Here is a 43,456-nt window from a genome sequence, read left to right on the forward strand (position 1 = left end):
GAAAAGCTCAGCTCAATATTCTTTTCCTTGGCTCTGGCCTTAAGCATATTGATCACATTAGCCACCAGAGAGCTAATGTGGAAATTGGTTTCATGAATATCGTAATGGCCGGCTTCGATTTTTGAATAATCCAGAACATTATTGAGTACGCCCATCAGAATTTCTCCGGACGAAATGATGGTCTTCGAATAATGCTTTTGCAGGCTGTTTAATGGGGTATTGTCAAGGAGCTGGAGTGTTCCCATGATCCCATTCATCGGAGTGCGGATCTCGTGGCTCATATGGGCAAGGAACGTAGATTTAGCTTTGCTGGCCTGCTCAGCTTGCTCTCGTGCATTGGCATGTTTGATAACTTCACTGTTAAGTGCTTCATTGGCCTCTGTAAGCTGCGCAGTACGATCATCTACCAGTTTTTGGAGTTCATTCTTATGTTCTTGTAGGGCTAATGCATTTTTCTTGAATACCGAGATAGCATCAGCAAGATGGCCGACCTCTTCGTTTTCACCTCGCGGAATATCAACAGAGAGGTCTCCGGCGGCCAGTTTTCGGATTGCTGCCGTCATACTGCCAGAAGCTTCCAGTACATCATCTTTTTCCAATAATAATGGGTCACTGGCTGTTGGATTATTTATTGTTGTCTGGGAAGCTTTTTGAGCAACGGCACCGTGAGTTGAGATCATTTCATTTGTGGTGATAACATCCGGATTTTTATTGGAATGATGTTTGATATCGTCCGTGATGTCGGCCGAGGCCTGAGATATTTCCAATGTCATTGATTGCAGGTAAATAATGAAGTTATTTACTGATTTGCCAATATCTCCCAACTCATCATGTGAGGTGATGTCAATTCTCGAGTTTAAGTCGGCTTCACCTGTCGATAATGTATCAATACGCTCTTTGAGGATCACGAGACCTTTAACAATTTTATTTATCGACAAGGTTGCTAATAATAGGGCGAATATTACTAATGTCGCAGAGGTAGCAATGCTCATGTACACTTTGTCGTTAAATATCTCCTCAGTTGCGTTGGTCAGCCCATCCTGAATACTGGTGAGATCGCTATCATATGTACCCGTTGCAATTGTCCAGCCCCATTCCGGAAAAATATTTCTGGCGTAGACAAACTTGTTTTCAGCTTTCTGGGTAGTTGGATTTTTGTGAATCGTTTTTACAAAAGCCTCGGGATGTCCTTTAATTCGTGCCGCAATCTTCTGGGTTGTTGACGGGATAATTGTGCCGACGATTGATGAATCAGGATGCGCCAGAATTCGACCATCTTTGTCCTGTACCCAGAAATAACCATTTTGACCGTATTTCGACGAACTGATGGTTTTAAGCGCGGCTTCTAGTTCATCATGGCGAAGGGTACTGACGTATTCACCGGTTGCAATCACCAGATTTAATGGCTCGAAGTAGAAAGATGCCGTCAGTTTTTCTTCGATTTTATTGGTTACTGGATTCAAATAATGGTAACTGGTAAATCCAATAGAATCAGCTTTGGCCGAATTGACAATATTTTGCGCGTAATAGTTACCATTGCTGTCTTTTTTGTTATAGGCATTGGTTCCAATAATACTGGATTTGATCCCGTTTGCTTTGTTAACGATAGAGGTGGCGTCATACGCAAAAATATATCGGCCATTGCCCCAACGATATTGGTTGATAAAAGCATGAATAGAGGTTTGGGCTTCAGCGACAGAATCACTGTTGTCGTAAATACTATTAATCGTGTCTCTGAATGCCGTGATATCCGTGGCTAGCTCTGCTTTGATGCTCTCTAGGTTCGAATTTTCATAGTAATAGGACAGAGAGCGGGTAACAGTATCTACCTGGCCTTTTAAGTTATCATTTAATAACTTTGCGACCTTTTCACTCACATTGTTTTGCTCTGCCTCAAGAACAGACTTTTCCGTATTGATCAGGCTAGTAATAAAAAAGCCACTCACGGTGAGCAATGATACACACATGATGAGTGAAAGCTTGGCCCGAATTGTGAGGTTCATGGGTTTAAATAACTTCGGGTGCAAAAAGGTAGCCCTCACCGTGAACGGTAATAAAGATCTTGGGGTTTTTGATACTCTCTTCCATTTTGTTTCTAAGCCGGCGGATCAACACATCGATAGTGCGATCACTGGGCGTGTCTACTCGGTGAGAGATCAGGTTTAGAAGCCTGTCTCGGCCTAGCACACGGTTGGGGTGGGTGATGAAAGCCACCAGCAATTCATATTCAGCTTTGGTGAGCTTGACCATTTCACTGCCTTTTAACAACTGGCGCTGGGCAACATCAAATTCAAAGTCCAAGAAGCAGAAACGACTGTCATCTTTTTCTAACTGTGACCAAGCCGCTTCAGCCTGATCCAAAGCATCTCGGGTAAGCTGGATACGCCATAATAAGTTTTTTGCACGAACGAGCAGTTCTCGTGGCTCAACAGGTTTAGTTACATAGTCATCGGCGCCCATTTCGAGCCCTAAAATTCGGTCAATGGGATCAGTGCGTCCGGTAACCATGATAATTGCAATGTCTGATGTGTTTCTTACCTCGCGGGTCAGTTGTATTCCGTCTTCGCCGGGCAAATTGATATCCAGCAGGATCAAATCAATTTTTTCTTTGCTTAGGATCTCTTTCATCACCGTTCCGTTATCAGCCTCGAAAACGGTGTGGCCAGCTTGGGCGAAGTGGCCCTTAATTTTGATCCGAACAATTGGGTCGTCTTCTACAATCAAGATCTTATAAGTCATATTTTCTCTGTATACAGCCATGTTTTACAGCAAGGGATAGCCCCAAAGATATTGCTTTCGTGCGCCGTACGTAGTGGTTCATTGTTATTCGTGATAGGAATAATAACACATATTAAATATGTCTATTGTTATCAAACACAAATGCACGGCATAAAGGTGGAATATTTCGTTACTTACGAATAGTAAAACTTATAGATCAGATAGTTGCGATGCTCGTTTATTGCGCAATTTAACTAATGGCGTTCAAATAGCACTCAAGTAAGGGGGGGGTAAGACCGGTGACAATATACGGATACCCAGAAGGTGGTATATTTAGTGAAGTTAACAAAAAAGCGGCTACCTTGAAGTAAGGTAGCCGCTATTGCCGTGTGTGTTGAGTAGGGGGGAGGGAATTAGCTCGTTTTGAACTGGCCGACGAGTTGCTTCAGCTCGGTGCCTGCATGATTTAGCTCGCTGACAACCTGCTCGGAGCTACTGCTAGAGTGGATCAAGTCCGTTACGATGTCTTGAATGGCAACCATGTTACGGTTGATCTCATCGGTGACAGAACTCTGCTCGGTAGCCGCAGTGGCAATTTGGCTGGTCATGTCATTGATGGCTTCGACTGCGCCAGTCACTGAAGATAGGCTGTCAGTGATTGAGTTGGCTGCACCCACTGCTTCGTGACAGGTTGACTGGCTATGAGTCATCGATGAGACGGCTTGAGCAACTAAGGTATGAAGTTCGTCTAGCATCTCTTTGATCTCTTGAGTACTAGACTGAGTACGACTAGCCAGCCCGCGGACCTCGTCGGCAACCACAGCAAAGCCTCGGCCCTGTTCGCCGGCACGTGCTGCTTCGATAGCGGCGTTCAGTGCCAGCAGGTTAGTTTGCTCAGCAATTTCACCGATTACTTTCAGTACATTATCAATTTTCTGTGATTGCTGGTTTAGCGAATCAATATGCTGAGCGGCCTGATCGACCTCATCAACTAATGCCGTAATTGAAACAACAGAGGCATCTACCCGTTGCTGGGCAACATGGGAATCTCCGCTGGCATTGCTCGTTGCATTGGATACTTCATTTGCATTCATTGCGACTTCACTTGCTGCAGAGCTCATTTCAGTAACAGCCGTAACGATCTGCTCGGTTTCGTTATTGTGCTCTTGAAGCTGCTGCGTCAAGCGAATTGTCTGATCATGGATATTATTGGCAGCGCCACTAACATTGTCAGTAACATCAGAAACCTGGGTGATAATACCCTGTAGCTTGGCAACGAAACGGTTGAATGCATCACCAAGCTGCGCAATTTCATCATGACCATGAACATCTAGGCGGCGGGTTAAATCGCCTTCGCCATCAGCAATTTCATTCAGGGTGTCAGCCATATTTTGCACGGGGCGAGTCATGCGGTTAGCGACGTATAAGATAGAAATGATCGTTAATACAGCCAGTATCAGAGAGCTTAAGAAGACCAGCTCGAATCTTTCGTTCATACTCGCTAAAGCCTGCTTACGGTAAACATTGACTTCGGCATCAATATCATCAATGTATAAGCCGGTACCAATGAACCATTGGCCATTGTTGACACTGGCAGAGTAGCTCAGCTTTGGCTGAGGTTGGCCTCCATTGCTCTTGGGGTAGCTGTAAGCCACAAACCCACCGCCACCTTGAGCCGCGCGAATAAGCTCTTGGATATAGGCAACACCGTTTACATCGCGGAGGCTGATACGGCTTTGGCCATGGTTTTGTGGTGCGGTTGCATGAGCTTGGTTTACACCTTTCATATCATAAATGAAGAAGTAGCCAGACTGATCCTCTGCGAAACGAAGCGGCGTCAGTAGTGCGCGAATTTTCTCTAGTGCTACTGCAGGGTTACTATTTTCGGCAATAATTCCGTCAACTGCGTACTTTGCGATGGTGGTGGCATCTTTCAGTTGATTTTTGCGTTCTAAAACCATTCCTTCCTTGTAATGGATGACCTCATCTTCCAAGGCTTTTTTCTCAAGGGTTACGACAATCCCTATCGCAACACTCATGATGACAAATACTGGCAACAAGCTAAGTAATAGCAGCTTGCTTTTTAATTTTAGTTTTTTCATGACAACACGGACTCTTCTACATTCGTAATTATAATATTCGGGTTTTGCATCTTTCCCGCTTAATATATCGGCGTTAGGTATACAATCTTTATAGGGTGTCATGCTATTTGGACAGAGTGAGTGACAAAACTTGGTAGAAGCTCACATTTAGCGTGCTTAAGCAACAGTAAAAGCAAAGGATTGCAGGCAAAAAAACGGTAAGCCATCACAATGATGACTTACCGATACTGCATTTCTTTTGGGGGCGGGAAGGCTACATCGTCCAGAGGAGTATGGCGAGTAACTGAGGAGACAAAATGCGTAAACACATAACCAGAGGGTAAACCGTTGCATAGGATAGCGCCGAAGCACCACTGGTTGCATGCAGGCCATTGGCAAAAGCAAGAGCCGGTGGATCGGTCATTGAGCCAGCCAGCATGCCGCAGATGGTGAGGTAGTTAAGTTGACCAAACAATCGAGCAATAATACCGACAGTGATTAAGGGGATACCGGTAATGAGTATCCCGTAGCCCATCCAGCTTAGTCCGTCGCCATTGACTAAGGTATCGACAAAACCGCCACCAGACTTCAGGCCTACAACTGCGAGGAACAGGACAATACCGATTTCACGTAGGGCAAGGTTGGCACTTGGCGGCATAAACCAATACAGCTTGCCGATACTTCCGATACGGGCGAGGATCAGCGCTACGATCAGCGGGCCACCCGCAAGGCCGAGTTTGATAGCAGCTGGAAAGCCGGGTAGGTAGAAGGGAATAGATCCCAGCAATACTCCCAGTCCAATCCCTACGAATACCGGAAGCATCTGTACCTGTTGCAGTTTTTGATGGGCGTTGCCAACGATACCACTGACAGCCTCGATGGCTTCCTGACGGCCGACTAAATTTAAAATATCACCAAACTGCAGGGTAGATTGACTGGTTGGTACCAGCTCGACACCAGCACGGTTCAAGCGTGAGACGACCACATCGTATTTCTCTTTTAAATCAAGATCGCGGATTTTTTTGCCCAAGACGATTTCGTTGGTGACAACCAGGCGTTGGACCCGAAGTTCCGTACCACGGGTAGACAGTGAGGCATCAACTTCCTCCCCAATAACCAAACGTGCCTTTTCGAGCGCCGCTTTATCACCCACTAAATGCAGCAGATCATTGGTTTCGATATGCGTATCTTGTTTTGGTACGTAGAGGTGGTTTTCACGCTTTAAACGCGAGCACACGATATCGCCTTCGGTAAGGGCCGGTACATCTTTAAGTTGCAATCCATTGAGGTTGGGATTTTTGACCGCAACATTGATGGTATGAAGGCTTTCTTTTTTATGGCCATTGTGAATTTCGAAGTCATCCGCTTCTTTGTCCACGTCAACGCGAAATGCCAACCGTAGAATCCACATGGTTAGTAAAATGCCACAAATGCCAAACGGATAGGCGACGGCATAACCCATACCGGTGAGATCGAGCATACCTTCCTGGGCACCTAACTCTGAAAGGATTTGTTGCCCGGCACCCAGCGAGGGGGTGTTGGTGACAGCACCGGAAAAGACCCCGAGAATAACGGGTAAAGGCACATCAAAGATATGATAGAGGGCAATGGTTACTAGGCAGCCGAGCAAAACAATCAGCGCGGCAAAACCGTTAAGTTTCAGGCCTGAGCTTCTCAGGGAAGCAAAGAAACCCGGACCGACCTGGATACCGATGGTGTAGACAAAGAGGATAAGACCAAATTCTTGAATAAAGTGCAGGGTGTTTGAATCGAGAGCGATGCCCCATGAGTCGGTAAAGTGACCCACGAAAATGCCGCCAAACAGCACTCCCCCGATCCCTAAACCGACGCCATAGATACGCCAATTCCCAATCCATAGCCCAAGCACCGCTACCAACGCAAGAATGCTGATAGAGAGCGCAATGTCACTCATGGTGAGTCTCCTAGTTAATAAAAATCTTTTTCCACCGATGATTGGAGTTACGATCGCTAGATGCTCACTGGAGAGCGATGTTAGTAAACAGCATCGGTGTGTTGGCAACAATCCGTCGGACGGCATTGTGGCGCCAGGGGTAGGCGAATGAACTCAGTAAAGACTGATTTCGTAGCGGGTAACGAAAGGAGTGGTTAGGGAGTTTTGTCTACAGCTGGTGGAATCTCTTTGTATTCATATTTTCATAGCACATTGATAAGTTGAATAATTATCAATGTAGTATGCCCTGTTGGGATGTTGCCTTAACTTATTGAATATTAATACCTTAAATGGCATATGGATTTAAGAGGTGATATACAAAAGTGTGCAGTGCGCCTGAATAAAAAATGAGATAGATAAGCAGCTGTTAAATAAAGGTAACAATTGTGTGATAAATAAAGTTGCAATAAACAGCAGGTATCGGGAATATTTTTTAGGGGTGTTAGATAAACTCTATTAGTGGCATTACAAGTTAATACAAATCTGAATTTGTTTAATCACAGAGTTATGAATAAAATTTTTCTTTTGGGCTAGTTCCCCCTGCCATAGTAACTAATTTTAAGTTGCTTGCCGCATGAAATTTATATACGCGAGAGAGTTTATGTATCAAGAGGCCAGTAAGTCTCTTACAGACCAAAATTTAACTTTTCTGTTAAATCCATTTGAATATGAAGAGGTTAGGGAGAGTTTTGCTGTAAGAAAAAGTGAGGAATCCAAAAGCACTCTCTTGGAATACATTACTACGGAGCAGGTTACTTTTATGACTGGTTCGGTGTTTGGCCTATTATCTTTTTTTCTCATAGTATTATTAGTGAAAGAGAGTGTTGGCTCTTTAATCTCTTTATCTAAGTCGAGAAATAAATAAAGCCCCATATCCAGTCTATCTCTAGCGCTATAAGAAAAAAGCCACCGGAAGGTAGCTTTTTATATTTCAAATTAGAGTGGATTGGCTATTATCCGCACTTAGAGTCGCCGCAATTCAGGCAAGTCTGACAACCGTCTTTAACGATCACTGCCTTGTTGTGGCACTTGTAGCAAAGCGTTGCGCTCGGCGGAAAGTTACCTGTATCCTGTTCTTCTTCAGGCTTTGCTTCAAGCTCTGCTTTCTTGGCATCAAGGAAGGCCTGCTGATGTTCGTCGACTTCAGGTTTGCCTAGCATGCCAATTTCAGTTAGGTGTTGCTCGATCACGTTGCCGATTTCAGCAATAAGCGAAGGAACATACTTACCTTTGTTCCAGTAACCACCGCGGGGATCGAATACAGAGCGCAGCTCTTCAACGAGGAACGTACAATCACCACCTTTACGGAATACCGCCGACATAATACGTGTCAGCGCGACAATCCACTGGTAGTGCTCAAGGCTCTTTGAGTTGATAAACACTTCAAATGGACGGCGAACTTCATGCTCGGTTCCTTCGTTCAACACGACATCATTGATGGTGATGAACAGCGAGTGCTCAGAAATATGTTCCGGTGTCTTTAGCTTATAAGTTGTACCCAGCAGCTTCTCAGGTCGAGGCATGTCTTCATGCATGTGCACAACTTCAACTTCTGGTTGTGCCGGTTCAGGCTGCTGAACCTCTTGTTCCTGGCTTTTTACTTTGAAGCCAACAATTTTGCTGTCAATTTTTTTGACCATGATTAAATGACCTGTACCTTAAAATTTACCGTAGTAGCCTTCTTTCAGCGCGTCGTAAAGATTCGCTGCTGAATGGGTTTCGCCGTCGTATTCGATTTCTTCGTTGCCTTTGGCCTCGAATGTTGAGCCGTCTTCTAGCGTAAACACATATGTCGTGTTCTCCAGATCCTGCTCTTTAACCAATACGCCCTGGAAGACCTCAGGGTTAAAGCGGAACGTCGTACACCCTTTCAGACCTTTGTCATAGGCATCCATGTAGATGTCTTTGAAGTCTTCAAACGGGAAGTCCGTCGGCACGTTCGCTGTCTTTGAAATAGAAGAGTCGATCCAGCGCTGTGCCGCTGCCTGAACATCGACGTGTTGGGTTGGGGTGACATCATCGGCTGTGATGAAGTACTCCGGTAGTTTTGTGTCGTCGTCGGTGCTGTATGGCATCGCTTTATCGTTGATCAGCTCACGATATGCCAGCATTTCGTAGCTGTAGACATCAACACTTTCTTTTGATTTCTTACCAGTAACAATAACGTTACGGGTGTAATGGTGCGCAAAGCTAGGCTCGATACCGTTACTCGCGTTGTTCGCCAATGACAGTGAAATGGTGCCTGTTGGTGCAATCGAGCTATGGTGAGTAAAGCGGGCACCTTGCTTCGTTAGCGCTTCAACCAGCTCAGGCTCAACTTCGGCGACTTGCTGCATGTAGCGGCTGTATTTCGCATGAAGCACTTTACCTTTTACCTTGTCACCGATCTTGATACCGTCTTTGGCCATTTCCGGGCGAAGACGCATCATCTTGGCGGTGATCTCAAATTCTTCCTCCATGACTGGAGCGACGCCTTTCTCTTTGGCAAGGCTTAGCGCTTCTTTCCAGCCAGTAATTGCCATTTCTTGCGCAATTTGTTCGGTGAAAGCAACCGATGCGGCGCTACCATACTTGTGCTTCAGCATGGTCGTGGTAGATCCGAGACCAAGGAAGCCCATGCCATGGCGGCGTTTGTGCTCGATTTCGTGGCGTTGTTTTTCAAGTGGTAGCTGATTGATTTCTACCACGTTGTCTAGCATACGGGTAAAAATAGCTACAACGCGGCGATACGCATCCCAGTCAAAGTGTGCATTGTCCGTAAATGGTTCGCGTACAAACTTAGTCAGATTAACGGAGCCTAGCAGGCAAGCGCCATATGGAGGAAGTGGCTGTTCGCCACATGGGTTTGTTGCCCGGATTTCTTCGCAGAACCAGTTGTTGTTCATCTGGTTCACTTTGTCGATCAGAATAAAGCCCGGCTCCGCGTAGTCGTAAGTTGACGTCATAATGACGTTCCACAAGTTGCGAGCAGGCATGGTGCGGAATACCTTACATGCAACTCGACCTTCGCAGTCTTCAACTAAATCTTCTTTGGTTGGCCAATCTGCCCATACGATAGACTCGTCATTGTCCAGATCCAGCTTGTCTTGCTTGGCTTCTTTGGCTGTCACCGGGAAAATAAGCTGCCATTTGTTATCGTTTTTAACGGCTTCAATGAACTCTTCAGTGATCAGCAAAGAGAGATTGAACTGGCGTAGGCGGCCGTCTTCGCGCTTAGCACGGATGAAGTCGATAATGTCCGGGTGGCGGATATCCATTGTCCCCATCTGCGCGCCACGACGGCCACCGGCAGATGAAACGGTGAAGCACATCTTGTCATAGATATCCATGAACGAAAGAGGGCCGGATGTGTATGCACCAGCCCCTGAAACGAATGCTCCACGTGGGCGCAGGGTAGAGAAGTCGTAACCGATCCCACAGCCTGCTTTAAGCGTTAGGCCTGCTTCATGAACTTTGCCTAGAATGTCGTCCATTGAGTCTTGGATGGTGCCAGATACGGTACAGTTGATGGTCGACGTAGCAGGTTTGTGCTCAAATGCGCCGGCATTGGAAGTGATACGGCCAGCCGGGATCGCACCGTTACGGAGGGCCCAGAGGAATTCGTTGTACCAGTGTTCTTTGACTTTATCTTTTTCTAAATCAGCTAACGCGCGAGCAACACGTTTGAAGGTATCGTCAAGCGTTACATCAATAGCTTCTCCATGCTTTGATTTAAGGCGATATTTGCTGTCCCAGATCTCCATAGAGGTCGATTGGTATGCAATATCGATTGCCTGAGATACTTCAGAAGCCGTTGGGGTTTTCGCCATTATGAATGCACCTTAATGTTTGTCGTAGTTCCAGCACGTTTGATATAACCCGGAGTTAATAAAAAACTTGTTTTATATCTATACCACCTCAGTTGAGCAATTCAGTGATATGTTGTGGCAGGTAACTGATCAAACCACTATATATGATGATCTTCAAGTCTTGACAGCGACATTATCTATCCTAGTCTTAATTGCTCAGATTGATAGGTGAAAGGTTTGATTGCTAATTGTACCTGAATCCAATAGATGCTTAGTTAAGCTCCTGATAGCTGAAAGAGTGAGCGATTGGCATCAGTGATGGCAAAAAGTGCTTGTGCTGATCATCAGGATATGGATAATGCGCTTCGTCTTCAGAGAGTGTTTAGCCCAACACTTTCAAAATTGTTTCTTCGAAACATCAAAGGCGCGTTGGCAGAGTGGCTATGCAGCGGATTGCAAATCCGTGGACCTCGGTTCGACTCCGGGACGCGCCTCCATCATTTTCATCCCAATCATCCCAATCATCCTAATCTTGCATACCAGCTTTGCTTTCGCGTTAGTACCACACTATTTGTTTAATAGCTTATTTCCTATATCTGATTCCTATACTTATTCTTGTGGGATTACTTAACGGTTAGCTGATTGTTGTGTGGGAAAGATACTGGGTGAGAAGGGCAAAACAGCCCCGTACTTGCAGGGCTGTAATGAATATAGTGATGTGCTTATTTGCTCTCAAGCTTAGATAGATAGCGGATGGTATTTGCCATATCCTCTAGGCTCTCATGAGCTTCTGTTTTAACGAGATACTTACCTTTAACCAGGAACGCTGGTACCGATGCAATTTGTGCGTTGTTAACAAGCGTTTCAGCTTCGCTAAGCTTTTTATATATAAGTTCGTGTTGCTCGTCGGTTAGCTCGTAAGGGCTTGCCATATTATGTTTTTTGAATATTTCAGTAAGCTGAGATTTTCGCTCTTCCTCAGTGACGTTGTCACCTTTTTCCTGCACGTAGGCAAACAGGGCTTCCATGAGCTCAGTATCAGGAGAACCATCAGTTTGTATCGCTGCAGTATAGAAGATATATGCTGCAACTTGAGCGCTTTGGTTAAATGTTACATGGACTTTATCAATCTCGACTTCAGCTGCTTTTTTTATTTCGGGTAACATCGTTTCCATATTGCGGCAGTGGCCACAAGCCAGCGAGAAAACTTCGACGACATCGGCCGTGTTTTCTGTTGCTGTGGTGACGACGCTATATTTGTCGCCTTCTTTTGGTGTCGAGGCGTCATTACAACCTGCAAGAGCAAGTAGGGCAACGAATAATGGAATAATTGATTTAAGCATGGTTCTACATATAAAAAGGAAAATAGAAGAACTAATTATGGATGATTATTGGGAAAAATTCGTGGTATTTAGTCAAAACTTACATAGATTTACCGCCAAAGCCCTCGAACCCTAAAGCCGTTCAGGATATACGTTCAGTGAGAATTATTGGCCTGGTAGGCAAGGCGCTTGAACAATTATTTATTTTCAGTATGATTGCCGGCCTTTTTCTGTGTGGAGGTACAGCATGTACATTGGGTTTGATTACGGAACCGCGAACTGTTCGGTTGCAATGATGGAGCAGGGAAAACCGAAGCTGTTGTCATTAGAAAATGATAACAAGTACATACCTTCCACACTTTGCGCACCTACACGTGAAGCGGTTAGCGAATATCTTTACCGTCATATGGGAGTCGCTCCGTGGGATCAGGTGGGTGAACAGGTGTTACGTCGCGCAATTTCCTTTAATCGCGAAGAAGATATCGCGGTTGAAAAGGGCGATTTGCTGTTTGGCCAAGCTGCGCTTGATCTCTACCTCGAAGATCCAGAAGAGGTGTACTACGTTAAGTCACCGAAATCTTTTCTCGGGGCGAACGGGTTGAGGGATGTTCAAATCAGCTTCTTTGAAGATCTGGTTTGCGCGATGATGAGTAATATTAAAACCCAGTCAGAGGCTACAACTCAGCAGGCTATAGAGAGCACTGTGATTGGTCGTCCGGTCAACTTTCAGGGAACCGGAGGCGAAAAGGCTAACCAACAAGCTGAAATGATTTTAAGCCAGGCTGCAAAGCGAGCTGGATTTAAAAATATTGAGTTTCAATATGAGCCTGTTGCTGCTGGACTTGAGTATGAAAGTACGCTTACTGAGAATAAAACAGTGCTGGTGGTTGATATCGGCGGTGGTACAACAGACTGCTCAATCATCGAAATGGGACCTAACTGGCAGGGAAAAGCAGATCGTCAGGCGAGTTTATTGGCTCACAGTGGCCTGCGGGTTGGAGGTAATGACCTCGATATCCATTTGGCTTTTCGTCAGCTGATGCCACTTATCGGGCTCGGTAGCAAAACCCGAAAAGGTATTGATATGCCCATAAGCCAGTTCTGGAATCCGATTGCGATCAATAACGTGATTGCCCAGACGGAATTCTACGGAGCCGCTAACTTCACAGCACTGGATCAGCTAAGGCGTGATGCCGCGGAGCCGGAGAAGCTGTTGCATTTGCTTCGCGTCTATCATGAGACGCTGGGTTATCAACTGGTGAGAAAAGCAGAAGAGTGCAAAATTGCACTATCGGACTCGGCATCATATCGAGTGGAGCTTGATAGCTTGTCAGAATTGCTGGAAGTATCAGTGAGCCAGCAGGATATGGCAGACGCGATAGAGTCACCAAAAGTTAAAATGAGTCAGTTGGTGACTGAAGCTATTCAACAAAGTGGCAAAAAGCCTGATGTGATATACATGACTGGGGGAACGGCCCGATCACCGGTACTTAGGGCTTGTATCGAGCAACAACTCCCCGATGTTCCCGTTGTGAGCGGAAGTTACTTTGGTTCGGTAACGGCAGGATTAGCGCGATGGGCTGAACACTGCTTTGCTTAATGCCTGACAGAGGATGAACAATGAGCCCGCATGAAGCGGGCTTTTTGCTATTAGCGGTGGCCTTCTAAGAAGCATTAGCTTTATATCTATCAGCTGACGAGGCTAAACTGGGGATTCTAACCAGCCCAGGCGGAGCACCAGCCACTGGCCGAAACGAGTTTGCCCGGAAATAGCTGGCATGGGCGCCACTCATCACCTTTATTGCCTTGCAGCAGAACACAGTTAGAGCAATTTCTATCCTCGTAAGGCGACTTGTGGACATATTTAAGTGCCGCAGCCTGTGGATCGTCTTCGGTTAGGTGGGGGATATCAGCGGCTTGAACTGGCCTCATTAAAGTTTTACCTCCCAGCGTCATACCGATGACTCCTGCAAGACTGAACTTTAAAAACCTTCTGCGACTAGACTGACTTTTCATAATTACTTCCTTTTATTTGTTATACGACAATTTTTTCTATCAAAAGCCTCTCTTGATGGAGGCCTTCGTAATAGTTTGGAGTGCAATTCACAACCTTGCCAATTTCCTTTTGCGAATAACCTTGTCGGCATCCGGCTGAGGTTTATGGTGAGTGGGTATAAAATAAGCGATTATGTTTGAAATGGATTACATTGGTTAACAACTTGGCAATAAAACTGTCGCGTGAATAACATCTTTAAGTGTTTGACTACAAGAGAGTTTGATGGGCTGCAAAAAAACACAGATTGTTGCAATCTCACCCTTGCAACATTTATTTTACAAGCGCATGCTATGTCCGCCTTACCAAAGACGAAAATAACAAAGGTAGAAAGAATGAATTTATTTCTTATCGATATCGATGGTGCCTTGGTTGACTCTGAACATATTGGTGTCGAATGCTATACCCAAGCCGTACAAGATGTATTGGGTATTCATGTTGACGCCGATTGGAGTCAGTACAAAAACGTTACTGATGCCGGGGTCCTTGATGAGATAATCACTAAGCATCAAATCAGCGAAAGCCGCTCCTTGATTCACCGTCAGGTCGAAAGCCGTTATCTGGCATTGATCAATAGCTACCTGGCTGAACACCCAACGGAAGTAACGCAGCTTCAGGGTGCAAAAGACTTTATTGAGCAAATGCGCGAGCGTAAAGATACTCACCTTGCAATTGCGACTGGAGGGTGGGAATCAGCGGCAAAATTGAAATTACGGGCTGCTGGGATTGATGTGTCCAACATGACATTTGCATCTTCATCTGATGCGATGAGCCGTACCGAAATTATGGCACTGGCAGCATTCCGAGCCAAACAAGACTCTGGTGTGACTTTTGACCGTCGCGTGTTTTTTGGAGATGGAGAGTGGAATAAGCATGCATCTCAAGAGCTAGGTTATGATTTTGTCGCTGTTGGTAATAATGTCCGCCATCATAATCACATTCCTAACCTTGGCTACTTTGAGGCGGTTTTTTCTCAGTTAGCGCTGCACTAGAGTTAACTGTTGCTTTCAACGACTCATAACATGACATAATGAGATAGCCCGTTTACTGTTGTACGGGCTATTTCATTTCAAGGCCTTGCACTAATTGGCGTTACCAATACCAGTGTGTACGTGACAGCAATTCCAACTCTCATAGATAAAGTGGGCATTGTTGCCGTGTTTATATATTTTGAAGTTAATGGAATTGACTATGGAATCATTATGTTAGCGACTAAACCTCTTCTTATCGGTTTATTGGTATTCAGTCTGACATCCCCCGGGTCCAATGCGATTGCAGCCCAAGAAGGCGTGCCGTATTGCCACAGCTATGCCGGGTTGAACTTCCCTGACTTTATGGTGATGTGGGACTATGACAACCCTGCATCAACCGAAAAGAAATTTAAGGCACTGCTGCAACTGGCCAGTAACAGCCACGATAAAACCTATTTGAGTGAACTACTGAGCCAGATTGCTAGAACGCATGTTATGCGTGATGATTATCAGGAGGCGGAGTTCTACCTCAAGCAGGCTCAATTGTTTATTACCGATGCTGAGCCTAGCGCCGAAGCTAATTATCTACGCGAAAAAGCCCGTTTATTGTTAGATAAAGACCAACAGAAGGCTGCTGTTGATAGCCTGAAGGCATCATGGCAGATCGCCGATGAGAACCGTTATGATCTGCTGGCGATTGAAACCGCCCTGGAACTTGAACGTTTAGTTCCGGCCGAGCAGCCATTTTGGAAGCTAAAGGCGAAACTCTTGGCTAAATCGACCAAAGATCTCAAAGCTCAGCAATGGGTAAAGCATAACCAAGCCCAGTTTTTATGAATTCGTTTAGTGATAATTCCAACATTGTCACAATCTGAATATCCCTCTATTTTTCAGTCTACTTTCTGAGTGTCCTGTCAGGAAATTTTGCCCTTTATTGTCTAATCTTGCTTATGGAAGCGCAAAAATGTGCTGTTGGAGTGGTGACGCGCATGGATAAAAACAATGAGTGGGTTGTTCGTTGGTTTACAGATGTTTGGAGTAGGGCAGACGGAAGGTTGTTAACTGAATATGCAACTGATCCGTTTAATTTTCATCTTCCGGGGGGACGAGCACTCACCCTTAGTCATGAACAATACCTGAACTTTATTTCTATATGGTGCCAGCGGTTTAAGGATGTTCATTTCACCATAAACGACGTGATTAATGACGGAGATAAAACGGTTGCGCTCTATCAGTGTAGTGCTACTTACAATGGGGGATGGGCAAGAATACCCCCAAAAAAACAGCACGTGACAATGACTGGTATGGTGTACTTTATCCGCAAAGAAGGAATGATCACAGATTGCTGGCTGGAAGACAGCAGCTTTGACTTATACCAGCAGTTAACTCGATATCTCGACTAATTCCAATTACCATAAGTATCTGATCATTCTTGCTGGTTAAAACTAGCTGAATATTTACTTATCTCTACTGGCATCATCGGCTCTTTGGTTAGAATGCGGTATAAAAAAGCGGTATCCGAGGATACCGCCTTGATGCCGAATTTTGATTTGATTAACTCGTCTAGGCTGTTTGTATATTTGTAGCCTGAGAAAGTTTCAGCTGCTCAAAAAATTGCTTGGTTTCGGTAATGATGACTTCTCGCAACAGGATCAAACCAATCAGGTTAGGTATTGCCATCAAACCATTCACGATATCGGCGATTAGCCAAATCATATCCAGTTTCAGGAATGCCCCACCAGCAATAAGAACAAGGAAGAACACTTTGTAAGGAAGAATCGCTTTAACACCAAACAGGTAAGTGATACAGCGTTCACCATAATAGTTCCAGCCAAGGATCGTGGTGAATGCGAAGAACATCAGTCCTACTGACACCATAAGTGGGCCCCAGTAAGCCGAATCCAAGCCACCCGCAAACGCATAGGTTGTCATTGCGGCACCTGCATATTCACTCTGCCAAGCACCTGTCACAATCAGAGTTAAACCCGTCATGGTACAAATGATAATGGTGTCGAAGAAGGTTCCCGTCATCGATGTCAAACCCTGACGTACACAAGAGTCTGTTTTTGCTGCGGCAGCAGCCATAGGTGCGCTACCTAACCCTGATTCGTTAGAGAATACACCGCGTGCAATACCTGATTGAATTGCCAGCATAATACCCGCGCCGACAAAACCACCTGCAGCAGCATGGCCGGTAAAGGCTGAGCTAATTACTAGCTGAATGGCTGCCGGAAGTGCATCAGACTGAGAAACCAAAACGGTGATACAAGCTGTAATGTATAGTCCGGCCATTAGTGGGACGACTTTGCTGGCCACGCTTGATATTGACTTGATACCGCCTAAGGTAACAGTTGCCACTAGTACCGTCAGGATCACCACGGTGAGTTCACGCGGGGCATTAAATGATAGGTACGCGGCATCAACGATGGCATTGGCCTGCGGAAAAGTACCGATACCAAAACAAGCGACACCGAGAGCGAAGATAGCAAAGAGTTTCGCTAGCAACTTACTGCCCACACCTTTTTCAAGGTAGTACATTGGACCGCCAATCATCTGGCCATTAGCGTCTGTTTCGCGGTATTTAACGGCCAGCAGACATTCAGCGTACTTGGTAGCCATACCAAACAGTGCCGCTAGCCACATCCAGAAGAGGGCACCCGGGCCACCCATTTTAATCGCAGTCGCGACACCGACAATGTTACCGGTACCGATAGTGGCTGAGAGGGCGGTGCAAAGTGCGGCAAAACTGGACACATCACCACTGCCTTTGCCATTTTTCTTGCTTGAGAAAACATAGCTTAGTGCAAGCGGCAGGTGGCGGATCTGAATAAAGCCAAGACGTACTGTCAGGTAAAGGCCAGTACCAACTAACAGGATTAGTAGCGGTGGACCCCAAACGAAGTTATCAATAGTTTGTAGCAAATTGTGTAGTGGATTCATTATTCTCCCCTTAAACATCAAAGGAAGAGATAAAACAACAGAAAGGTGGTGTTACAGAAAAGCTGTTTACAGAATTTTTCTGAGCTGTTGATCTTATCTCCTCTGTCCTTTTGCCTGAGAGTTTCACTTACCCCTATCAGCGATAGCAATGAGTAAGCTTGCTCCTTCGGCGTCCGATTTAACGGATCTCTCCAGAGGCTCCTCCAACAACAGTCCATACCATAATGCCAATTCAACGAATTGATATTGCGGTGCCTGAAAGATTTACGACTCATAACCTGATTGGTTCAGGTTGGATGAATTGCTTACTTCTTCGGCGGGCTTGATACGAGTAAGTATCGTGCCACTCTCCTGCTGTCTTCATCGGAACTCAATTTTTCGACCGCCATACTAAATGATAAAAATGTGATTGTCTGCAAAAAAATTCAAAAAAGGATAAAAATTATATGGATATCCGGTTGGCAGTATTTATTCGCCTAATGATTGCTGTCATGAGCGTAACAATGTTTTGTGTAGACCGTAACGTGATAGTTATTGGGCGACAGGGTGAATGAGATTAGGATCTTGGCCTAATAGAGCAGTGACTGGAATGCGCGTAATTCGTTTTTTTTAACTATCAAGGTTATTCAATAAGTATAAAGTTGAATATGCGCATATTTATTGTTCTATAAAATCAGTGGCATGAAAATTAATCCCACTTATTTTTAATATGACACCCAATCCATAACAAACTGTACTTAAAAATCAAACACATTCAGTTTAATCAATTAGGGTGTCATTTTTTTATGGTCGTAAATACAATTTTCTAGTGAGCTAACGCTTGTAAAAATATAGATTAAATTAGAATAAAAAGATTTTTTTAATTTCCATTATCACTATAAAAATGTGATTTTCCTTACTTTTCTCTTCTAACCCGTTGAAGAAGTTCAGGTAGCAGAAAACATGATCATTATTGCTTAAATTTGAAACAAAAGGCATATGCTGGATTTATTTAGGTTTCTGAACGTTAATTATTCATAAGCAGTCAGTTTTTTGACGCCTATCTAATAACAATTCTTATAAAGAAATAAGTATTTATCGACAAGGAGTGTTTTTACTACGGCATACAGCTGTTTTGTATGTACCAATGGCACTAGTACTAAGGTGAACTTGTGATTTGGGTTAGTTGTAGTCATCATGACAAAATGGCAGAAGCCAGAGAGAATCTTAAGCTGTCACACAACGTCGTTGATGTTTCGCCTTTTGAGTTACTTTCAACTATGACTGGGCAGGAATTGATTTTCCTTGAGGTAGTTGACTCATCCTCTGAAGGCTTTGAACTATTACGATCAATTAAGACTCGTTTTCCTCTTGCAAAGGTTGTTGTTGTTTATCACAGCCTTGACTCAAACTTGGCTTTGAATGTACTTCGAGCCGGGGGGGAAGATGTAATTGATGCCAGTGCGACGCGACAAGAGCTCGATGAGTGTTTTAGCCGCTTGCATACTCACCATGTTGAAAGTGAGGCTGATACCGGTTTTGAGCATCGAGAGCTTTCAATTAGGCCTGCCTTGAAGATTATTGATGAAAATATCAGTGCACCGCTACGGGAAGAAGATCTGGCCAATGCCTGTCATTATTCGCCGACATATTTTTCTAGATTATTCCATAACATTATGGGAGTTACGCTAAAACAATACATTATTAAGAAACGCCTCGATCTGGCTTGTGGCTTGCTAAGCTCTGATCGCGAAAAAATATCTCAAGTTGCCAATTCGGCCGGTTTTAAGGATGTATCGTATTTTTCACGAGTTTTTAAGAAGCATATCGGGTGCTCTCCGGGGGAGTTTCGGATGAAAAAGCATAACCTGAGTCCTTAGGGTAGATATTAAGAAACGTTGACAGTCTCAGTAATTCATTATTTTTGTTCGCTTTAGGTATAAAGTTGTCATAGATTTGCCGATAATACACTACATACAATCAGCGGAATGCGCTGGTTTAGAAAGTGCGTTAGCAATGCACGATAAAAGTAGTTAACGGTAGCTGCAGATAGAATGACAACTTTTCACGATATTTTAGGTACAGATAAGAAACACTCTCAAGCGGATATTAAGCGTCGTTACAAGCTGCTTTCCAGTCGCTGCCATCCCGACAAAGGGGGCTCTAAGGCATTAATGCAGCTGATTGGGCAATCTTATGAACAAGTCAATGCTGGTAAAGGCCATGAAGAGGCTGTCCGGACGATTTTTGTCAAGGATTCGGCTGCAGATGGATATAAGATTGCCTTGCATCAGCTTGAGCAAGAGTTACAGGCGCTTAAACAAATCAATGAATCACTGAACCAGCAGCTCAGTGAAGAGCAGGCTAAAAGTCAGCAGTTTGCCGAAGCCTCGCAGCGAAAATTTGAAGTGGAAGATCTGGAGGAGGAACTGCTAAGAGTTCGTCGTGAAAACCGGCGGTTGAAAAAGCAGTTAGAGGAAGCTCGCTGGGAGCTTAGCAACAAGGTTCGAGCGGTGACTACAACAACTCAGGAGGAAGACTCTCCATCGTCATTCCAATCTTCGTCTTCACCAAATGAAATCTCCCCGAAAGTATTTAAACAGATCAAGGCGCTTGGGTACTTTAACGTTCGAAAGCTTGGCTTGACATTAATGTTACCTGTACTGGTGGTGGGGTTGGTGCTGAGCTTGGGGACTGAGCCATGGTTCGCATTGCTGGCGATGCTGGATGAGCCGCGGAAGAAACCTGAAGCTGTTGTTACCATTCTAGATAGCAATCCAGCCGATAATGTCCAGTCTCAGGATGAACCTGAATTGCATGCTGATCGTTCTGTTCCAGAAAAACCTAAACCTGTCCCTCGCATTCAGTTGGCTAATGTCGCGGGCGTGTGGCAGTTGAGGCATTTTGAAAATACCGAAAACCCTTATATCAGCGTTCGAAGTGATAAGGGGTCCTATATCGTTAAAAGTTGCCAAGGTAATTTCCAGTATTACCGTAACTCAAACCTTCGTTCGACGCGTTTGTCGGCTAATCTGATTTTTGATAAGCAAGAGCGTCACTTCCTGATTTATAACATCCCCTATGGTAATGGCTCATTTGCGGCTAACTGGGCAGAAAGTAAAAGTTTGTTGATTAACAAAGAATATTTTCCGAACAAGGGATTCTCCGATGCCTATTATGAATTGCAGATAGCCTGTTCAATCTAGCGAACTTTCAATACTACAGGCTACTCGAAGAGCAATAGATCAGATTTATGCTTCGAGTAGCCTGAGCCTTTAAAATATAGCTTTTGCTTTTTCTTCCTATTTCGCCCTAAGCATCGATAAGTTGCCCGCCGCCAAGCGGCTTTTTGTAGACGGCAAGGCGAAAGGCCGCCGGTACAAAGTAGAACGAAACAATCGTAGTAAGTAGGGTTCCGCCTGCTATGGCAATGGCAAACGGCGGCCAGAATCCACCGCCAGCCAGAATGAGTGGCATAAAGCCACCGATGGTGGTGATAGTGGTTGAAGTGATATGGCGGGTACAACTCATTACCGCTGCGAGAATAGCATTGATATCGCCACGTAGTGCGTTAGGGCTGGTTTTTAATTCAGCCAAAATAACTATCGCGGCATTGATGGCCAGACCAACCAGGCCAAGCAGGCCGATGATTACGGTAAAACCGAACGGGTAGTTAAAAATCCACACCGATAATAAGCCCAGCCCTGCGGCAAGTACGCCTACCAGAAAGATAATTTGGCTAAGGCGAAACGAGTTAAAAGATATCACCACTACTGCCACCAATAAGGTGATCACCATGGTTAGGTTTGCCATTAAGTTTCCGACAGACTCATCGCGTTCGGCTGATTCTCCACCAAATTCAATCCGATAGCCTGACGGTATGGTTTTGGCGTAAGCATCGAGATTCGTTTGGAAGTGATTAAGTGCTGTCTGTGGTAATACACCGGCACGGAGATAGCCTTCAATAACATTCACTCGCTGTCCGTTGCGACGTGGGATAGCCCCACGGCTTGGTGTTAGCTCAAGATCGGCCAGGGCAAAGACAGGGAGGCCGGTTAGGTTTTCCTCTGAACGGACCGGTAAGCGTAAGCTGCTTAGGTTATCCATGTTTTCGCGGCTTTCATCTTTGACTCGAACCCGAACCGGAATTGATTCTGTCGCTTCAATGATATTGCCACTGACCCGGCCCGTTAACGATGCCTGTAGTAGGTCGGCCAGATCGCTAAGAGACAGGCCGCTCAGTTGGCTCGCCTCCTCGTTCACATTGACCCACACTTTGGGAGTGCCAGGTTGCAGAGTTTCACGCGTATGAGTGACGTTGGGTGTTTCGGCCATAATCAGTCGAATCTCTTCACCTATCGACTTTAGCTGGTCAAGGTTAGGGCCGTATAACCGAACCTCCAATGGCGCATTGAATGGAGGGCCTTGCTCCAGTTTCCTCACTAAAATCTGCGCTTGAGGTAGCTCTTGGTCAAGCCGCTTTTGCAGGGCAGGGATCAGTGCATTAGCAGCATTAAAATCTGCCACCTTTACCATAGCCTGAGCAAAGTAGGGCGCTCCGTGCTGGCCGCCTACCAAATTATAATAAAACGACGGAAAGTTGCCGCCAGCCACCCAGCTAACGTGCTCAACAGACTCATAGTCAGTCATAATTTCGTCAACAATCTCAGTGGCTTCTGTTGTGGCATAAATACTGGCTTGCGGTGGCATAAATAGCTGAATTTCAAACATATCCCGATCTGAAGGGGGAAAGAATTGTTCTGTTAATTGGGTGGCACCATAAAAACCGGTAACAGGCAGGATGCAAACCAATATAGCGGTGATTATGGGATGCTTTATAGCCAGCTTTACCGATTTTTCAAATCGAGAACTGATTGCTGGCAGTATGAGCCCAGTGTGATACCAGTGTTGGTTGTCTTTATCTTGAGGTAACCAGCGACAGGCAAAACCGGCCACTATCGTATGCGAAATAAGGTAGGAGCCCACAAGCGAGAAGCAAACAGTAATGGCAATGGCGCCGACGAACTCACCGGCAGGGCCCGGCATGAGGAAGATCGGTGCAAAAGCCAGTACTGTCGTGAGGGTCGAACCGAGCAGTGGTACCCATAGATGACCGATCGCTTTCATTGCCGCATTTAGCTTAGTGACTCCTTGCTGGCGATAATGCTGGATGGTATCGACCATAACAATCGCATTATCGACCATAATACCTAATGCAACGATAAGCCCTGTTACCGACATCTGATTAATTGGTAGCCCGGTAAACTTCATCATGGTCAAGGTAACTAAGCTGGTTAACGGCAATGACAGGGCGACAATGATGGCGGAGCGAACACCCAAGGTTAGCAATAGAACAACTAATATAATTGAAAACCCGAGCAGCAAGCTTTCGTTGAGCTCTGTTAGCCGGGTTTCAGTATAGCTCTGCTGCTCGAAGAGCAGGTTGACCTTAACGTTGGTTGGTAGTTCTTGTTGATAGGCGTCGAGAAAGTTTTTTACCCGTTCAGACCAAAGATCCACGCGCAGGGTAGGGTGCATGCGAGCAGCAACAAGAATTGCGGGCTTGCCGGCAACGATGGCTAGCTCATCCGGAGGTGATGCATGTGTACGTTCGACCTGTGCAATATCTTCGAGCCGTATTAGATGCCCGTTCTCATCAATCGAGACCGGTACACGCCGTACGCGATCCAGCGAGTCGAGCGAATCTGAGACTTCCAGCGTAAACCGGTTGGCACCGTTGACTAACTCACCTGCAGAGTTCTTGGCATCAGCCTGGTTAATTGCACTGGATAGCGAAATAGCTGAGCGACCAAGCGCGCTGGTGACACTGGGATCCATCGTGACAAGAATTTCTTCATCAGGCAGACCGTAAGTATCAACAAACTCTGTGCCACTGAGCACTCGGAGGCGGTTACCGAGTTCAACGGCGTAACGGCGTAATGTGAGTAAGTCAGGCTCGGTTGGGCCTTGCCAAGTAAGGGCCGTGATCATCGTGAATGCATAACCATGGTCGTCATCGAGCTCGGGGGCAGAGGTTCCCTGTGGAAGCTGGGGCTGAACATCTGCCAGTTTATCTCTTGTCCGCGACCACACTGGCTTTGAGTCGGTCACTTCGTCTTTGAGTTCCACACTGATAACTGAGATTCCGGGGCGAGAAACTGAAGATAGTTGCTTGATTTCATCAAGCTGGCGCAGGCTGGTTTCAATCTTTTCCGTAACGAGCGCCTCTACACGTTCCGCCGTTGCCCCGGGAAACGGAGTGATCACACTGGCATGGCGATTGTGGATCACCGGATCTTCGGCCCGTGGCAGGGTATTGATAGCCGATAGACCAGCAACGATCAGTAGCGCTACGGCCAGGACCAGAAGCCGCGTATTATTAATGATATGGGTCATATTCATGGTTATGCCTCATTATCATTTAGCGGCAGAGGTAACTTCTTTACTGGCATTACGGTTTGGCCCGGCACTAATCGATGTAAACCATCCGCTACAAGGCGTTCGCCATTACTGATGGCTCCGGTAACATAGGCATGATCGTTGTTTGCGTAAAGCACCTGAATCGAACGACGTTCCACCCGTAGATCTTGGTTGCTGTCATTAAGTGCAAAAACATTCCACACGCCGCGCAGGCCGTCTGTCAGTGCGGATAACGGGATCCAGTACCCTGGTTTTTCATGTATATCATCAAACTGCAGGTAGGCGAGTTCGCCGTCAATCACGGATGTAGTTTCAGGCAAACCGAAGCGCAGCTTTACCGTGCGCGAGTCTCTGTCAACCCGTACCCCGGGATTTAGCAACGTAGCCTTGTAAGACTTGTTGCCGATACGAAGAGTCCAGTTTTGCTGTTGGCTCATTTTGGGGAGTTGCCTGGCGGGGAGGCCGATATGTGCTTCTTTGTTAGTGCTGGCTAGTAACGTTAGGGTAGGGGCCCCAATATTTACCACATCGCCTTTAGATACATAACGGGCACTGATGGTACCGCCATATGGGGCAAAGACCGTTGATTTCTGTTGCTGTAGTTGATTCGCATTGGCTGAAGCCGTTAACTGACGGAAGTTTGCACGTAATGCATTTCTTTGGCTATTGAGGTTGTCGAGTTCAGATTCAGCACTAAAGCCTTTGGCTTTTAGGGCATTTTGGCGTTTAAGGTTGGCTTCTACTAATTCAAGCTGGGCGATGATCTGAGCTTTCCGGGCGTTAAGTTCATCGGCTTGTGTCTGTAGTAACTGGGTATCTAATACGATGAGAGGATCACCTGCTTTGACGGTATCACCCACATCCACCAAGATCTGAGCGACTTTACCACCTAATTCAAGACCAAGATTGGCTTGTTGCCCTGCCTGTACCGTGCCGACATATTCTCTTTTGACCAAATAATGGTCTGAAGGGGATAAGGTGACAGTATTGACTCTTAGTATCTGCTGCGCCTCATGCTCTTGGTTGATTTTCGAGCTTGAACTGTTACAGCCGCTTAGTAACGCCAACGCTATCAGTAGGCTACTGGTCGTGAATTTTGTTGTCCGTCGCATGGTAATTCATCCTGACTAGTATTACTCTTGAACTAGACTGTCTAGTCCATATAAGTAAAAAGTAATGCAATTGAACTAGACTGTCCAGTTTGATTGTTTAAAATATGATACGTGAACATTAATAATGGGTGAGCTGTTTTGAATCCGAGAAGTGCACAAAAACGAGAGCAGATTTTGAAGGCGGCAGGTGAACTGTTCTGCGAACAGGGCTATGCCATCAGTATGGATGCTATTGCGGTAAAGGCGCAGGTATCAAAGCAAACCGTCTATGCCCACTTCAAAACCAAAGATGATTTGTTTGATACTTGCATAAGAGCAAAATGTGTAGCAAATCAATTGGATGATAATTTACTTAATGACTCGCGCCCGATGCGTGATGTGCTTTGCGAGTTCGCGTGGCGCTTTCAGAGTATGCTGCTGCTGGAAGAGACCAAGCATACTTACAAGACCTCGGTCAGCCAAAGTGAAACTCACCCGGAGCTTGCTAAGGTGTATCTTAAAGCAGGCCCCCAGGCAACAACCGAGATGTTGGCACAATACCTTCAGCACAATGTAAATAAAGGCCTGCTGGTTATTGATATTGATTTGCGCGATGCCGCTATGCAGCTACTACTGATGCTGCATGGGCGAGCGGTATACTGGGCGTATCTTGGGCAGGATAGTGGAGAAACGGACGAACAGCGTAAAAAGTACCTTGAGAGCTGCGTCGATCTGTTTTTAAAAGGCTATACCGTTTTGGATAAACGTGATGGCTAAGTATTTAGACGACTAAATACTTATCTTTTAAGAAGCCTGATAGATACTATCAGGCTTTTGCATTGTTGCTTATCAAAAGTTAAGAGATGGATAAAAGTACTCAACAGCCACTATCTTCTAATTCAACTTTATAACCCAATGTGGTTTTATTTGTTGATTCATAAATATGCTTAGCGTCATAGTAAGTTACTTTACATTTATCATTGTAGTTTTCTTTGTTGCCAAAATGAATATAGGCGATTCGACCTGCAGCATTGCTACCACTATTTCTTACATAAAGTGAATCTTCATTGATATCAAATGCCCTGATAATATTATCAATGTGCGCAGTTGGATAACCATAGCAGATATAGATGTCTTCAATGTAAGGCTTAGTTTCTTTCGGCCCGTCACTATAGCTGCATACAGAAGCTGTTCCACGAATCAGTGACTTTGTGTAGGTTATGCCGGAAACACTATGTATCGTTGCGACAATTGTTTTTAATGTTGCACGTCTGGCTTCAGATTGAAAATTGAGCATTTTCATATATGCAGTAATAGACAATATTGCAAGGATGACAATTGCAGTAACTAACCTGAACATTAATTAAACCTTTTGAAAAATAGCTGCAGCTTACAATTATTTCCATGTCTTGCCTTTAGAATTTCAATTTGATGTTTCTGAATTTTATTATCGAAAATCTATAAAGGTAGCTTTGACTATGAAAGTAAGTAACCCAAGGCGTCATAATAATGTAATACATTGTAATCATCAAAATGACATTGTCAGGCTGGTACTAACAATATAGCGTTATGAAAATTGCACAGAGTAAAGGTATATCCTTGTATACCTTGTGGGCTTTCTTCATTCGAATGGTCTTTTCTCGCATCACTTATTTGGCAATGGAACTATCAAAACACTGCTATCTTTAAACGAATGCGCTGGTGTATTCAGACATTCTGGCTGAGAGGTATATATGAGAGCGTTACACATCATGAATTATCTTTTCTTGGCTCTAGCTGTTTTTGTTTCGATGTTCTCAACACTTTCCTATGCGGCATCGAGTCGGTTACAACAAGTTATTGATCGTGGTGTGCTTCGTGTCGGTACAACCGGAGATTGGAACCCGATGACAATTCGCGATCCGGCGACAAACTTTTATAAAGGTTTTGATATCGATATCACCACGGAGTTGGCCAAAGATCTGGGGGTAACCGTAGAGTATGTTGCGACTGACTGGAAGAGGTTGGTTAATGGTGTAGTTACCGATAAGTATGATATGACGGGAAGTGCCTCACTGAATATGAACCGCGCGAAAGTAGCAGGTTATAGCCAAACGTATTTCTATCTCGCGTTTGTTCCTGTTATTCAAAAGCAGAACCTTAATCGTTTTCGAAAATGGAGTGACTTCAATTCGCCTTCGGTCATCATTACATCAACTAAAGGAACCGTACAGGAGTCAATGGTCAGAGATCTTTTCCCCAAGGCTAGGCAAAATGTTATTGAATCACCAATGCGTGATTACAAGCAATTGCTGGCGAATAAATCGACCGTGATCGTGACCTCAAACATTGAAGCAGCAACGATGGTTACCCGTTTCCCCGAACTGGCCGTCGCGAAAGTAAAGGGAATGCGCCGGCCAACACCGATTGCGATGTTGTTACCGAAGGATGATCAGATATGGATCAACTACATTAACCATTGGATCGAGTTGAAGAAGACTCAAGGATTCTTTGACCGAATCGCCAAGAAATGGGGGCTGGCTAAGTTGGAAATTCGCTAAGGGGCTATTCAATGTATAGGAAGAGTTTGCGCAGAATGGATGTTTACAGATGTATCTGATGATGATGGAGTGTAACAATAGTGTCATCAGGGCTTGATAACTTCGCGGATTGAAGTAGGTTAGTGATAGGGGCGAGTGCCCTGAAAGATGTAATAAATTAAAAGGAGCAATATGGATTTATCAGCATATAAAGGACTTATCTTCGATATGGATGGCACCTTAATTGACTCAATGCCGGCACATATCCAAGCATGGAAGCAAACCTGTGAATTGTTCGAGATCCCGTTTGATGAAACGTGGTTTTATAGTTTAGGCGGGATGCCGACGCTAAAAACGGCGCAGGCGATTAATCGCCGATATAACCAGAATTTTGACACTAAACGCCTAGCCAATACGAAAGGCGAGTTTTTTGAAGCGCTTGAATATAAGGGAGAGGTTATCCCTGCAACTTACCAGTTATTGCTAGATAACAAGTCGTCCAAGAAAATTGCAGTCGGCACAGGCTGCCGCCAACTGAATGCGCTGCCGTTACTAGACGAAACCAATATTTTGCCGCATCTGGATGCATTAGTAACTGCTGATGACGTAAAAAACCATAAGCCGGAGCCTGATACTTTTCTGCAAGCCGCACTGCGTATTGGGCTAGACCCCCAGCAATGCGTGGTATTTGAAGATACGGAATTAGGCAAAACTGCTGCACTGGCGGCAGGGATGGATTGTGTTTTAATTGTTGATGGAGAAATTGGCACCTTAACTAAAGCGGCTGAACAGTAATTATCAGATTACACGTGCTTACATAAAGGGTATTCTTCACGCATTCTATGAATACCCAGATATCACCATGAAGAAAACATCAGCAGAATCGACTCCATCGCCTTCAATGACTCCTGAGCACAAACAAGACCTCAAACACGAGCAAGGCGGCAAAGAGCAGTTCCCCATTTCAGAAACTCGCTTCTGGATCCAACGCCTGAGCAAAACAGGAGTGAGGGCGTTACATATTTTGGGTATTGCTGGCTCTGCGGGGGGGATCTTATATGGCGTCGAGCGTGGGTTGTGGCTTAACTGGTGGATTTTAGCCATGACGACTGGTGTTATCATGATGTCACTGGAAATAAGCCGTTCAAAGCTTTGGGTGATCCAACTGAAAGGCGTTCTGACATTCGTTAAGCTCGGATTGCTGGCGTCATTCTTTATTCTGCCGCAGCACAAGCCTGTACTGTTCATTACCGTGTTGTTGATGTCGGTGTTTGTTGCTCATGGACCCGCTGGCTTGCGACATTATTCGATCTGGCACCGTCGTCGTATTGATGAGAAGCAGGGTAAGAAAAAACGGATGAATGGCTAAATTTGTGAAGTTTACGGGTTCTTTTTTGTGCTAAGCATAATAATGTTACTACACTGAAATTAAACCGTTATTTTGCAAGGAGTCGCCTTTGAAACCATTATTGAGCATTATTTTTTTGCCATTAATTCTAACGGCTTGTTCAAAGTCCGTTGATGAAAGAGCAGACGAATATGTGGATACAAGCTTTACGCTTTGTGGCTCCAAGGTACAGGCCTTCTCGCAAGGGGATGATGGCAAAATCAGGGTTGTTTGCGAAAATGAGAGCTACTTCCTGGTAAAAAACCAAGAGACCTTGGCCTATATGCACGAGTTGAATGGTGCCTACTGTAAAGGCAAGGGATTCCAGACCTTCAATGAGCGTAGCAAGTACTATACTTTTACCTGCATTGATGACAGGAGCTTTAATATTCCGAAGTAGCGGGAAGGGATGAATAGGTTAATGTGGTATTAACCTATTCAAAGCATCTGCTTACTATTTTTGAGATTTAGCTCGAGCTATGTTTATTTTTGCGAGAGTTAGTCTTCGCGATATCCAGGCGCCAGCTTCGCACTATTCACCTGGTATAACGCCTGAGGGTTACCCAGCGCCAGTTGGTAGCCAACATAATCGTGAAGGTGACCATCTTTACTGCAGTCGACTTCCCACTTGCGCAGCAGATAGCCTGCAAGCGCTGCGCGTGCTTCAATCACTTTCTTGCCATCCAGCATTTCATAATCGAGCTCGATCGCCTCAGGGTTGCCCTGGTTCGGATGAGGGATCAGTTCAAGCTCGATAAACTTCTGCCATTGGCGATCGGCAGTAACTTGTTCATGGCTTTCTGGTGTCTCGTCAAGAATCTTTGCAGAAACCACGCGATTGCACACTACATCCATAAATTGACTATTTTTACGGTCATACGATCGAACATGCCAGCGGTTCCCCGAATCAACCAGGCTATGTGGAATAATGCACCGCACACCCTTGCCACTGGATGTTGAGATATATTCGACCTCGACCACTTTGTTGCGGTAAATCCCTTCACACAGTACAGCCATTATCGCCGTTTTGGGAATGGTTAGCGGCTCTGGTGACTCGCAGCTGATAGGAAAGTCCTGGTGGCCTGAAAATCCATCGCCATAACCAAGAGAGACAGTTGCCAGAGTCTTTTTTAAATCGAGTGTAAACAGTGGACTGAAATCAGGTTGCTTGTAATATTTCTTTGAGCGCATATCCAGCTTCAGGTTCTCTGGCGCAATTTCTTTGTATAGTGCAAAGTCACGTGTCGTTGCAGCGTGGCCTACAGCAAAACGATCAATCAAATCCTTACGTGTTACCTCGCCGAGAAAGTAGAGGGCAAAGTCAATGAAGGCAAGGCGTTCACGTTGTGCAGATCCGATAGCGTCCAGCTTGTTTGTAATATCCATAGAATGATCGGGTTGGTGTAGAGACATGGTTATTTATCCAGTATTTCTTATGAAGACTAATATATACCGAAAATAAGTAGAAGCAAGACCTGAAACCATTATACAGGTGTTTTCTTACTCAACAGTGGGCTAATGGTGTGTATTGTATCTCGTATAGGATCTTTAGCCGTTTGAAGAGAGCGAATTTTTGCTTAGTACTGATTAAATTAACAGGTTTACATAATCATTTTCAGTAGATAATATAATTGTACTTATTTTGATTATGTGTATTGATTTATTTGGTCTTATATTGATTCTGTGTGGTGCAGAGCAGCTATTTGGCCAAAGCAATCCACTTGGTACATCAAAAAGGTTTTCTTAAGTGATCGTTTGCGTAACAAAATCATGGTATTCAACTTTTTTTGAGTAACCGTGATTTTTGTAGTGAAAAATTGGGCTGAATGTGGAAAATGGCGTGCTACAGTTGTTTCGTATTACGAAGCAACAATAACAACGCAACTCATAGATGATTACCTTAATGCCCAAGGAACCGGCGCCCCTTAGTTAGCAAATAGGTAGTAGAAAGTGACGTTAACAACTAAACAGTTATTACAGGCATATGACGTCTTGACCCAAGGCGTGGTGTGCCTTGACGACAACCTCCGACAAGGCGTCTTGGTTTACGTGGAAAGCTTGCTCGTAGAGCAAGGGATGCCACGAGATAAATACCTGAGCCTGGATGATCTTCGCTGCGACTACCCGTTTGTTCGCATGGGCTCCTATATGCCTATCGACTTTTTCAGTGCTGACAGTGGCGCGAACAACGTGGCAGCCAGTGACAACGACGCCAATTTCAAACCGATCAGTATCAAGTTGTGTACAGTCTCTTTGCAAGATGGGCCAAGGCCTGCACATTGCTGGCAAATGATGGGTACCTACCGTGCTGATCACGTCATTGAAGCGATTAATGCGCTACTGGAAATCCTTTCCAATAAGCATTACTTCAATTATTGCGCAACCTGCAACATGATTCGTCCGACAGGTTATCTGGATGAAGATCAGGTTTGTGAGTATTGCTGTGAAGAGCTGCTGGGTGCGGCATAAGCTTTTCAAAGTCACTATCTTTAATTAGTACTTTCCCTTGACTGTATAGCGGCAAGGATAAAGTGTGCGTTTTCTAAGGCTCTTTCTATCTTGTTGATGCAATTAATAATTGTAGGGAATAGAATGAGTGACATTGCATAGAGTAAGCGTATTTGCCGTGAATCAGAATATAAACTTCTACCATCAAAATGCCTTGAACCTTGCTGACAGCTATCAGCAGCTTACCTTTGGGGATGTCCACGCTAGCTGGAAGCCATATTGGCCTGTCTCGGGTGATCAGCAACATCCTGTTCGAGTTTTGGATGTAGGGGCGGGTAGTGGCCGGGATGCCAAATGGTTTGCTGAACATGGCTGTGACGTTTTTGCAGTTGAGCCTGCAGAATCTCTTCGCCGGTTAGGTCAGCAGCATACCGAAGATCTGGAAGTCTCTTGGCTTGATGACATGCTACCCGAATTAAAGAAAGTCATTGATTTAGGGATACGTTTTGATTTGATTCTTGTTTCGGCTGTTTGGATGCATATCGCCAAATCAGAACGTAAGCGCGCTTTTCGCAAGTTGGCCAATCTACTCGCCGCGAATGGCAAATTGGTTATTTCGCTACGTCATGGCAGTTTTAGTGATGGGCGAACCTCTCATGGTGTGTCGGTTGAAGAGTTAGAGCAGTTTGCTAAAGATCATGCGCTTCATGTATGCCATAAAAGTGAACGGTATGCAGATGCGATGGGGCGGGATGATGTTCAGTGGCAAACAGTAGTTTTCAATTTACCTGATGATGGTACAGGAGATTTAACCAAAGTTCGCCATATTATCGTCAATGACTGTAAGTCAGCAACTTATAAGTTGGCTCTACTGCGTACTTTGTTACGTATTGCAGATGCTCATCCCGGAGCGGTATTGGACAGAACTGACGGTAAAATAGCGATACCACTGGGTCTCGTCGGACTATACTGGATTCGCCAGTTTAAACGCTTAATTGATATTGGTGATATTCAGCAGAATTCCAATCCTAAATTGGGGCTTGGCTTCGTAAAGTCAAATGGATGGCATAAGATCAAACATCTGGGGGCTGATGATTTATCAATCGGCTCAATATTCACTAGTCAAGATGCTACTGCTTTGCAGGAAACACTTAAAGATACGCTAGATACAATAATTCAAAATCCAGTGAAGTTTACTTACATCGGTAATAAAGAAAATCGTGTATTTGGAGTAGTTCGAAAAACTAAACGCAAGCAATCATCTTTAATAGTGGATTCTGCATTTCTTGAAAGTTATGGCCAGTTTGTGCTGGATGAAAGCTTATGGGATTGTTTACGTATATATCATTCATGGATTGAGCCATTAGTAGTGAATCAATGGGTTCGTGAAATGCAAAGTTACAGCCGAAATCAGGAGCGTAGTATACCTCTACAAACTTACTATGATTGCCTAATTTGGGTTGATAAAGACCATGATACCCGCGAAGTTCGCAAAAAAGTGGATGCACTTCGTCAGTGCGGTACGGTTATTCAAAGTGTCTGGAGTGGTTCAAAACTGAGTGATCAGTACCATGTTGATCACTGCCTGCCGTTTGCCTACTGGCCGAACAATGATCGCTGGAATTTGTTGCCAACGACCACCAAGGAGAACCTGAACAAGAAAGATAGGTTGCCAAAATCCAAGCGTCTGCATGAATCCAAAGATCGGATTTTGGATTGGTGGCAAACTGCCTGGCAGAGTGAGCAGGAACAAATCCGTTTCTTTGATGAGGCGGTGTTGTCGCTACCGAACTTGCCTACGCAATGTCGGAACTTTGAAGATGTGTTTGAAGCAATGGGATTACAGGTGAAAGGTGTGAAAAGTCGGTTGCTGGTGGGCGAGTGGTGATGTGATGAGCGTATCAGCAATTTCCTTTGCACTCCATTCAATGCTCACGGGTATGCATGGAAGCAAATAGAGGCGCTATTATGCGCCTCTGGTTAGTTTATTCTGAATGAACAGTGAGTTAGATGTGATCCAGGCGGATATGGCTATTTTTTAGATCATCACGTGTAATGCCCTTGCCGTCATTTAGCGCATTAAACTGGCGTAATAATCCGGCAAGAGCATGGATAGAACCAAGTAGGTCACCCGTGTGCGCAGACTCTGACGATGTATGCATGTTACGAATTGGGTAACCAATGGTAATTGCCGCGCTATCAACGCCGGCTAACGCAGCTGCCATACCATCTGTGCCCATATCACGGCCAGAGAAGTCCAACTGGTAAGGAATGTCTAACTCACGGCAGACATTTTCTAAAGACTGAACTAAAAACTCTGAAATGACAGAGCCACGACCAATGGTAAAGCCATCACCCATCTTAAGTGGGTTCATTTTACGGTTGCCAATTCCAGGCGCCGCTTCGTAGTCATGGTTTACGTCAGTAGCAATTAATACGTCTGGCTTAAGCTCACCTACTAACTGTGTAGAGCCAAATCGGCCAATCTCTTCATGGGTTGCAATGGTATAAAGGACACGAACATTATCAAGACCTTCATCTGCTACTAAACGTGCAATTTCTGTCACAGAGAAACAACCCAGACCATTATCTAAGTAAGCACCATAAAAAGTATCCTGAGAAACACCATGTTTAATTGGGCGGTCTAAAAGAATCGGGTCACCTGGGCGTAGCCCTAAAGCTTCAACTTGTGCTTTACGATCTTTGCCATGGGTGTGCAGCTCCAGATAAATCGATTCTGGCTTAATACCTTGTTCACCAGTGCGCTGAGCAGGCGTGGAGAAGTGAATCGCTCCCAGAGCTTCAACTGTGCACCCTTCAATCACTTTGAATTTACCCGCTTCATCGGGGTGCTGGCAAAATACTTTGACTTCATGACCAATCAAAGTTGTTGGCAAGAAAGAATCGGTGTTAATCCACACTTTGCCATCGTCATCAATTTTTCGTACCTGCATGCGGATTTTGTCAGCGTGGCCAACAATCATCACGCTAACCAGGTCATCACGACCCGGATGAGAATCGAAAACCAGACCCGCATTCCCTTTAAACTGATGAATCCCCCAACCAGCAGGCATAAAAGATTCAAATTCAGGTTTGATCACGCCGTAGCTCATTGCAGCTTCAAAACCAATTGGCGAAGGCGAGGCAAGTACCTTCTTCATAAACTCAAACTGGTCGTGTGGCATAGTGGTTTGCCAGGCGTGTTTCTGTTCCGTGTTGTTCTCTAAACTCATTATTTAGCTCTTCTTATCTATCTAGTTGTAACGCAATCTCACTGCCAATTTTCCATATGCCAGTATATTGATATATAAACTTACCATAGATGAAAGCCGTTAACCTAAAGCTTGTTAAACATAGCGTTAAGTCCACATGAGAATAAGTGTTTGAATAGCCACGGACTTCATAGGCACCCCGAGCTAGGTTCCTCTGTTCTCTTTTCCCAAACTCAACTTATTCGAAACTAACGGCTTAGATCTTTGCCCCTAAGCCACTTCTGCCCAGAGGTGTGTCACGTGAACAGTTCTGGCACGCCTTTGCGCCATAGCAAGTTAGATCATTTATTTATTCGTACCCACTTTGCGTCATTCTTCTTCAAAGTATTTTAGTAATGCGTTTAGCCTAGCGGTATTGCGTAGGTGTGGAGGGTAAATCATGTATATGTCGATCTTCTGAAGCGGGTATTGCGCCAATACCTGGACTAGTCGACCGGTTTTTAAGGCGTCGGCAACTTGGAAAATCGGTTGTAGGGTAATACCGGCGTCCTCCAGGGCTGCATTGAGCATGGCTTGTCCGCTGTTGATCATTAGTCGTGATGAAATATCTGGGGAGTAAAATGTATCGCCATCAATAAATTGCCATTGTTGGGTGTTTTTGCTCGAACTGCTTTGCAGGCACTGGTGACCGACCAATTCTTTGGGGTGTTGCGGTATTCCGAAGCGTTCAAGATAACGAGGAGAGGCGCAGACAATCATGGAGTAGCTTCGTATCTTTTTCGCAATGAGGGAGTCACTTACATGGTTATGATCAAGAAAAATAATGTCATAGCCATCTTTAAGCAAATCTATGGATTGATTGTTCAGGCACACATCGATGTTCATTTTGGGGTAGTCATTGTGAAACCTTGCCATTATTGGTGCAAGTCTGCTGATACCAAAATTGACACCTGCTGCGATGGTTAATTTACCGCAGGGCTCATTCAGGGTGCGGTGAACATCCTCTTCCGCGGCGTTTAATTCTGCAAGGATGTTTTTGCACCGGTGATAATATTGTTCGCCAGCCGGGGTAAGGCTTTGGTGGCGGGTAGATTTATTCAGTAATTTGGTACCCAATAAAGTTTCAAGCCCCCTGACATGTTTGCCGACCATTTGGGCACTGAGATCTTTCTCTTCTGCGACGGAGACAAACGAGCCGCATTCTACGGCACGCACAAAAACCTCAATACTGGTTAGTCGATCCATCCTATCCTCTGTTTGCTCTCGTATTTGTGTAAGGGGTATAACGTGGTTTATTCGAAACTGTTAGTTTCGATTGTGTGTCGTTTATGACTATTTATCAATGGTAAATCCGTGAGTATCATCACACTTTATGTTCATTATGCTGGCTGGGTAATAATTTACCGCCTGCGGTGAATATGCGTTTTTGAAATAATTTGATGAATATGAACACTTTTTTGTTTGTTGCCCCGCGAGAGATCGCCTTGAGCGATGTCTATGTTCCTCCGTTGTTGGTCGCCGCATTGCTCGGCTTGGTTTTAACATCACTTACTGTCCGTCTGATGAACAAATTACGCTGGCACCGTTTTTTTATTATTCCGCCTCTGGTCGAGTTGTCGCTGACCGTGATTTATACCGTGCTAATTGGCACTTTTTTCATTCCTTCGTGATTGCCTGTTGTGAGTATGTCTGTGATAAAACGTTTTTCTCTGACCGCGGTTCTTGTTTTGGCCGCTCTGTCCGCTATTGGCTGGAAGTATCAGCATTACCTCGAAAACCCCTGGACCCGTGACGGACAGGTCAGGGCGCAGGTGATCCAGATCACGCCTCGGGTGACAGGTCCGATTGTTTCGTTGCATGTAAAGGACAACTCGGTGGTTTCAGCAGGTGATACATTGTTCGAAATTGATCCGCGTACCTATCAGGTTGCACTTGATCAGGCTAAAGCCAATTTAGTGCAGGCCCGTGTTGTGCTGACCAAAGCACAGGATGAAGCCTTGCGCCGGCAGGCGCTGCATAAACGCGATCCGGGAGCGGTATCGATATCGACCTTAATCAATGTTAACAAGGCGGTAGAAGCAGCAGATGCCGGGGTGATGGTTGCCCGCGCCGCCGTCGAGCAGGTTGCTCTTAATCTAGCGTTTACCGAAGTGAAGGCCCCTGCGGATGGCTTTGTGACGAACCTAAAACTGCGAAACGGCAGCCAGGTTGTTGCCAATCAGCCATCTTTGGCATTGGTTGACCGAGACAGCTTTTGGATTGAAGGTTTTTTTAAAGAGACCGATATCCATGATGTCAGCCCGGGGGAGCTGGCCATCGTGACTTTGATGGCGTATCCGGATCAACCACTAAAGGGCAAGGTGGAGAGTATTGGCTACGGTATTGCACATCAAGACGGAAGCACCGGTGTGGAGCTGCTGCCGAATGTCAACCCGACCTTCCAGTGGATCCGCTTGGCACAGCGGGTTCCGGTACGGATTAAGCTTGATGCGGTCCCTGATAGTGTGCAGCTACGGGTGGGGATATCCGCCTCGGTGATGATCATCAAGCATCCTCATGCAGAACAGCAAGAAATTGGGGGGGAACGATGGTTAGCGAGCGTTGTAAATTACCGCTGAAAGTTGCCTTGGCATTAACCCTGGCGATTGTGAGTGCCTTGTGGCTGGGGTGGGATAAGCCTTACTGGGCCGGGTTCGCTGTTATTGTGATGTCAGTGACGGAAACAACCGGTCACTCGTTGCGTAAAGGACGTCATCGATTGGTTGGGACTCTGATTGGGGTAATATCTGCTTTTCTGTTTGTTGATTTTTTTGCCCAGCAACAGTTTCTGTTTCTGCTGAGCTTTACCTTCTTCGCCGCATTCTGTGTATATCGGCAGGCTAACTCCCGCACGGGGTATATCTGGTCCATGGCTTTGATGGTGTGCACGTTGATCGTGGTAATGGGCAAACGGTCCGGTGAGTTAACCTTTTCGATGGGCGTGCTTCGCTTACAGGAGACCATTCTGGGCGTTGTCTGTTTTACCCTGGTGTTCAGTTTGTTTTGGCCGACATCCAGCCGGCGGGTATTGCATTCCACGTTGTTGAGCTTCTTTGCTGATCAGCAGGGCAATGTCGAGAAAACGGTTGCTGCCTTGGCGGGGAAAGGTGAACGCTTGCAGGGGCTTGGGTTTGGCGATGGACTGAAGTTTTTGACCCGACTTGAGGATCTGCTTCCGGCTGCGAAGGTCGATAGTTACCACATTGCGAGTGAGGCCGAGGCCTGGAACTGTTTCATGGTGCAGTGTCGTGAGTGGGCACTACTTTGCGGACATCTGTCTGAGGCTAGTGAGTTGCTGGATCCGGCGGTGGTGAAGCATAGCCAACAGGATGTTCAGGCACTGCTGGCGCGGGTCAAGTGCCGCTTTGTGAGTGCAGAAGCCGTGCTTCGGGGTGCTTCGCATAGTGATAACCCGATTCCGGTGATGATCGCGCTGCGAGATGAGGCTGCTGATGATCCCCAGCAGCATGGTGCAATGCTGCAACTGGAGCAGGTACTGAATGATTTGGATCAGCTGAGCTTCAAAATTCTGAAGACATTGTGTGCAGCCTTGGCGCTTGACACTCTGCAGGTTGAAGTGGTGCAAAAAGTGTCATCACAGGGCTGGTCACTGGAACGGGTGTGTCAGGCTTTCAAGGCATGGGGCATGATCTGGATTTTTATCGGCTTATGGCTGTTTGTCCCTATGACGGGTGGTTCGATGATTGTCATGCTGGGCGTTATCTTGGCCAGCGTGGTTGTATCTATGCCATTTTGTGATGTAAAAACAATAACCTACAACATGGTGGGGTGGTCATGTGTTATTTTGCTGCAGTATGCGTTGGTAATGCCGTATTTTACCGAGGTGTGGCAGTTGGCTACGTTTTATTTTTTGAATTGCTTTGGAATTTGGTATTGGTTCTCGCAGCCTCAGCAGGTGTTGTCACGGATGCTGGGATCACAGCTACTGATTATTATGACGATGGGGGCGGTCAAGTTACAGCCTGTGTATGATATTCAGGGAGCATTGCTGCAATTGTTCTTGATAGGAGGGGCGATGTTGGTGATCTACTTCGTCAACCGCGGTTTGTTTTCCAGCCTGCCGGAGCGAGTATTTTTACGCCATATTAAGCTGTTACGTTACCTGTTTGCTTGGCAGCTACGCAGACTTAGTTTGAGTGGTAAAAAGGGACAGCGATTATCGCGCTATTTCGGTCAGCTTTTACTGGGGCAGAGTCCACTCCGTTCAGTGGTGCTTGCTGAGCAGGCAATGGCTAGGCTCGATTGGCCGAGGTATCCGGAGCTTGATAGAGAGAAGGTTGCCGGGATTATCTCCAGGCTGTATGCCTTAACCTTACGATTGATTTCTTTGCAGGATGGCTATGCGGAGTGGCTGTCAAAGAGCCCAAGCCCCCAAATGACAACATTACTTGCTGAAATTGCAATGGCTTTGTCCGGTGTACTCGAACGTACCGGCGATCTTGAACACCTTCAACCGCTGGAGAATAAGCTCGATCAGCTGCAGTCTCATTTGCATCAATGTGTGCAGAATATTAATGCAGACTCTGTGCTGTTGGTATCTTTGACTGCAGAGCAGGCGTTACACCTTTATCGGGTCTTAGCCGCTCTTAAGCTGATCATTGCCGATTTCAAGCAATTAACCTCGCAAGCATCAGCATCTAATCTCGGTGAACTTAAGTACAATTATTTTACGCTTTAGTTTAAACACCGGCATACGTTTGTAGCGTATCTAGGGATAGGGTTTAAATCTCTATCTCTCCGCCAGTTTAATTGCGTGTATTGTATACTGGCTATAATTTTGGTCTGTAGTGGATTAGCAAATCTGGCCGCCCATTTGTAGGCAATTGGCATGTTTTAGGATACTGGAGGTTATCCTAAAAATTAGAATGTTCCGAACTTCGTGATACGGAGATGTCCCACTTCGTGCCATCCTCTTTATCTGGCACGTTTATGCCCCAAAACTATTTAGAGTGGTTGCTCATTCACAGGCTGTTAATGCTGGTTTTCGATATCAGTACTTATGCGAGGATGCTGAGGACTGCTAGGTGTTAGCTACGCTCTCTTTCTCCTAGTAGCAAGACTTAATGGGGTTTGGGAGTTCAGGCTCGCTTTTGGTAAAAGCGTACCTGAGAAACCCATACAGTAATCGGCTGTTGAAGCACGGTCAGTAGAAACTCTCGCAACTAAAACTGCTAAAGAAAATTACCATTGCCTTCCCTCCTTGGTGCAATGGTAACTTCTTGATTTTTTGTCACTTCATTTATTTAGATTGCGTCAAAGGCGGCTTTTCATCACTGAAGTAGCTTGCTTGCCAGCGATGTAAACTCATAATCCCTTTATCATTCAAATTATCGCGCACTAAATGTCGTGCTGGTTGATCCAGTTTCTCAAAGTCAAAATGACCGACTAATCCTGTATTGCCTTCTGAAGAAACAGCTTGCTGATATTGGCTTATTTCGCTTGGCGATTTTGCTCGATCCCAAAATTTAATCTCATCGACCAGACCTTTATAGTCTTCAAATTGATTCCATTTATAGTCAACATGAGTTCCAGTCACAGCCTGCTCTTCACCACCTAAGAACCATCCTTCAAGCCCTGGTGGATTACCAACTCCCCAATCTTTCCAGAATTTTTCTTGCATATCGACACGTGTCGGTAGTTCAGTTTTGGCAATGAGTGCGCCATCAATCCAAAGTTCTAATACAGCTTCTTTATCTCCAGACCAACGTCTCACCGCTTGTACATTGTGCCAGCGGTCATCCAATAATGAAGGGGTGGTTGATGCAGGATAAGCACCTACGCTATAGACATATCCTTTTTCTACACTTGGCCCAGTTCCATCGTCAAAGAACCATCTAAGGCGTCCGCCACCATAGAACTGAAGTGCAAAGCTGCCATCACGTCCACCATAGTTTCGAGAAAATCCATCTAGCAGCCAATTGCCGTGCCACCACCAACCTTGCCATGAATATGGTTCTTCATCTAAATCGCTCCAGTTGGTAAGTTGATCTTCATTTATCGCATGTTGATTTATGGCATCTTCATCCTTTGGATAAGGGTTCTGCGGCCAAGGTGTTTCTCCAACTGGATAACTCGCGTCAGGTTTAATCCATAGCTCTAAAGTAAACTCTCCAGTACCAAAGCGTTCAGGCAGATTAGTTAATTGGGCATACTCTTGCATGCCATTAGCATTCTTAACGAATTTTAGACTCTCTGATAAGGCTGGAGCACTTACAAGTATCGCTGAACTAATCAATGCTGTTGATAACAACTTCCGCATTGCTACTACTCCCAGCTATCGTTTATGAGGACGAGTTTTCCTGTGACCTTACCATTTTCTAATGCTTGATGAGCCAGGCCAACATTACTGAAATTAAAAACCTCTTTATGCAGCAACGGTTTTACAAGATCAGCTTCCACCAATTTAGTGATATTCTTCAGTATCTCACCGTGATGTGCTCGTCCTTTACCGTGAATAAGAGGGATCAGCATCAAAACAAGATCCAGGCTTAGGGCTTTAGACGCAGCAGCTTCTAAATTAAACTCTCCAAACATCTGAGTGCTGATTACGTGTCCGTTAAACCTTGCGGCTTCAACAGAGTTGGCAAAATTACTTCCTCCGACTGGATCAAAAACGATGTCAAATCCGTTACCTTCAGTGAACTCATTTACATAGTCGGTTACATTTACGCTTTTGTAATTGAAAACATTGTTCGCACCCAGCGTGCTCGCAATAGCTGCAACGGTATCTTCACCAACAGTGGTTGAGACTACAGCCCCTTTGGTCTTTGCCAATTGTAATGCGATGTGACCAACTCCACCTGTCCCACCATGAACTAAAACCTTATCACCTGATTTAACCTGAGCCTTATCGATGAGTCCTTCCCAAGCGGTAATCGCAACCAGTGGTAAAGCAGCCGCATGAACAAAATCCATATTTGCTGGCATCTTAGCGACCTGCACCGCGTCCACTGCGATAAAATCTGCTAATGATCCTTGCTGGCCTGCAATGCCTCCTGCGCAACCATAGACTTTATCACCCACCTTAAAGTCACTTGCTGAATCACCAACTGCTTCTACTGTACCTGCAAAATCTGAATGTAGTACGGCAGGCAAGGGATCATAAAAAGCCCCTTTTCTTTGCATAATATCTTTTGGGTTCAAACTACTGGCATGGATCTTAACTAGTAGCTGATCTGCATTGATAGCAGGAACAGGCATTTCTTCCGCTTGAAAAACGTTTGTGTCGCCATATTGGTTGATGGTAATTGCTCGCATGATTCTGACCTTGTTTGTTGTTGACAAGATAACTATAGCGAATTGTAATTAGTAACATTAGACCCTATAATCTAACTTCACAATCAACTAAAAGTTAATAATGCAACCATCACTTCAAGCCATTACTGCTTTTGTCAAAACTGTCGCACTAGGAAGCTTTGCTGCGGCAGCAAAAGAGCTGAATCAAACTCCAGCAGCCGTCAGCAAACAGGTGAAGAGCCTGGAGCAGCAACTTAGTACCCGCTTACTGCACCGAACTACACGCCAACTTTCTCTGACCGAGGAAGGTGAATATCTCTATCGGAGATATTGCCTCGTTCTTGCTCAGTTGGACGCATCATACAATTGGCTTGAATCCAGGCGAGAAAAGCCGAGTGGCAAATTGAGGATCAGTGTTCCTCACAGTATTGGACGGCATTTGATACTACCCTTGCTACCCAAATTCAAAGCAACTTACCCGCATATAGAGCCTGAGATCTATTTTGACGATCAACCTAGAGATCCCATAGCTTACGGTTTTGATGTTGGGGTTCGTGGGGGAGAGTTGCCAGAAAGCGGTCTGGTTTCTCGGCGATTGATTCCCATGCAGTTCTTTTTATGCGCTACGCCTGCCTACATAGCATCACATCCTCAGATCAATGAACCATCGGATTTAATTGCCCATGATCAAGTACGCTTTCGTATGTCAGGCAGTGGAAAAATTGGAGATTGGACGTTTGTGAATGGAGAAGAGTCTTTTGTCGTCGCCCAAAACAACGCATTAATTGTAAATAATCAAGACGCCTGTCGTGATGCGATTTTGGCACATATGGGTATCGGATTTCTTGAGGCTTATTATTTAAAGCCCTATATAGAGTCAGGTGAACTCGTTCATTTGCTGCCTGACTATCATCGTGCCACGAAAGTCAGTACTTATTACCTCTACTACCCGCATAGAGAAAATTTGGCTCCTAAGGTTAGGGTCTTTGTTGACTTTTTGGTAGATCATTTGGTGAGTCAATGACATCACCAAGTCCTTTGGCGTGTTTAAATGGTATTGTCGCAAAAGCTATCCAAACGACAGCAAACACGTGTCATTTTAGGTTCGGCTAAGTTGAGTACAGTTGTTATAGCTTGCTGCGTTTGATGGTAGTGTTAAGTGGTTCGAGATACTTTTGCTTATTTAAGCCATCATCATTAGAGCTGGTACTCTAACGCGTTTCTGTCCATTTATCTTTTAGGCCACTACAGATTAGCTT

The 43,456-nt window shown here is 45.2% G+C and carries 34 protein-coding genes, 1 tRNA gene and 2 riboswitches (1 of these 37 only partly in view); of the genes, 18 read left to right on the forward strand and 17 right to left on the reverse strand.

The features are described 5' to 3' along the window. The 6 genes from MD588_RS13520 to MD588_RS13545 form a co-directional block, all read right to left on the reverse strand. Positions 1-2,003, reverse strand: partial view of a cache domain-containing protein gene (locus MD588_RS13520; protein ID WP_265697866.1) — the 5' portion only. Its footprint begins 1,165 nt before the window's first position; only the first 2,003 of its 3,168 coding nucleotides appear in the window; its start codon is at positions 2,001-2,003; its stop codon lies beyond the left edge, outside the window. 4 nt (positions 2,004-2,007) lie between these two features. Then, entirely contained in the window at positions 2,008-2,739 is a 732-nt protein-coding gene (gene torR / locus MD588_RS13525) for a two-component system response regulator TorR (RefSeq protein ID WP_265697867.1), read from the reverse strand. Between the two features lie 392 nt (positions 2,740-3,131). Continuing rightward, complete coding sequence (locus MD588_RS13530; RefSeq protein WP_265697868.1) at positions 3,132-4,820, reverse strand: methyl-accepting chemotaxis protein; 1,689 nt, start codon at positions 4,818-4,820, stop codon at positions 3,132-3,134. 253 nt (positions 4,821-5,073) lie between these two features. After that, the gene (locus MD588_RS13535) at positions 5,074-6,732 is read right to left on the reverse strand and encodes a putative transporter (protein WP_265697870.1); all 1,659 of its coding nucleotides are present in this window, start codon (positions 6,730-6,732) and stop codon (positions 5,074-5,076) included. A gap of 992 nt (positions 6,733-7,724) precedes the next feature. Then, positions 7,725-8,411 carry a TSCPD domain-containing protein gene (locus MD588_RS13540; RefSeq protein WP_265697871.1) on the reverse strand — a complete coding sequence of 229 codons (687 nt, stop codon included), beginning with the start codon at positions 8,409-8,411 and terminating at the stop codon, positions 7,725-7,727. A gap of 18 nt (positions 8,412-8,429) precedes the next feature. Further along, a complete protein-coding gene (locus MD588_RS13545) occupies positions 8,430-10,580 on the reverse strand; it encodes an adenosylcobalamin-dependent ribonucleoside-diphosphate reductase (RefSeq protein ID WP_265697872.1) in 2,151 nt (716 codons plus the stop codon). 402 nt (positions 10,581-10,982) lie between these two features. Here MD588_RS13545 and MD588_RS13550 point away from each other — a divergent pair. Continuing rightward, a tRNA-Cys gene (locus tag MD588_RS13550) sits at positions 10,983-11,056 on the forward strand. Positions 11,057-11,281: 225 nt separating this feature from the next. Here MD588_RS13550 and MD588_RS13555 read toward each other — a convergent pair. Further along, positions 11,282-11,902, reverse strand: coding sequence for a thiol:disulfide interchange protein DsbA/DsbL (locus MD588_RS13555; RefSeq protein ID WP_265697873.1), 621 nt, complete (start codon positions 11,900-11,902; stop codon positions 11,282-11,284). A 226-nt stretch (positions 11,903-12,128) separates the two neighbouring features. Between MD588_RS13555 and yegD the strand changes: the two genes are divergently transcribed. Next, complete coding sequence (yegD, locus tag MD588_RS13560; protein ID WP_265697875.1) at positions 12,129-13,481, forward strand: molecular chaperone; 1,353 nt, start codon at positions 12,129-12,131, stop codon at positions 13,479-13,481. A 116-nt stretch (positions 13,482-13,597) separates the two neighbouring features. Here the strand turns inward: yegD and MD588_RS13565 are convergent, their stop codons facing one another. Beyond that, positions 13,598-13,897, reverse strand: a complete 300-nt coding sequence (locus MD588_RS13565) for a high-potential iron-sulfur protein (protein ID WP_265697876.1) — start codon at positions 13,895-13,897, stop codon at positions 13,598-13,600. A gap of 372 nt (positions 13,898-14,269) precedes the next feature. On the opposite strand from MD588_RS13565, the gene MD588_RS13570 reads away from it, so the two are divergent. From MD588_RS13570 to MD588_RS13580, 3 genes are all read left to right on the forward strand, one after another. After that, on the forward strand, positions 14,270-14,926 hold the full coding sequence (locus tag MD588_RS13570) for an HAD family hydrolase (RefSeq protein ID WP_265697877.1): 657 nt from the start codon (positions 14,270-14,272) through the stop codon (positions 14,924-14,926). A 210-nt stretch (positions 14,927-15,136) separates the two neighbouring features. Beyond that, positions 15,137-15,742: a hypothetical protein gene (locus MD588_RS13575; protein ID WP_265697878.1), complete on the forward strand. Its 606-nt coding sequence runs from the start codon at positions 15,137-15,139 to the stop codon at positions 15,740-15,742. 152 nt (positions 15,743-15,894) lie between these two features. Continuing rightward, the gene (locus tag MD588_RS13580) at positions 15,895-16,308 is read left to right on the forward strand and encodes an ester cyclase (protein WP_265697879.1); all 414 of its coding nucleotides are present in this window, start codon (positions 15,895-15,897) and stop codon (positions 16,306-16,308) included. 160 nt (positions 16,309-16,468) lie between these two features. Here MD588_RS13580 and MD588_RS13585 read toward each other — a convergent pair whose 3' ends face one another. After that, the gene (locus MD588_RS13585) at positions 16,469-17,845 is read right to left on the reverse strand and encodes an alanine/glycine:cation symporter family protein (RefSeq protein WP_265697881.1); all 1,377 of its coding nucleotides are present in this window, start codon (positions 17,843-17,845) and stop codon (positions 16,469-16,471) included. Positions 17,846-17,937: 92 nt separating this feature from the next. Then, a riboswitch (glycine riboswitch) is annotated at positions 17,938-18,050 on the reverse strand. A 34-nt stretch (positions 18,051-18,084) separates the two neighbouring features. Continuing rightward, positions 18,085-18,209: riboswitch (glycine riboswitch) on the reverse strand. A gap of 820 nt (positions 18,210-19,029) precedes the next feature. Here MD588_RS13585 and MD588_RS13590 point away from each other — a divergent pair. Together MD588_RS13590 and MD588_RS13595 are read left to right on the forward strand one after the other, a co-directional pair. Beyond that, entirely contained in the window at positions 19,030-19,704 is a 675-nt protein-coding gene (locus tag MD588_RS13590; protein WP_265697882.1) for a helix-turn-helix transcriptional regulator, read from the forward strand. 174 nt (positions 19,705-19,878) lie between these two features. After that, positions 19,879-21,030, forward strand: coding sequence for a J domain-containing protein (locus MD588_RS13595; RefSeq protein WP_265697883.1), 1,152 nt, complete (start codon positions 19,879-19,881; stop codon positions 21,028-21,030). 106 nt (positions 21,031-21,136) lie between these two features. Here the strand turns inward: MD588_RS13595 and MD588_RS13600 are convergent, their stop codons facing one another. After that, positions 21,137-24,220, reverse strand: coding sequence for an efflux RND transporter permease subunit (locus MD588_RS13600; RefSeq protein ID WP_265697913.1), 3,084 nt, complete (start codon positions 24,218-24,220; stop codon positions 21,137-21,139). 8 nt (positions 24,221-24,228) lie between these two features. Then, a complete protein-coding gene (locus MD588_RS13605) occupies positions 24,229-25,356 on the reverse strand; it encodes an efflux RND transporter periplasmic adaptor subunit (RefSeq protein ID WP_265697884.1) in 1,128 nt (375 codons plus the stop codon). Positions 25,357-25,494: 138 nt separating this feature from the next. Between MD588_RS13605 and MD588_RS13610 the strand changes: the two genes are divergently transcribed. Beyond that, positions 25,495-26,112 carry a TetR/AcrR family transcriptional regulator gene (locus MD588_RS13610; RefSeq protein WP_265697886.1) on the forward strand — a complete coding sequence of 206 codons (618 nt, stop codon included), beginning with the start codon at positions 25,495-25,497 and terminating at the stop codon, positions 26,110-26,112. A gap of 100 nt (positions 26,113-26,212) precedes the next feature. Here the strand turns inward: MD588_RS13610 and MD588_RS13615 are convergent, their stop codons facing one another. Then, positions 26,213-26,695: a type II secretion system protein gene (locus MD588_RS13615; protein ID WP_265697887.1), complete on the reverse strand. Its 483-nt coding sequence runs from the start codon at positions 26,693-26,695 to the stop codon at positions 26,213-26,215. Positions 26,696-27,086: 391 nt separating this feature from the next. Here MD588_RS13615 and MD588_RS13620 point away from each other — a divergent pair, with 391 nt between their 5' ends. The 4 genes from MD588_RS13620 to MD588_RS13635 all read left to right on the forward strand — a co-directional run bounded on the left by MD588_RS13620 (position 27,087) and on the right by MD588_RS13635 (position 29,641). After that, complete coding sequence (locus tag MD588_RS13620; RefSeq protein WP_407676569.1) at positions 27,087-27,875, forward strand: transporter substrate-binding domain-containing protein; 789 nt, start codon at positions 27,087-27,089, stop codon at positions 27,873-27,875. 171 nt (positions 27,876-28,046) lie between these two features. Then, positions 28,047-28,649, forward strand: a complete 603-nt coding sequence (locus MD588_RS13625; RefSeq protein ID WP_265697888.1) for a beta-phosphoglucomutase family hydrolase — start codon at positions 28,047-28,049, stop codon at positions 28,647-28,649. Between the two features lie 67 nt (positions 28,650-28,716). Next, complete coding sequence (locus MD588_RS13630; protein WP_265697890.1) at positions 28,717-29,223, forward strand: hypothetical protein; 507 nt, start codon at positions 28,717-28,719, stop codon at positions 29,221-29,223. An 88-nt stretch (positions 29,224-29,311) separates the two neighbouring features. Continuing rightward, positions 29,312-29,641, forward strand: coding sequence for a hypothetical protein (locus MD588_RS13635; protein WP_265697891.1), 330 nt, complete (start codon positions 29,312-29,314; stop codon positions 29,639-29,641). 98 nt (positions 29,642-29,739) lie between these two features. On the opposite strand, the gene MD588_RS13640 is transcribed toward MD588_RS13635, so the two are convergent. Further along, a complete protein-coding gene (locus tag MD588_RS13640; protein ID WP_265697892.1) occupies positions 29,740-30,654 on the reverse strand; it encodes a WYL domain-containing protein in 915 nt (304 codons plus the stop codon). 537 nt (positions 30,655-31,191) lie between these two features. Between MD588_RS13640 and MD588_RS13645 the strand changes: the two genes are divergently transcribed. Beyond that, positions 31,192-31,710, forward strand: a complete 519-nt coding sequence (locus MD588_RS13645) for a hypothetical protein (RefSeq protein WP_265697893.1) — start codon at positions 31,192-31,194, stop codon at positions 31,708-31,710. Positions 31,711-31,867: 157 nt separating this feature from the next. Next, the gene (locus MD588_RS13650; RefSeq protein WP_265697916.1) at positions 31,868-33,577 is read left to right on the forward strand and encodes a class I SAM-dependent methyltransferase; all 1,710 of its coding nucleotides are present in this window, start codon (positions 31,868-31,870) and stop codon (positions 33,575-33,577) included. A gap of 118 nt (positions 33,578-33,695) precedes the next feature. Here MD588_RS13650 and MD588_RS13655 read toward each other — a convergent pair whose 3' ends face one another. Continuing rightward, entirely contained in the window at positions 33,696-34,922 is a 1,227-nt protein-coding gene (locus MD588_RS13655) for a M20/M25/M40 family metallo-hydrolase (RefSeq protein ID WP_265697894.1), read from the reverse strand. Between the two features lie 348 nt (positions 34,923-35,270). After that, positions 35,271-36,146 (reverse strand): LysR family transcriptional regulator, encoded by an 876-nt coding sequence (locus MD588_RS13660; protein ID WP_265697895.1) that lies wholly within the window; start codon positions 36,144-36,146, stop codon positions 35,271-35,273. Positions 36,147-36,340: 194 nt separating this feature from the next. Here MD588_RS13660 and MD588_RS13665 point away from each other — a divergent pair, with 194 nt between their 5' ends. From MD588_RS13665 to MD588_RS13675, 3 genes are read left to right on the forward strand one after another with little or no spacing between them, the layout of a single operon-like run. Further along, positions 36,341-36,571 carry a DUF1656 domain-containing protein gene (locus MD588_RS13665; protein ID WP_265697896.1) on the forward strand — a complete coding sequence of 77 codons (231 nt, stop codon included), beginning with the start codon at positions 36,341-36,343 and terminating at the stop codon, positions 36,569-36,571. A gap of 21 nt (positions 36,572-36,592) precedes the next feature. Further along, entirely contained in the window at positions 36,593-37,519 is a 927-nt protein-coding gene (locus MD588_RS13670; protein ID WP_265697917.1) for an HlyD family secretion protein, read from the forward strand. After that, the gene (locus MD588_RS13675; protein WP_265697897.1) at positions 37,489-39,639 is read left to right on the forward strand and encodes an FUSC family protein; all 2,151 of its coding nucleotides are present in this window, start codon (positions 37,489-37,491) and stop codon (positions 39,637-39,639) included. The genes MD588_RS13670 and MD588_RS13675 overlap by 31 nt, the downstream gene beginning before the upstream one ends. Positions 39,640-40,200: 561 nt before the next feature. On the opposite strand, the gene MD588_RS13680 is transcribed toward MD588_RS13675, so the two are convergent. Continuing rightward, entirely contained in the window at positions 40,201-41,220 is a 1,020-nt protein-coding gene (locus MD588_RS13680; protein WP_265697898.1) for a LamG domain-containing protein, read from the reverse strand. Positions 41,221-41,225: 5 nt separating this feature from the next. After that, a complete protein-coding gene (locus MD588_RS13685) occupies positions 41,226-42,218 on the reverse strand; it encodes a zinc-binding dehydrogenase (RefSeq protein WP_265697899.1) in 993 nt (330 codons plus the stop codon). 100 nt (positions 42,219-42,318) lie between these two features. On the opposite strand from MD588_RS13685, the gene MD588_RS13690 reads away from it, so the two are divergent. Then, positions 42,319-43,221 carry a LysR family transcriptional regulator gene (locus tag MD588_RS13690; protein ID WP_265697900.1) on the forward strand — a complete coding sequence of 301 codons (903 nt, stop codon included), beginning with the start codon at positions 42,319-42,321 and terminating at the stop codon, positions 43,219-43,221. The last annotated feature ends 235 nt before the right edge of the window (positions 43,222-43,456 follow it).

It is taken from the genome of Photobacterium obscurum (assembly GCF_026191635.1).
GTDB classification, from domain to species: Bacteria; Pseudomonadota; Gammaproteobacteria; order Enterobacterales; family Vibrionaceae; genus Photobacterium; species Photobacterium obscurum.

Excerpts from the sequence above, each read along its gene's own strand:
- torR (WP_265697867.1), bottom strand. The coding sequence starts at position 2,739 with ATGACTTATAAGATCTTGATTGTAGAAGACGACCCAATTGTTCGGATC.
- MD588_RS13530 (WP_265697868.1), bottom strand. The coding sequence starts at position 4,820 with ATGAAAAAACTAAAATTAAAAAGCAAGCTGCTATTACTTAGCTTGTTG.
- MD588_RS13535 (WP_265697870.1), bottom strand. The coding sequence starts at position 6,732 with ATGAGTGACATTGCGCTCTCTATCAGCATTCTTGCGTTGGTAGCGGTG.
- MD588_RS13540 (WP_265697871.1), bottom strand. The coding sequence starts at position 8,411 with ATGGTCAAAAAAATTGACAGCAAAATTGTTGGCTTCAAAGTAAAAAGC.
- MD588_RS13545 (WP_265697872.1), bottom strand. The coding sequence starts at position 10,580 with ATGGCGAAAACCCCAACGGCTTCTGAAGTATCTCAGGCAATCGATATT.
- MD588_RS13555 (WP_265697873.1), bottom strand. The coding sequence starts at position 11,902 with ATGCTTAAATCAATTATTCCATTATTCGTTGCCCTACTTGCTCTTGCA.
- yegD (WP_265697875.1), top strand. The coding sequence starts at position 12,129 with ATGTACATTGGGTTTGATTACGGAACCGCGAACTGTTCGGTTGCAATG.
- MD588_RS13565 (WP_265697876.1), bottom strand. The coding sequence starts at position 13,897 with ATGAAAAGTCAGTCTAGTCGCAGAAGGTTTTTAAAGTTCAGTCTTGCA.
- MD588_RS13570 (WP_265697877.1), top strand. The coding sequence starts at position 14,270 with ATGAATTTATTTCTTATCGATATCGATGGTGCCTTGGTTGACTCTGAA.
- MD588_RS13575 (WP_265697878.1), top strand. The coding sequence starts at position 15,137 with ATGTTAGCGACTAAACCTCTTCTTATCGGTTTATTGGTATTCAGTCTG.
- MD588_RS13580 (WP_265697879.1), top strand. The coding sequence starts at position 15,895 with ATGGATAAAAACAATGAGTGGGTTGTTCGTTGGTTTACAGATGTTTGG.
- MD588_RS13585 (WP_265697881.1), bottom strand. The coding sequence starts at position 17,845 with ATGAATCCACTACACAATTTGCTACAAACTATTGATAACTTCGTTTGG.
- MD588_RS13590 (WP_265697882.1), top strand. The coding sequence starts at position 19,030 with ATGGCAGAAGCCAGAGAGAATCTTAAGCTGTCACACAACGTCGTTGAT.
- MD588_RS13595 (WP_265697883.1), top strand. The coding sequence starts at position 19,879 with ATGACAACTTTTCACGATATTTTAGGTACAGATAAGAAACACTCTCAA.
- MD588_RS13600 (WP_265697913.1), bottom strand. The coding sequence starts at position 24,220 with ATGACCCATATCATTAATAATACGCGGCTTCTGGTCCTGGCCGTAGCG.
- MD588_RS13605 (WP_265697884.1), bottom strand. The coding sequence starts at position 25,356 with ATGCGACGGACAACAAAATTCACGACCAGTAGCCTACTGATAGCGTTG.
- MD588_RS13615 (WP_265697887.1), bottom strand. The coding sequence starts at position 26,695 with ATGTTCAGGTTAGTTACTGCAATTGTCATCCTTGCAATATTGTCTATT.
- MD588_RS13620 (WP_407676569.1), top strand. The coding sequence starts at position 27,087 with ATGAATTATCTTTTCTTGGCTCTAGCTGTTTTTGTTTCGATGTTCTCA.
- MD588_RS13625 (WP_265697888.1), top strand. The coding sequence starts at position 28,047 with ATGGATTTATCAGCATATAAAGGACTTATCTTCGATATGGATGGCACC.
- MD588_RS13630 (WP_265697890.1), top strand. The coding sequence starts at position 28,717 with ATGAAGAAAACATCAGCAGAATCGACTCCATCGCCTTCAATGACTCCT.
- MD588_RS13640 (WP_265697892.1), bottom strand. The coding sequence starts at position 30,654 with ATGTCTCTACACCAACCCGATCATTCTATGGATATTACAAACAAGCTG.
- MD588_RS13655 (WP_265697894.1), bottom strand. The coding sequence starts at position 34,922 with ATGAGTTTAGAGAACAACACGGAACAGAAACACGCCTGGCAAACCACT.
- MD588_RS13660 (WP_265697895.1), bottom strand. The coding sequence starts at position 36,146 with ATGGATCGACTAACCAGTATTGAGGTTTTTGTGCGTGCCGTAGAATGC.
- MD588_RS13665 (WP_265697896.1), top strand. The coding sequence starts at position 36,341 with ATGAATATGAACACTTTTTTGTTTGTTGCCCCGCGAGAGATCGCCTTG.
- MD588_RS13675 (WP_265697897.1), top strand. The coding sequence starts at position 37,489 with ATGGTTAGCGAGCGTTGTAAATTACCGCTGAAAGTTGCCTTGGCATTA.
- MD588_RS13680 (WP_265697898.1), bottom strand. The coding sequence starts at position 41,220 with ATGCGGAAGTTGTTATCAACAGCATTGATTAGTTCAGCGATACTTGTA.
- MD588_RS13685 (WP_265697899.1), bottom strand. The coding sequence starts at position 42,218 with ATGCGAGCAATTACCATCAACCAATATGGCGACACAAACGTTTTTCAA.
- MD588_RS13690 (WP_265697900.1), top strand. The coding sequence starts at position 42,319 with ATGCAACCATCACTTCAAGCCATTACTGCTTTTGTCAAAACTGTCGCA.